This is a genomic window from Nostoc sp. UHCC 0252, from assembly GCF_034931145.1.
Taxonomy (GTDB): Bacteria; Cyanobacteriota; Cyanobacteriia; order Cyanobacteriales; family Nostocaceae; genus Nostoc.
Genome location: NZ_JAYGHE010000010.1, coordinates 115344 through 159632, shown reverse-complemented (window position 1 = coordinate 159632; position 44289 = coordinate 115344). Strand labels below are relative to the sequence as shown.

Here is a 44289-nt window from a genome sequence, read left to right as displayed (position 1 = left end):
CATTACTTATTACTTATTAGCCCCCTCCCTCAACTCCCCATTCCCTTAGCCACTAACACCGTCACATCGTCCCGTTCTCGGTGAAAGTCTCGGTATAAGACACCTGCAATTAGGCTGGGATGTTTTTGGCTCAAACCTGGATAGCGATCAAGCTGCCACTTAGTATCTAATCCGTCAGAATGCATGATTAAAAGTCCCTTGGCATACCAGGGATAGCTAAACTCTTGAATTTTGCGGATTTCATGTCCGACTGTGCCGTTGTTAGATATCAGATGGTGGCGTTCACTAAAGGAGAAAATGCTGGCAGCGATATTGCCAATTCCGGCAAAGCGGACAGACTGTTGTTCAAAGTCAATTTCGGCAATGGCGAGTGCCGCTCCTCGTGTACTTCGCAAGGTGGCGTGGGCAGCTTCGACGATCGCACGAGGAGAGCGATCGTGTTCTTGAAAGGTTCTTACGGCTTTTGAGGACGCATCAGCCGCCGCAGGCCCATGCCCTAAGCCATCGGCTACTAGCAATAGGCTGCGACAACGATCAACTTGATATGCCCAGGTATCTCCCGAAACATCCTCCCCTCGTTTGGGTAAACAGATTGCCCCAATTTCTAAGATTTTTTCCGGCTGGTGGGGTGTCGAGTCTGACCAGAGGTGGGCAAGGAGCGCCGTCCCTTGGTTGCGAATGGAGTAAATTTCAAATAAACCAGAGAGGCGGGAAATTGCACCCAGTCCATTGCCCAAGGTTCCACCTGTAGAAAAGCCATCTTGCAAACACTCGTCCACATCAACCATCCCCCGTCCTTTGTCTAGAGACAAGACTTCAATACCGATGGCTGAATCGTGTTCGAGCAATCTTAGCAATAACACCCCACCCTGACCGTGCTGAATCAGATTGTTCGCAAGCTCTGTCACCACAATGCCAACCTTGCCCCGTTCCGTTTCTTGAAAACCGAGGCGAGTTGCTAAAGCGATCGCTACCCGTCGCGCTTCCCCACTCTGGCTAGATTCAGTAATTGTAATGGCGACAGATTCTGGCATTTTATTTCCATCGTACAATTATTACCCGTGTTCCTTCTCCCACCACAGACTGAATCTCAAACTCGTTAGCCAGTCGTTTAGCACCGCTCAATCCCATACCCAATCCGCTACCCGTGGTGAACCCATCCTTCAGCGCCAGATCAATATCGGGAATTCCCGGGCCACAGTCTTCAAAGGTCAGCCGCAGTCCTCGCCGCCTCCCGTCCTGAAGCGTTTCTAGTTTTACTGTGCCACCTCCCCCATAGTCTAGGGTATTACGGGCTAACTCACTGGCGGCGGTGACAATTTTAGTTTGGTCTACTAAACCAAAGCCAATCTCCACGGCCACCTGGCGCACGGCTTGCCGAACTAAGACTACATCACCAGAAGATTGAATGTTAATCGTTTCAGTCTTCTGCATCGTCATCTACACGCCATTTGGTGGCAGCGACCTGATTTGTGGTTTCATTGAGTGACGATCGCAACAGTGTCATGCCCTTTTCTACGTTTAGGGCAGTGCGAATGCCCGTCAGCGACATCCCCAATTCCACCAGGGTAATTGCCACGGCAGGCTGCATCCCAACGACAACTGTTTGAGCATCCATCACCCGTGAGATTCTGGCAATGTTCGCTAAAATCCTACCAATGAAGGAATCAACAATATCTAATGCCGAAATATCGATCAAGACACCATGAGCCTGAGTTTGAGAGATGCGGTTGGTCAAGTCATCCTGTAGCATCATGGCAAGGCGATCGTGCATATCCACTTGGATCGTCACCAGCAGCAAATTGCCCATTTTAAGTATAGGAATGCGTTCCATCGGTTCCTACCTATTTGGGTTGAGAGCGGGTAATGTTCGCTCCCAACTGTTTTAGCGCCATGAGAAAGGCATCGGCTAAGGTTGCCTTGGTGATTATATCTGCCAAATCAATGCCGAGATAAACGATCGTTTGGGCAATTTGAGGACGAATGCCACTGATCATACAATCCGCTCCCATCAGACGGGCGGCAGTAACGGTCTTAAGCAGATGTTGAGCGGTGAGAGTATCCACGGTGGGAACCCCGGTAATGTCTATGATGGCAACTTCTGACCCGGTTTCAACAATTTTCTGCAATAACGACTCCATCATCATTTGAGTACGGGCACTATCCAGGGTGCCGATAATCGGCAATGCCAAAATTCCCTCCCAGAGTTTAATTACTGGGGTAGACAGCTCCATCAATTCTTCTTGCTGCCGCAAAATCACCTCTTCCCGCGCCTTTTGATACACTTCAACTGTCAGCAATCCCAGTTGATCGAGTAAGTTTGTGGCTAGCCAAATCTCTTCACCCAACTCAATGGGGTCTTGCAATTGCTGACGCATTCGGTTGAAGAGGGGTTGCTTGAACGAAAAAACGAATGTAGCTGTTTCCGATGGTGTGAAGCCTTTTTGCGATCGCGATCGAGAAATGCTGGTCAATATCTCCCGCATCTGCTCCCACGCACCTGCCTGAATATTAGTCAACTTGCCTTGTCCAACAGCGAGCCGAAACAGGCTCAGGAATTCCCGGCACTCTTCCTTTAGCTCGGCTTCTTTAATCAAGCCTCTCCGAATATTGACAGTAGCTAATTCCTGAATCCACTCCGACAGCAGTTCTGCCTCGAAGGTTTCCAGGATCTTTGGTATCTTACTTTCGCTCATCGTTTCTATAAGGGGAAGCGCTTTCATTAGTCCAAAATCAGTGTATGCTGATTCAGCCCAACGTGAAAGCTGAAGTTAGAGGTGATTTTTTTCACAGAGCTAGGCAACATCCCACCATTGGCGATCGCGGAATATTTAATTTCCTGAAAGCCTTATTTGATTAGGGTTTTGCTAAATTCCACTCTGATTCAGGCTCGTCAGTATTTAGATGGGTTTGCCCCGCTCTTATGATCTACGGTGTACACAAGTCTCTTGACTTGCATCTTAGTTGCATCGACTTGCATCTTAGTTGCATCGACTTGCACCTTAGTTGCATCGACTTGCACCTTAGTTGCATCGACTTGCATCTTAGTTGCATCGACTTGCATCTTAGTTGCGTTGACTTGCACCTTAGTTGCATCGGCTTGCATCTTAGTTGTGTTGACTTGCACCTTAGTTGCGATGCGTACTTATGTTACGCAGTAACATCTAAAAGACTTGTGTGTACACCGTAGCCAATACATCGGGGGGATTAAGGGACAATACGCTTGGGACGGTCTACTACTATTTTTAAGATACAAGGTTGGGTTGAGGAACGAAACCCAACAAAGCCTTGATAAGGTGTACTTCTTGATCGTTTGCTTATAAGTAGCTACGCAAAATTAATTACAGTCATTGCGAGCGAAGCAATCCCAGCCCTTGCGATTGCTTCATTTCGCTTCGCTGCATTCGCAATGACATTGTGTAATTAATTATGTTTACCTACTTAGCAGGTTTCATGTATTTAAAATTCGTCTGTAAAAGTTGAATGAAAATGAGTTTCATAAAAAACGCAAAGACGCTTTTCTGTAACTTAGCGTCTTTGCGTGAAGTCTAAAATGAATTTAATTAGCTGGTAAACACTTCAGCAGGTAGGCGGCTAAAGGAAAGACGCTCATTTTGCACATCTACAAAGATGGTGTTGCCGTTGTTGAATTCACCACGCAAAATAGCTTTGGCAATTTGAGTTTCTAACTCGCGCTGAATCGCCCGCTTCAGTGGACGCGCACCATAAACTGGGTCATACCCTACTTCTGCTAAAAAGTCAAGTGCAGCATCCGAGAGTTTCAGGGATATTTTGCGATCGCTCAATCTTTGGCGCAATCTCTCAACTTGCAGTAGTACAATATGCCGCAATTCCTTCTTATCTAAACCGTGGAAGATGATGATTTCGTCAATCCGGTTTAAGAATTCTGGACGGAAGCTATTTCGCATCGCTTCCATGACTCGACGGCGCATTTCGTCATAGTGGGCATTATCTCCAGCGACATCAAGAATGTACTGGGAACCGATGTTGCTAGTCATGATGATAATAGCGTTTTTGAAGTCCACCTTATGACCTTGGGCATCAGTGACGCGACCATCATCAAGAATTTGCAAGAAGATATTGAAGACATCGGGGTGTGCTTTCTCGATTTCGTCGAAGAGAATCACTGAGTAAGGACGGCGGCGAATTGCTTCCGTAAGTTGTCCGCCTTCTTCGTAACCCACATATCCTGGAGGCGCACCGATTAAGCGGGAGACGGCGTGTTTCTCCATGTACTCAGACATATCGATTCGCACCAGCGCATCTTCGCTATCGAACATAAACCCCGCCAGCGCTTTCGCTAATTCGGTTTTACCAACGCCTGTCGGCCCAAGGAAAATAAAGCTAGCAATGGGACGATTAGGATCAGCCAATCCAGCACGCGATCGCTGAATTGCATCTGCTACAGCCGTGACTGCTTCTTCTTGTCCAACCACGCGACGGTGCAGTTCATCTTCTAAATGCAGCAGTTTTTCTTTCTCCGATTCCACCAACTTGCTGATCGGAATCCCTGTCCATTTAGAAATAATTTCGGCAATATCACCTTCTGTTACTTCTTCCCGTAATAGTGATTTACCGCTTCTTTGGGCGCTTGCCAATTCAGCTTCTACTGCTTCTAATTGACGATGCAAGCTGGTTAAATTACCGTATTTCAACTCCGCAGCGCGATTAAGGTCGTAATCGCGTTCTGCTTGCTGAATCTCTAAGTTGACTCGTTCAATCTCTTTTTTAACGGACTGAATTTTGTCAATGATATCTTTTTCAGATTGCCATTGAGAATTCAGAGTTCTTTGTTCTTCTTTGAGATCAGCAATTTCTTTTTCCAATTTTTCTAGACGTTCACGAGAAGCTGCATCACTTTCCTTTTTCAGCGATAACTTCTCCATTTCCAATTGCAGAATTTTACGATCGATTTCGTCGAGTTCTTCAGGTTTGGAGGTAATCTCCATTTTTAATCTGGCGGCGGCTTCGTCTACCAAGTCAATGGCTTTATCAGGGAGGAAGCGATCGCTAATATATCGACTCGACAATACGGCGGCGGCAACTAAAGCACTATCAGAAATCTTCACTCCGTGGTGGTTTTCATAACGTTCTCTCAACCCGCGCAAAATCGAAATACTATCTTCGACACTCGGCTGATCGACATAAACCTGCTGGAAGCGTCTTTCCAGTGCGGCATCCTTTTCGATATGTTTGCGGTATTCATCTAGAGTTGTCGCCCCAATACAACGCAATTCGCCCCGCGCCAACATCGGTTTTAATAAGTTACCAGCATCCATCGCGCCTTGGGTTGCACCAGCGCCGACAACGGTGTGAATTTCATCAATAAATAAAACAATATTGCCGCCAGATTCAGTAACTTCTTTTAATACTGCTTTCAGGCGTTCTTCAAATTCACCCCGGAATTTGGCCCCTGCAATCAAAGCACCCATATCTAAAGAAATCAGCTTGCGGTCTTTGAGGGATTGGGGTACATCACCTGCGATAATGCGTTGTGCTAATCCTTCAGCGATCGCAGTTTTACCAACACCCGGTTCACCAATTAGCACAGGGTTATTCTTGGTGCGGCGAGACAGAATTTGCACAGTTCGACGAATCTCATCATCTCGCCCAATAACTGGATCGAGTTGACCTTTACGTGCGGCTTCTGTAAGGTCACGCCCGTATTTTTCCAGTGCTTCGTATTTGCCTTCTGGATTTTGATCGGTCACTTTTTGGCTCCCCCGAACTTGTTTAATAATATCTTTTAGCTTGCCTTCGTTTAAACCGAATTCTTGGAATAAAGCTTTGCCAAAACGGTCGTCTTTAGCGTAAGCCAACAATAAGTGTTCAATTGAAATATATTCGTCTTGAAACTCTTTGCGATACACATCTGCCCGATCTAGAAGTGTATCTAAACTGCGTCCTAAGTAGACAGAACTACTAGTACCAGATACTTTTGGCTGACGTTGGAAAAATTGTTCGGTGCGATCGCGCAGTTTTTGCAGGTTAACACCCGCCTTGGTGAGAATCCCAGTTGCTAGACCATCTTGTTCTAGCAGCGCTTTCATCAGGTGTTCACTTTCAATTTGCTGTTGTTGATATTGTTTAACAATATCCGGGGTATGGGCGATCGCTTCCCAGGCTTTTTCTGTAAATTGGTTAGGATTAGTAGGTTGCATAGGCTTTTTCAGGAACGTAAAGGCGCAGCAGCTTGTTGCAGGCTACCACCAGAACACCAAGTAAAGATAATTTCTGTTCTTAATAGATATTGTATGAAGGGGATAGCGATCGCCTAGATCGGTGTTCACGTCTTGTAAAAGTGGTATTTTCCCGTAGTTCCCAGTGCGTGTCCCTCAAGATTATGATCGACGAGAAAAATCATGTCTGGGGTTCAAGTTTGGCTTTAAGTCTGGCTTTCTGCGCCTGAAGTTTTTCCCAAGCCGCTTCTCGTCCTGGTGGTGGCGGCATTTTGGCAATTTTCTCAACCAACTCACGATTCTGTTCTTTGTAGTACTGCCGCAGTTCTTCAGCTTCCTTGAGAACGAGTTGATACTCTGCTTCAACCTCTTGACGATGCGTCTCAATGTAAGACAGAGCATCATTGACTTGCCGATCTGTCAAGTTGAGCATGGCACGAATGAACTTTGGCGGATACTGCTCTGTCACATAGTCCATCACATCGTATAGGGTAATGCGCGTACCTGCGATCGTCAGTCCTCTTTCCGTGCGGGCGATCGTTGCTTTTTCATTAGATGCTGAAGTCATACCGCTTACTTCTCAAAAGCTTCTCTCATCTTAACCTTAGTCATTTATCGAATTGATGTGATGACGAAATTCTTTTAACTTACCCCTGCTATTCTCCTCTTGCCTGCACACAGAGTTACCATAATTCAAGGTCGCATAGTGGATGCTGACAATGATTGACCCTTACGACTTTGAAGATAATGACTTTGATTTTGAGGATGAAGATTTCTTGAAAATAAAACCCATCAGCCAAATGACTGAAGGGGAAAAGCTGCAACGATTTAAGCGGTTCTTCGACAGCAGCAGCCGTGCGATGTTGCAAGAGTGTCTATTTCGCATTGTCAATTATGAAGACGGTACGGGTACGTTAGAAATTCTTTGCCCTAATGAAGTTGTAAGACAACGCCTTTCCAAGAAAAAACGCAAAATTACCAACAATATCAATACCTGCTGGAGTCATATCAGATGGTTTTCGCTATGTGTCCAGCAAGATAGTGAGTTGGATTGCCAAAAGTTTACCCGTAACGGCGATTTAGTTACATCTTAGGTTGGGAGTGGGGAATTGGAAACTGGGAATGGGGAATGGGGAGTTGGGAATGGGAAATAAAGAAAGTGTTTTCCCAATGACAAATGACAAATGACTAATAACAAATGACTAAAAAACAAAAATTTCCTTACCTAGTTGGTTCTAAGTGGACGGCACAGCAAAAAGTTGATGGTTGGCGACACTTTCAAGTAGTCAATCGGAAAAATCAGGCTAAGTGGGTTTACGCCGAAATGGTTGCTGCTTGTGATCCTAAAGTTCGTTTTTGGATAAATGCCAAATTATTACAAGATAACTCCCAGTGGCAAGCTGGCTGGCAAACATTACAGGAAATCCACGGACTCGAAACTGAGGTGTCCTGATTTGCCTCGCTCCTTCGTTCCTAGTTTCTGACTGGGAACGCCCCTTAGTGGGCTGGGCTGCTACCTTCTTATTTGATAAATTAATAATTTTTTACAAAATCAGAGTAACTTACTCTCAAGCAGCAATTAAATGGTTGGGACTACCGACTGAAAACTGGCAATTTATCTGCGATACCTTCGGTGAGCTACGCTAACGCAAATTCCACTAGTATTTCCAGCATCAGGCTGCATATACCTCTCTTTACCCTTGCGCCTGCGCTCCAATGCCTTGAAAACACGTTGTCCGATCGTCAGCTAATTCTATGAAAAGCATTCAAAAAAGCCAATTTCAGTTTTTTGTTTTTTGTAACTATTTTTATAAAAATAAATAATAAAAATCGTTTATTTATGGTTTTTAGAGCTAATAAAGTCTTTAAGCCTTATAAAACCCCAAATATATACAATTGTGGTTTAATTCATTGGATAAGACCGTTTTCCAAATTAAGAGCCACTTTCTTTTCTAGGTAATTTGCCCAATAATGACATTCACAGACCTCACGCATCGCCATCTCAGGAAAGGTGAAGGCAAATGTTTGAGCCACAAGTTTGATAAGAAGCTATAAGAGGGAAACAACAGTGAAACTAGCAGTCTACGGAAAAGGTGGTATCGGTAAATCCACAACTAGCTGTAACATATCCGTCGCCCTAGCTAAACGTGGCAAGAAAGTGCTGCAAATTGGTTGCGACCCCAAACATGACAGTACCTTTACCCTGACTGGGTTTTTGATTCCGACAATTATCGACACCCTCCAAGAAAAGGATTATCACTACGAAGATGTTTGGCCGGAAGATGTGATTTACAAAGGCTACGGTGGCGTGGATTGCGTAGAAGCTGGTGGCCCACCTGCGGGTGCTGGATGTGGTGGATACGTAGTCGGTGAGACCGTAAAATTACTTAAAGAACTCAACGCCTTTGATGAATACGATGTAATTCTTTTTGACGTTCTGGGTGACGTAGTTTGTGGTGGTTTTGCAGCACCACTCAACTATGCAGATTACTGCCTGATCGTTACAGACAACGGCTTTGATGCTTTATTTGCTGCCAATCGGATTGCTGCTTCAGTGCGCGAAAAAGCTCGAACTCACCCACTGCGTTTAGCTGGGTTGATTGGCAATCGCACCTCCAAGCGCGACTTGATTGAAAAATATATAGAAGCTGTGCCAATGCCAGTTTTGGAAGTTTTACCTCTAATTGAAGATATCCGTGTTTCCCGTGTGAAAGGCAAAACTTTGTTTGAAATGGCAGAGCAAGATCCTTCCCTAAACTACGTTTGCGACTACTATCTCAACATTGCCGACCAAATTCTGGCGCGTCCCGAAGGTGTTGTACCTAATGACACACCAGATCGGGAGTTGTTCGCTTTGTTATCCGATTTTTATCTAAATCCGGGTAAACCCCAGGTTCCTAATTCAGAAGAGGAACTAGACTTGATGATTGTATAAATCACCAAGTTCTCAGGATGGGGGACAATAATATGGCTTTCTTTCACAGTTTTACAGATTCGATAAAGCAAAAGTGGTTGCAATTTTTCCAGAATAATCGAGACTGGATTACCCTGCACATGGAAGTGGAATCAGTGTACACCCCTGATGGCGGGAAGCGTCCACCTTCTTACCTCATCCTGGGAGTTCTTAACGCCCTAGAGCCAAAGCTAGCGCAGTTAATGTTGCCCTTTGCCAAACTTAATCCTGATGCTGATACCTTAATTGAGGTGCTGGATTTACATTTTGATCCAGATTTAGCTCTCGGTAATCGCTTCGTCGTCAACCCAGATGTAGAGAAATACGCAGAAGAAGCAGCAAGTATCATCGAGGAAAAGCCTGAAGATGAAACATTGACACATTCTCATACAAATGGCTTTGTGGCAGTGGCGGTAGTTGAAGAGTTCACGATGGTGGATTCTGAGGATGAAAGCCTGGAAATTAGCGGGTTGGAAGAAACCGAAAATGGCTTTGGCGATATTTCCTTATCCAACGAACACGTTTCAAAAGATGAGTCTCTCGAAACCTCCGGTTTAGAAGCAGATGAGTTTGGGGAAATTGCTTTCGATGCAGATGCAACAGCTGTAATGGAAGTAAAGCTGGATGATGAAGTGCTTGAAGATAGCTCACTAGATGAGAATGCGTTTAAAGACGTGTTATCAGATGTCTGGGGTGATGAAACAGCTTTGCAAAAGGCTGAAGAAAATAACGATTTTTTAGGGGAAGAACTGCCAGCAGGCGTTTTTGATGAATCAGAAATTGCCCGTCTCTTCCCCAACGCTTAATTATTGCCGTTCCTCGCAATTTTAAGTTTTAGATTTGGGATTTTGGGTTAGGAATTAGGGAAATTGTCGTTAGACATAGGATACTTTTGCTGTCTCAGCCTTCAATCCAAAATCGTCAATCTAAAATCTAAAGTTGGTTGACCTGCCATTAAATATCAAGGGGAGAAAAAACCAAAATGACTGTCGCTCAACAACCAGAAGCTTTAAGCTTTGAATGTGAAACTGGAAATTACCATACCTTTTGTCCAATTAGCTGCGTAGCGTGGTTATACCAAAAAATTGAAGATAGCTTCTTTTTGGTAATTGGGACAAAAACTTGTGGCTACTTCCTGCAAAATGCGATGGGGGTGATGATTTTTGCTGAACCCCGCTATGCAATGGCAGAGTTGGAAGAGGGCGATATTTCCGCACAACTGAGTGATTATGAAGAGTTAAAGCGGTTGTGCTTGCAGATTAAACGCGATCGCAATCCTAGTGTAATTGTCTGGATTGGCACTTGCACCACCGAAATTATCAAAACAGATTTAGAAGGTTTAGCACCGAAACTAGAATCGGAAATCGGGATTCCCATCGTTGTAGCGCGGGCAAATGGTCTAGATTACGCCTTCACCCAAGGGGAAGACACTGTGTTAGCAGCAATGGCTAACCGTTGTCCTGATAAGTCTCCGGTGGCGGAAACAGAAAAGAGTGAACGTAATGCGATCGCTAAATTGCTCAACTTCGGTAAAAAGAAAGAAGATGTCGCCCAAGATGAATCTGAGTATGTAGATCATCCACCCTTAGTTCTCTTTGGCTCCCTTCCCGACCCCGTAGTTACTCAGTTAACCTTGGAACTAAAGAAACAAGGCATCAAAGTTTCCGGCTGGCTACCCGCGAAGCGCTTCACAGAATTGCCAGTGCTGGAAGAAGGGTATTATGTCGCTGGTGTCAACCCCTTCCTCAGCCGCACAGCTACCACCTTAATGCGCCGCCGCAAGTGTAAACTCATTGGCGCACCCTTCCCCATTGGCCCCGATGGTACTCGCGCTTGGATTGAGAAAATCTGCTCGGTGTTCGGTATTACTCCCAAGGGTTTGGATGAACGGGAAGCACAAATTTGGGCAGGCTTGGAAGATTACGTAAAACTGATTCGCGGTAAGTCTGTATTCTTCATGGGTGATAACTTATTGGAAGTTTCCCAAGCAAGATTCTTAATCCGTTGTGGGATGACTGTTCACGAAATCGGCATTCCCTACATGGATAAGCGCTATCAAGCTGCTGAGTTGGCATTGCTGGAGAAAACTTGCCAGGAAATGAATTCACCCCTGCCAAGGATTGTAGAGAAGCCGGATAATTACAATCAACTTCAACGGATTTATGAGTTGAAACCAGATTTAGTAATTACCGGTATGGCTCACGCTAACCCATTGGAAGCACGCGGTATTAATACAAAATGGTCGGTGGAGTTCACTTTTGCTCAAATTCACGGCTTTACAAATGCGCGTGATATGTTAGAATTGGTGACTCGTCCGTTGCGTCGGAATAATAATTTGAAAGATTTGGGTTGGGATAAGTTGGTAAGAGAAGAAGCGAAGATTTAAATTTGGGTTTGGATTCAGCAACAGCATAATACTATGTTATGGGCGAACTTTTGAGGTTCGTCCTTTTTTTTACGAACCACAGAGGCGCAGAGAACACAGAGGAAGAGGAGAAATTGGAATAATCAAAAATGCTAAAATTTTTATATTAGTCTGATATTTTTTACTTTTAAATATAATGGAAATTATAAAATTGTCTTCTCAAGGACAAGTAATTATTCCCCAATTTTTGCGTGAAGCTCATCAATGGGAAGTAGGTCAAGAATTTATTGTTATTGATATGGGTGATGGAATTCTTTTAAAGCCTAAGAAACTTTTTCCAGAAACTAAATTAGATGATGTAGCAGGTTATTTAAAATATCAAGAAAAACCTAAAACTCTTGAGGATATGGATAATGCAATTCGCCAAGGTATAGAGGAATCGTGATTTAAAAGTAGAAAACTGGCTCAAACCTGATTAAAAAATCTAACAAGTTTCTATTCCCTAACTCCAGAACTCACCATGACTCAAAAAACCTATCAACTCCCCCTAACCTTCGAGCAAATTCTTAATCTTGTCTTACAACTTCCCGCACAAGAACAAGAACAACTTATTCAAGAAATAAAGAAAACCTCTTCAAATAATAAAGATGAAGATTTACTTAGTGTTTTTGACAGAATCGGCAGAAATGCTCAAGCCAAAGGATTAACCGAAGAAACTCTAGAAGAATTACTTGCCGATGAATCATAAACTAATTGTCATTGACACGAATGTTTTACTTAGTGCTGCTCTAAGTCCTAATGGAACAGCCCGTAAAGCTTTAAATAAAGTTTATAAAGAATTTAAAATTGCTCAAAGTGATGAAACTTATCAAGAATTAAACACACGAATTTACAAACGTAAGTTCGATAAATATATCTCAGATGAAGATCGGCAAGATTTTTTGGACATAGTTAAAAAGTACAGTCAATTTATAGAAATAAAATCTCAAATAAACACCTGTAGAGATCCAGATGACAACAAATTTTTAGAACTTGCTAAAGATGCCAATGCAGAATTTTTAATCACAGGAGATCAAGACCTTTTATCACTCAATACCCTAGCCGAATATCAAAACCAGATTATTAGTCCCAGAGACTTTATTGACCTTGATTAATTCATCTTTAATCCTGTACTTAGTTCACATGGAAGGCTGTAACTCTAAAGGTTTGGATGGAATAATGTACATTAATTCTGCACCGTCTGGTTTAATTTCTGTAGACGGAGTTAATTTAAGCCAGTCATGAAAACTGATTCCTAGTTGGGATATTGCTTGTACTTCTGTTTGATATGCTTCAAAACGGCGATTGGTTTCAATCATAGATTCCATTACTTCAAATACTTGGGGAAGACGTTTGTAAGCTTCTTTTTCAAATCTCCCTGTGAATGGTGTAGGATTTCCTCCGAATATGCCCCATTGAATTTCACTACGATCTACAATTGCTGATGGAAGTGAGGATAGCCATTCATCATGACTTTGAGTTAGTTTAAACATATTCTCGCGTTGCATCTCGAAAACTCTATTCTCATTAAAATTTGGGTCAATCCATTGGTAAATTTGGGTTAGTTTATGCAAATCAATCTGACCTTTAAACTGAGGATGTAAGTATGCTGCTGGATTAGAAGTAAGCATGAGTTCAATATATTTTTGAAGCAGCAACCTGATAAATTTTCCCCCTTCTTGAAAACGACGAAGCGCTGTTTCATGTTCTTCTAGTTCTAAATGACAACGTGCTTCTGCAATATAGGCTAGAGATAATGTCAGTATATATTTGTCAATAATTGGGCTTTTTTGGGAAAGTTCATTAACTGTGTAATCTTTGTAGATATGTTCTGCTTCTAAGAAGCGATTGATAGCTTGTAAGGCACTGCTTCTACGGTTTTCATTTTTAGTCATCGTAAAGGCATTAAGTGCTAATTCGATTCCAGCATGGAAGTTAGCATAGAAACTCAGGTCAATTTTGCGATTAATTTTATTTAACAATTATCCTGCTTGTTTTAATTGGTTTTCTATCTCATTGAGACGCTGCGATATAACAGCAAAACCCATCACAGATACCCCCAGATTAAGTACACTAGCAGCAGTAGTTATCTGCAAAAGCTCTGGACTTATTTGTAAAGGTTTTCCAATTGCTTGGATTTGATTTTCAATATTACTTAATTGCTGGTTTACATCACCAAAACCCTTATCTAATCGATGGTTTACATTGCTAAATCCCTTAGATGACACAGCTATATTTGCTCCTGAAGTTAGCAAATTCGCACCAGAAATAATCAGGTTGAGTACATTATTAGAGGAACTCGTAGGGGTTGGAGTTGTTCCTCTTAAAAATCCAAGGATATTATTCTTTTTATCCACAATTATACCCCCACATACTGCATATACCCCTTGAGCTAACCCTTTAGCAATATATGGTGCAAGTTTAAAGGTAATTTGAACTGGTAAACTCATAATTTTTTCCTAGTTGATAGACTTCCGTCGCAGGATATTTAGTTACAAGCAGTTTTGCATCTAGGCAATAAATACTCCCGCTTTACTCAGTATTCCCACTTCAAGTGTTTATTTATCAACTAGCGCTATAACATGGAAGGTTATAACTCTAAAGGTTTGGATGGAATTATATACATTAATTCTGCACCGTCTGGTTTAACTTCTGTAGACGGAGTTAATTTAAGCCAGTCATGAAAGCTGATTCCTAATTGGGATATTGCTTGCAATTCTGTTTGGTAAGATTTAAAACGGCAATGGGTTTCTATCATAGATTCTACCGCTTCCATAACTTTAGGAAGACGTTTATCTGCTTCTTGTTTTAAATCCTTATGATCTGGGCCAAACCAACCTCCTTGAACTTCATCACGAGTTAAAACTGCTGGTGGGAGTGAATCTACCCATTTATATGTAGAATATAACTCTTCTCCCATTTTAAATAAGTTCTCACGTTGCATATCAAAAACTGCATTTTCATCTAAGTTGGGGTTACTCCACTGGTAAATTCGTGTTAGCCTACGCAAATCTATCTGACCTTTGTAACAAGGTTGTAAGTATGCTGCTGGGTTAGAAGTGAGTACAATGTCAATATATTTTTTAATACGTGAACGGAGAACTTTTGCTCCTTCTTGAAAGCGGCGAAGTGCTGTATCATGTTCTTCTAACTCTAAATAGCAACGTGCTTCAGCTAAGTAAGCTAAAGATAAAGTTAGTAGATATTCATCAATAATTTGGCTTTTTTGCTCAATTTCGATATCGGTGTATTCAGCATAAATATGCTCTGCTTCTAAAAAACGGTTAATAGCTTGTAGGGCGCTGTTTCTACGATTCTCAGTTTTGGTCATTGTAAAAGCATTATTTGCTAATTCGATTGCAGCACGAAAATTTGCATAGAAACTAAGGTCGATTTTACGATTAATGTTATTTAACACTTTTTGTGCTTGTTGTAAGCGTTGTTCTAATTCCTTAAGCCGTTGTGCTATTACAACAAAACCTATAACTGAGACACCCAGGTTTAATATACTGGCTGCACTAGTTACCTGCAAAATTCCAGGTGGAAAGATTTCTTTAAAAGGAGGTGAATTAACCTCTCTCAACCAAGTAATTACTCGCTTACTGCCTACTTCCCTAATTACACCTCCAACCCGTTCAAGAGTTCCATTTGTTAGCCCTTTGACAATCCAATCAGCAAGCATAAAGGTGACTGTAACTGGTAAACTCATAATTTTCTCCTAGTTGCTAAAATTTCAGCAGCGTGATGTCTGGGAGGTAGTCGCTTCGATTCTGCATAGCAAATACCTACGCTTTACTCAGTATTCCCAATTTTAGTTGTAGTTTATGCAATAGCGATCGCTCAAATTCATCTCACTCAGATACAGTTACAATAGGGTGGGAAAGATGCGGAAGATTTTGTACAAGTCGTTATGCTAGTTGAACCACTATCTGAAGAAGACGAAACTACCTATCTTCTAAAATCAAAAATTAACAAAAAATATTTACTCAAAGCTTTAGAAAATGTAGAAAAAGGTAAATTAATTTTTGTTAATTTAGATGAATATGAAAAAATTGTCTTTGAATCACAAACTTATGAAATTGAAGAAGATTGATTATTTTGACTTACAAATATCATTATGAGCAATAAAGGTTATTGAGACTGGGATATTGTTTTAGTTAAAGCGATCGCTATTTTTTAACCAGAAGATGCAGAGCGATCGCAGATACAATCATAAGTAAAGGCAAGCTGGTAGAAAATGGCTGAAATTATCACCAAAATCTATGAATAAAACACCATCTCCCGATGAAAGTGAGCAAATGCTGAAATGGCTAAACCAGAATCGCCAAATGTTATTAGATTTATATAAAAATCAATATGTTGCTTATAATGCTAATGGCTTAATCGCTCATAGTGAAAACTTACATGAAGTTCTAGAATTGGCAGATACTTCAGAACAGCCATTTGTAATTTACTTAGTTCCACGTCGTACTGCTTCTATCCAAATTCTACCAGTTCGCTTTCGTACAGTTGCTCGACATGATTGGCAACCAAATTATCATGTAAAGCTGAAGCATAGAGATATAGAAGTTTCTACAATAATGTTAGTAGACTCTGGTGCTGAATTAAGTTTAATTTCCTTAAAAGTCGGTCAAGATTTAGGCTATGCTTTGGCTGATGCAGAATCAAAATTATTAGCAGAAACTATTGGCGGAAGAGTTGAGTATGTTTTACGTAATGTTGAAATGACAATTGATAAACACAGTTTTATTGCTACTGTGGCATGGTTACAAACTAACACAGGTGGAGAGCAATTACTTCTAGGAAGAGAAGTTGTATTTGATAAATTTAATATTGAGTTCAGGCAAGCTGATGAACAAATTATTTTTACATGGCGTGGAGACAACTAATCAATTAACCTTAGACACTTCTCACAACTTGCAAAAACTTTTGTAAAACAGGTGTCATATCTTCTTCCCGCCACACTATAGCCGTTTCTACTAATGGTGTTTTCTCCTCTACAGCGCGATAAACTACACCAACCCTTTGAAGATTTTGCAATGAAGACGGTGCGATCGCAATCCCCATTCCCGCCGAAACCAATCCGATAATTGTCTGCATCTGAATCGCTTCTTGAGTCACTTTCGGGCTGAAATTTCCTTGCTGGCAAAAACTTACGATTTGGTCGTAAAGTCCGGGGCCCAAATGGCGAGGGAACATGATAAAGTTTTCGTTTACTAGCGATCGCACTGAAATCTTTTCTTGTTCAGCTAAGGGATGAGTTTCTAACATAGCCACAATTAAAGCTTCTTGCTGAATGCACTCTTGATTGAGTGTGTTGTCTTCTAACGGTGGATGGGCAAAGCCTACATGGATGCGACGTTCTTGTAGCGCTTGCTCTTGCTGAGTTGTGGTTAATTCCTGCAAAATCAACTCTACTTCTGGAAATTGTTCTCGAAACCGTCGCAAAATTACAGGAAGCAAATCGTAAGTTACTAAACTGGTAAACCCGACTCGCAATTGTCCCTTTTCACCTCTTCCTGTTTTTTGGGTTAGCTCAATTGCCTTTTCCAGTTGAGCTAAAAGTTGATAAGCTTCTTGCAAAAATACTTGTCCAGCTTCCGTTAACTGTACCTGTCGCTTGGTTTTACGCTGAAACAGTTCTACCCCCAATTGCGCCTCTAGTTGCTGAATTTGCTGGCTTAAGGGCGGTTGAGCAATGTGCAATCGCTCGGCGGCTCTACTAAAGTGCAGTTCCTCAGCTACAGCAATAAAGTAGCGCAGGTGTCGCAATTCCATTTTTTTGATATTTTATAAGTTTCAATTCTCTATAAGCAATGAGTCGTGCTTTACGAGAATGTAGTCAGGACAAAAGGTTAGAAGTAAAACGCAAAGGGGCGCGGAGGTAAGCGCAGAGTAGCGCGGAGGTTTTAGAGAATTTGTGACAAAAATTTGCGTGTTCTTTCTTCTTTGGGGTGGCTGAAAAAGGTGTCTGGGGTGGCTGACTCGACGAGGGAACCACTATCCATGAGAATAACTCGGTCGGCGACTTCACGCGCAAATCCAACTTCGTGAGTGACGACTACCATTGTCATTCCATCACGGGCGAGATTTCGCATAACATCTAAAACTTCTCGTACCATTTCTGGATCTAAAGCTGAGGTAGGTTCGTCAAACAGCATGATTTTGGGTTGCATGGCTAAAGCACGAGCGATCGCTACTCGTTGCTGTTGTCCACCAGACAACTGTCCTGGATATTTTTGCGCCTGTTCTAAAATTCCCACTCTTTCTAGTAATTGCATCGCCAATTCTTCGGCTTTTGGCTTTGGCGATCGCCTAACCCAAATTGGTGCCAAAGTGATATTTTGCTGCACTGTCAGATGAGGAAATAAATTAAATTGCTGAAATACCATTCCCACCTCTCTGCGAATAGTTTCAATATTTCGTAAATCATGGCTGAGAGTAATGCCATCGATTTCAATTCTTCCTTTTTGATATTCTTCTAAAGCGTTAAATGTACGGATAAAGGTAGATTTACCCGAACCAGATGGCCCCATTAAAACTACTACTTCTCCCCGATTAACTCTCAAACTTACACCCTGAAGAACGTGGAATTTTCCATACCACTTGTGAACATCTTCAGCAATAATTATCGGCGCTTGTTCTGTTGTCACGGATTTGCACCTCTGAATTTTTTAGCAACCTAGCGAGCCAAGCGGCAAGCTGATGGAATGACTATCAAGTAATTACTAATTTTAGATAGCAACAATAACTTGTTACCATAGCGATCGCCGATCAATCATAATCAATTTTATATCATACCTTGACAAACAAAAAAACGTCATCAGCTTCATATACAAGTTTGAAAGTAGAATTATTTTTAAGTTGATATATTAAATCAGGAACAAACTCAGATTTATTATTTATTAAATCTAGTAGTATATACTTAAAAACATCATTATACTTTTCTGATGGACGATCTTTACTAATTAGCTTAATAATTTGGCGTTTAGCTAAGTGAGGAGCCATATTTACTGTAGTCAAAACACTTTCCTTAGTTTTGACTAGACTGACAGCAGTGTATAAAGAAGGAAGATTGGGTAAATTTGGCAAATAACGTGTTATAAAAAAATCGTATTTAGCTAATGCTAGAAAACAAACAGTAGCAGAGATTATTAATATTTTAGGTTTTAACCAGCGCCTCTTATTCTCTTGTTGATATTCTTTTATGGAATATATTAACCATACAATAATGAAAGGGAAAATTGGTAATGAATAATGATGAACTAAATCTCGTTGCGGCGCATAATCAGAAATGATATTTAATAATAACATAGGTAATGCAGGTATTAAAAACAGTATCTGCTTCCAATGTAAGCCAATAATTACTGGTAATAAAAGGAGAAAATAATAAAATAATGCATTGGGAGACAAAAACTTACCTAAAATTAAATTAGGATTACTGAGAATATTAATGATTATTTCCTTTGGAGAACTACCAAGAGAAGCATAAAACACAACTCCCCCAGCTTGTCCGCCTCTCAACAAAGGTGTTAAATAACCAATAGTGAAAATATACCAAGATAGGCCTATTATAATACAACCTAATCCATAAACTCTTCGATGTTGTAATAGTAGCCAAACACCAAAAGCTATTACCGTTAAACTTAAGCTATCCTTACAAATTAAAACTAACCCAATAGCAAAAAAAAATTGATAAGTACATTTCTCTATAGCTGCCCACATTGCCCACAATAATGCAGGAACTGCTATGCTCTCTGGACGGAAATCAGTAAAAAAATTACTATTAAATAAAGCAGGATAAAGTAAATAAGACAAACTTATTGCTCTTGAATAAGGTATAGATAATCCTGCTTGTAAACTTAATAAATAAATAGGTAAACATCCAAAAGCTAAACCAAAAGCTTGAACTAAAAATAACCAATATTCACTAGGGTGTATTTTATACAGTAGGCTTATTGGATATAATATAAAAGCTGCATGATCGCCTACAACATGAAATCCGAAAAAAGAAGATATTGGGGGTAAATTCTGACTTATCAAATATACCCATTGATCAAAAAGAGCTAAATCAAGAGCGTTAGATTTAAATAAAAGATGTCTTAAACTACTAGAAACAAATAATATTAAAGTACCTATAATAACTAAAAAGCTAATGTAACCAAGCTTTCTTTGCATATCAACAACTAATAAATAATCAATTTACTAGTTTAATACAGAAGCGCTTGCTACCAAAGCATATTAATATAGCTTAATAATAAAACAATTGGTTAAAGAACAATACGCTTGGGTTAAGAAGAATCGTAGGTTGGGTTGAACTTTAGTGTTACCTAACAAAGCCTTGATAATGTTGGGTTTCGTTTCTCAACCCAACCTACACCAGTTTTGTTTTTAGCCTTAACTAAACCGTATTGGGTTAAAGAATCTTTCAAAACAAATTTAAAAAATTTTAAGGAACAAATGGAATAAAAATTTATTTCACTTTGTCGCTACGCCAATAATATGAGGACTAATAATAGGCAGTTGTGCATCAAATTTCTCATAATGGACACTAGCAAAGCCAGCGTTTTCTAAAGCAATCAAAGTTTCTCTATCTGGATGACAACTATCGCTTATCACTTTCCAAATAGGACTAATTTTGTTTTGTAGTTTTCGCAATAAAGTTCCTTGAGGTGCAGCGATATGTTCAATAAATAAAAAGCGTCCACCGGGTTTTAGCACTCTTAAAACGGCTTGTAATGTATAATCTATATTCGGTACTGAACACAAAACTAAAGTACTAACAACATTATCTATACTGTTATCTTCAGCATCTAGCCATTCAGCATTAACAATTCTGAGATCGATTTTTAAGCCCAGTTTTTCTGCTTGTTTTTGGAGATAAGAATGCGTATATGGCTTTGGCTCGATTCCTATCCGGTGAATATCTTTATGGTAGTACGGTAGGTTAGGGACGATTTCTAACACTGTACCTTGGAGATTTGCAAAAAGAGAATGTTTGCGTAGGCGTAGCCCGTCGTAGACATCGCTCATAACTTTATTATCTGTGCTGCTACTTTGAGCCATCATCCAGGCAAAGAAACGTTTAGCAAAGTTAGCAGTAATCTGATTTTGTGAATCTCCAATAATTTGGTTTACAGTCATCATCCATTTCCTAATTTTTAAAGCTATAAATTGGTGTGCCAAGCAACCATTTCCTTACAGCCTTAAGATACGATACTTTGTGTTTCTTATACCTCACCCACTTGATTCACCTGATTGGGTGATTTCGACTAATATGCATAGATAGATATTTATAGCAAGCTCCTCAAGAGATAGTACAGAGATAGAAGTATAATTTATTTATATGTCTTGGAATAATTCACAGATAGGCTACTCTATCAATAGATATAAAAATTAGATATCAAAATTTAAATTTCAAAATAAACCAAAAGGCAAAAACCCACTGCTGATTGAGATTTAATGTTCATAAGTAACCACGCAAAATTAATTACAGTCATTGCGAGCGAAGCGTTCGCGGAGCGTCTCGTAGAGATAGCAATCCCAGCCCTTGCGATTGCTTCATTTCGCTTCGCTGCATTCGCAATGACATTGTGTAATTAATTTTGTTTATCTACTTAACATAAAAAAGTATTTATGATTAATCCAAATACAATAAAGATAGCGTTCCACAATTGGGAACGCTATCTTTATTGTTATAAACTCTGTCAAGATAATAAAAATGATGATTGAAAATTATTATTTGCTGATATCAGGCGTGTAGATTTGCTTGTTCTTGCAACCAAGGATCTACAGGTTGCCCATCTTTACGGCGTAATTCAATTTCCACTACCATCACTTCTTTTGAACCAGGAGGTGCGGGTTTTTTATGGAAAAGAATGTCATAATCTTCTGGATTGTGCTTGCGTTCCTTCAACCATTCTTGTACCTTAGTTGTGGCAAAAAATGATTGACCTTGCTCAAACATTCGGGTAATCTGCAATTGCAGTGTATAAGGATTTATCCGGCTCATCTTTTATCACCTTTGTTAAGTAAATTTCAAGAGAAGTAACCTGCTTATACCAATTCTGTAGGAAGATGCACATAATAATACATACCCTAGATAATGTAATATTAGTGCGAAGTAAGCATACCAGTCCCACCCCTGAGCGATATTTAATTTTAATCAGTTTTTAGATGGGTGGGCAACAAATAACCAATGTCACCTATACCTTATTATTCCTCATTTCTTATTTTCCTGGTGGACACAATTGTTGCGCTTTTTGAGGAAGTTGACGACACATTTGCTGGAATCCTTGAGGATTAATTTGCAACCAAGCAAATAATCCTAAAGTTGCACCGCCCACCAGCAATGCTAACACTCCCCCCAGCTTCACCAAACGTTTACTCAGATTAGGTTTTGTAATTAAGGTTTGGGGAATTTCTGGGCTGATAAATGGTTCTTCAGAAATATCTAAATCCAAATCTAAATCCAAATCTAGCAAAGTTTGGGAACTTTCTGTGAGAGGAATTAATTCCTCTTGTTCCTCTGCTTGTTCTGGTTCTTCTTGTTCTGGTTCTTCTTGTATTCCTGCTTCTATAATCTCTTCTGGCAACGTCGGAGTCACGGGTAATAAGTATTCTGGGGAGACACGCCAATAAGTGAGAACAACCGATGTATTATCACGCCCATTTTTTTCGTTTGCTAAGTTAATCCAGTTGCGAACAGCATTTTCAACTGTCATCTGGCCTGTTAACACGGGTATTGCATAATCCTGCCAATATTGTTCTACCCGGTTATTATCACTTAAGCCATCAGAACAGAGCAGCAATATACCGTCTTCTTCCACAATAAATCGCTGAACCCTAAGACGCAAAGATTCTGCATTTCTTGTCCCCAATGCTTGAGTTAAGGCAGTAGCATCTGTTCTGATCAATGCTTTTCGATATAAACTTTTAGCAAAACGGACTTCTCGCGTTGCCACATCATCATCTACTGTGAGTAGCTGGCAATAATTGCGAGTAATCCAATAAGCACGGCTATCGCCAACATTAGCCAAGTAAAGCTCATGGGTATTATTTGATTGCCATCCAGTACTTGTCTGCACTCGTTGGGGAATTTGCAACGCCATGACAATGGTTGTAGCCATCCGTTCTTTGCCTTGGCGTTTTTGTTCGTTATTGCGGGCACAAATCACATTATTTACTACCCGCAAGCTTGCTTCTAGTTGTTCTTGCAACAACTCTGGTGATACAAATACACTCTGTTCTATTACCTCTGCTAGTAAGGCGCGAATTTGCAACTTTACAGACTGCACTGCCAACTTACTCGCAACCTCGCCGCCTTCGTGTCCACCAATGCCGTCGCAAACAATTGATAAGTGATGCAATAAAGGTTCATCTATCTCACTCCAAGTATTTGGATAGCAAGCATCTTCATTTTGCGCCATGATTGGGCCAATATCTGTAGAGCCTGCCACCTTCAAAACTAATGGCAATTCTGCCGCAGATGCTAGTAATAAACCATTGAGTTGAGTAGCAATATCATCAAACTCAACTTCAGTTTCACACATCTCCTGGACTATGTTTTGTAACGCTTTAGCTACAGATGTCTTTGCGGTAGCTACCCAAAACTGCCAACACTCTCCTAGATTTTGTAAACTCAGCGTTTTCTCTTCTGGTGTCTGGTAGAGTTCCAACAGTCGCACACACCAACCTTGAACTCTCAAGTTGTCTGCTACCAGTAAACTGCGGCTAAGTCCTAATTCTGATAAAGGTTTCCAAAGTTGGAGAATTTGCCACAGCCAATAAACTTGTCGTACCGCCGTTGCTTGCTCCCATGCCTCAACAATAGTTGGATAAATATTTCCTGTCTCATCTATCGGTACATTTTCTAATAAAAGGATATCATTTGTCTCTTTTTCACCATCACTAGCAAAGCCATAAGCCTGGGGCAGATGTAATCGTTCTTGATATAAGTGTAGGTAAGGAATTACTTCCTTTGGCAATTCTTCAGGGACATCTGGCAGCAGTCTTGGTTGAGTATCCAGCCAAATCTGAGAACTAATTACCTCATACCTGTCTGCTACCTTTGTGCCTGGTGGGATTTGAGCAGCAGATGAGCCAGTAGCCCAAAGATAGCGGTGAACTAAAGGAGTTTGACAACTAGCACAAATACTATCTCCCATCGGATTAATGGGGCTATGACAGTTTGGATTTATACAATAAATTATCACTTGAGTAGAAATCATAAAAATATAAATAAAAAAAACAATCAACTCATGAACTTCGATTAATTTTAGCTGGCAATGGCTTGAGGGCTAGAATAGACTGGATTGATGTACCGCTAGCTACACCTAGTTACTGAAATTAATCAAAATTATTGGTATAAATACCAAGTTTTGCTTTCTGTAAATAACTTACGTCTGGCTGTATCTAATCGTAGAAATGCATTTACGTCAATGTAGAGTTTAGGATGGCGCTATGCCAAGTTTTACCTTAATCTGGCTTCTGGCAGGAGCGGTTCTGTGTTTAATGGAACTGTTTTTACCATCGGCGTTTGTCGCTTTCATGATGGGAATTAGCGCTTTCGTGGTGGCGCTGCTGTCTGGAGTGGGTTTGGGAAATGTATGGTTGCAAGTTGTGGTTTGGCTATTACTTTCCACATTCCTAATTGTGCTTTCTCGTCGGTTTTTGCAACCACGACGACACAAATCGAAAATTCAGGATGCTGTCATAGCTGAAACCTTAACAGAAATTCCGCCTGGAAAAACAGGGCGGGTATTGTATGAGGGAAATTCTTGGCAAGCACGATGTGACGATGACAAATTTACCGTAGCACCCCATCAAAGAGTTTATGTGGTTAGGAGAGAGGGAACTACTTTGATTGTGATACCAGAAAATTTATTGAGTCATTAGTCATTGGGAATGGGGGATGGGGAATGGGGAATGGGGAATGGGCAGGGATTAATATTTCTTCCTCCTCTGCTACTCTTACTCCTCGTTCTCCGTCCTTCTCTTCTTTTGAGTTACATTTAATACTTAAAAATCAGGAGATTTACAATGGAGCAATTTTTTTTACTAGTATTTTTAGCCCTTGGTGGTTCTGCTGTCGCGGGATCTGTAAAAGTCATTAATCAGGGCAATGAAGCTTTGGTGGAAAGATTGGGTAGCTATAACAAAAAGCTGGAACCAGGAATGAATTTTTTAGTTCCTTTTTTGGACAAAATCGTTTACAGAGAAACCATCCGGGAAAAAGTCTTAGATATTCCTCCCCAAAAATGCATCACCCGCGACAACGTTGGTATTGAAGTAGATGCGGTGTTTTATTGGCGCATCGTGGATATGGAAAAAGCCTGGTATAAGGTAGAAAATCTCCAAGCGGCAATGGTAAACATGGTGCTGACTCAAATTCGCTCCGAGATGGGACAATTGGAGTTGGATCAAACCTTTACCGCGCGTTCCCAAATCAATGAACTGCTGTTAAGGGAATTGGATATTGCTACAGATCCTTGGGGTGTGAAAGTGACGCGGGTAGAACTGCGAGATATTGTCCCATCTCAGGCGGTGCGGGAATCGATGGAATTGCAAATGTCGGCAGAACGACGCAAACGGGCAGCAATTTTGAATTCTGAGGGCGAACGCGAAGCTGCTGTTAATAGTGCTAGAGGTAAGGCGGAGGCGCAGATATTGGATGCCGAAGCTCGGCAAAAATCGACAGTTCTGCAAGCGGAAGCTGAACAAAAGGCGATCGTTTTGAAGGCTCAAGCTGAACGTCAGCAGCAGGTTTTGAAAGCGCAGGCGATCGCAGAATCAGCAGATATTATTGCACAAAAGCTCCAGACGAATCCCAATGCTAATAAAGCAGTTGAAGTTCTGTTCGCCTTGGGCTATTTGGATATGGGCGCGACAATTGGTAGAAGCGATAGCAGCAAGGTCTTATTTATAGATCCGCGCACTATTCCTGCTGCTTTTGAGGGTATGCGTTCTGTGATCTCCAATGGTCAAGTTGACTCTAACGAGTTGTTTTCTAAGCAAATACCAGGATTAGAAAATAACCGCCCTAGCTAAAAATAGGGAGTAGGGAGTGGCATTAGTGTCAACTTAAGTTTAAAACCCTTTTCAAACCTCGTTTCCAGTCTGAGACTGGGAACGAGACAATCACAATTATCTACTGACAACCTTTTTCGCTTTTATACCTTATATAGTAATTTTCAAACTCCGTTAAAATATAGTTAATCTTAGAGAGTTTCCAGTGACAGCCCAAGAGTTAAAAACATAGTTACTATCCCTAACACTAGCCCAAAAATTTGAAGCAATTTGCATCTTAACCCAAGGTATTAGTAGCAAAAATCAGTTTCAATAAGTTGTAAATTATGACATTATCTATTCAGCCAACCACAGTAATAAGTGTAGAAGAATTTTTACAATTACCAGAGACAAAACCCGCAAGCGAGTATTTTAATGGGCAAGTACACCAAAAAACTATGCCACAAGGAAAACATAGCACTTTACAAATTGAATTAGCTTCTGCCATAAATCAAGTTGCAAAACCCAAAAAGTTAGCTTATGCCTTTACTGAACTACGCTGCACTTTTAGCGGACTTTCGATAGTACCATATATTGCTGTGTTTGAATGGGAAAGAATTCCATTGGATGCAAAAGGTAGTATTGCCAATAAATTTGAGATTCCCCCAGATTGGATAATCGAAATTCTTTCACCAGAACAATCACCCAACCGAGTTATCCGCAAAATTACGTTTTCTATTCAAAATGGAGCAAAGCTAGGTTGGTTGCTCGATTCTGCTGATGAGTCAATCGTGATTTTTGAACCTAACAAATTACCTGAATTAAAAGAACAGCAAGATATCTTACCCGTTTTGAGTGTTTTAGAAAATTGGCAATTAACAGTTGCAGACGTATTTAGTTGGTTAACTTTTGTTTGAATAAAGCAACAGTAAGCTGACGCTAATCCACTTCTGAATCATTATAGAAAATAAATATTTGTAAAGAAAAGCTGATTTACCGCAGTAACAAAACCTCAACTCCTAAAATTTCAGCACTTGTTGCTAAAGCTTCATCAGCCGTTACCAATTGGATATTATTTTGAAATGCAATTGTCAAATGTAGAGCATCAAGTGTACGCAATGGTGTATCAAACCGACTAATCCACTCACGCGCTAAATTATAGTGAACCGTTTCCACCGCAATTTGAGTATAAAATCCACTATCCAAATCTGATTGAAACCTTTCTACAATAGCTATTGCATCTTGCTGAGATATTTCTTGCATTCTGACTCGACGCGATAACGCAGAAACGAGTTCAACCTCAACCAACTGACTCAAACCCACTTCAGCTTCATTGAGTAGTAATTGTTCAACTGCATCGCTCAAAGCTTCTGTCCAATACAAAGGAGCAATGACGCTTGTATCTATATAAATCAACGATGTTCCTCTGTACGTGTATTTATGACAGTTGCACTCAATGACTCACCTTTAATTGCAAGGGAATCACGAAATTGCTTTATACTTGCTAATTGTTCTTCTTTTTGTAGCGGAGGAACTAAACGAGCAACAGCTTTATCTTGCTCTAGCAAAATTACTTCTTCTCCCCTAGCTACTCGTTCCAAAAGAGATTTTAAATTCATAGCTGCTTCTTCAACGCTAATTCTCAACACTGCATTACTCCTGTAGTTAAGCTTGAAGAGCAAAAAAATTTCCTGCTCACACCATTTATTGATGAAAATTCACATCATTAGCTGTCTAAGCGGGCTACCCTGCGGGAAGCCGATTTGCTTCTACGTTCTGGTAGCCACGGGGTTTAGTCTGTGGAAGAATAAAGTGCAACATCACATAAAATTGGTATGACTATTGACCAATACTAGTAGCTTGATTTACCTGGCATTGACTGCACAACCCAAAAAACTCTAGGGTGTGGTAAAAAACTTTAAACTTATGGCTTGATTCTAACTGGTCTTCTAGGTCATGAACTGGGCATTGATTAATCGGAATTGAGACACCGCATTGCAAGCAAGTAAGGTGATGTTTGTCTTGCTGCGCTAGACTATAGAGGGCTTCACCATTAGCTAAATTCCGCACTTGTACCATGCCTTCGAGTTTTAAGGCTTCTAAAGAGCGGTAAACTGTTGCTAAACCCATACTCTGATTTGTATTACGTAGTTCCACGTAAATATCCTGGGCTGAAATACCTTTTTTGATGGTTTTCAGTAAGTTGAAAATACGCTCTTGACTGCGGGTGCGTATAGCTCTCATAGACAATTCTTTAAATATGTCACTGTAGTTGAAGCTGTTAGATGGGTTAATTGCTCAATTAACTTTAACCGCTTCGTAATCTTATTTTCACTCAGTTGGAACAGAAAGTTATAGTATAGCGATCGCAGCATTCAGCAAAAGCCGTGCAAACCAAGTATCTAGCCAAAATTTTTGTTACACTTCGTCCTTCAGTCTTAGACCCTGCTGGTGTGGCTGTACAATCCGGTCTTCAGCAACTGGGATACGATAACGTTGACCATGTGCGGATTGGCAAGTACATTGAACTCACCATCACCACGACTGAGGAAAAGAAAGCTCGTCAAGACCTAGAACGCATTTGTGACCAAATGCTATCAAATCCCGTAATTGAAAATTACCGCTTTGAGTTAATTGAGGTCGAAACCCAAACAGGAGTCTTTTAAGGACTGGGGACTGGGCATTAGGCAAGGTGAAGATAACAATTCCCATTCCCCATTCCCCATTCCCCATTCCCAATTCCCCATTCCCCATTCCCAATTCCCAATTCCCAATTCCCAATTCCCCAATCATGAAATTTGGTGTTGTTGTTTTTCCAGGTTCTAATTGCGATCGCGATGTTGCTTATGTAACCAGAGATTTGCTTTCACAACCGACTCGCATGGTTTGGCATCAAGAAACAGACATTGCTGATTTGGATGTCGTGATTATTCCCGGTGGCTTTAGTTACGGGGATTATCTGCGCTGCGGTGCGATCGCACGTTTTTCACCTGTGATGCAGCAGGTTGTCGAACATTCTCAAAAGGGTAAGCTTGTCATCGGTATTTGCAACGGTTTTCAGGTATTAACTGAAGCTGGACTTTTGCCAGGGATGTTAACCAGAAATCGGGATTTGCATTTTATTTGCGATCGCGTCCCCCTGAAAGTTGAGCGTACCAATCTCTTATGGACGCAAGCTTATACCGATAGTGAAGTTATCACTTTGCCCATTGCCCACGGAGAGGGGCGATTCTACGCTGATGAAGGCACTCTCGCAGAACTTGAAAATAACGGGCAAGTCGTGTTTCGTTATGAAGGCAAGAATCCCAACGGTTCACTAAACAACATTGCTGGGATTTGCAATCGTCAGGGCAATGTCTTAGGGATGATGCCGCACCCAGAAAGGGCATCTGACACAATGCTGGGGAATAGCGATGGTTTAAGGCTGTTTCAGGGCTTGTTAGAGAAGGTAGCCACATTAGCTTAGTGGTCTGTCCCATTAATTTTGCGGGGTTTCGAGATCCCCGACTTCTTAAAGAAGTCGGGGATCTTAACACCTGCGATCGCTCCATTACGAATTACGAATTACGAATTACGAATTATTTCAACGTACCTCTTTAAGAGTATCAATTTGTTTGGTAAACAACTCAGTGAATAAACTAAGCACAGTCCGTTCTTCGCGTACTTTTATGTTGGCGCTGATGGACATACCTGATTGCAAAGTGACGTTTTTACCCCGAATCATTAACGATTGTTTATCCAATGAAACTTTTGCTGGAAATCTATAAAACTGATGTGTTTGATCTGGCGGTAATGCGTCTGATCCTATGCCAGTTACTTCCCCTTTGATATCGCCAAATTCGCTGTAAGGAAAGGAATCAATTCTCACATCTACCTTCATACCTTTTCGCACAAAACCGATATCTTTGTTAGTGATGAAAACTTCAGCTATATAGTTTTCCTTTGGGACAATTTGCAGCATTTTTGTAGTCGGATTCGCTACAAATCCAGGGTTTTTAGCTTGCAAATCGAAAACTGTTCCAGCTACAGGCGCACGGAGTTCTTGATATTTAACGTCTAGCTGTGTTTGAGAGATTTTACTATTGACATCTGCCAAACGCTGCTCGTTATCGAGGATATTTTTCATGAATTGGCTATCAATTGAGGCAATGCGCTGCTTGTTATCAGCTATTTTATCCAAGATGTTTTTGTCAGAAACAGCAACGGTATTGCTTAACTCTTGTCGTCCTTTTTCTATATCAAACTGGAGGCGTTTTTCTTCTTCGCCTAGCTGTGCTACTTCTGCGGTGCGGTTTTGGACTTCTTGTTGTTGGTTGAGATACTGAAGTTGAGAAATACCACCTTCTTCTGCCAATATTTTCAGCTTTTCTAAAATACCCTGCTGAATAGCTAAACTTGCTTTACTATCTTCAAGCTTAAATTTATTTTGAGCTAGTTGTTTTTTGATTTTCTCTACTTCCAATTGCGCCGCAGCAGAGCGAGAATCTAGTTCTTTTTTGGCAACTTGTAGACGTTGTTGCTCATCAATTCCTAGAGTAGAATCTTGACCAGAATTTTTTAATTGAGTCCGTAATAAATCATTTTCTGCTACTAACGCTACCCGACTTTTCAGCAGAAAAGCAGTTTCTTGTGGCAAATTACCGCGTAAATATAATAGTTCAGATCCCGTGGCGGTACTTGCACCCATCAAGCGGCGATAAATCTGGTTTTCTTTCATTAATGCAACACGAATTTTATTCAAAGAATTTAATTCGGCAACAGTGGCTATAGAATCAAAAGTCAGCAACAAATCTCCTGGCTTTACTTCTTGTCCATCTTTAACATTAACTGTTTTGACCACTCCACTAATAGGAGCCTGAACATCTTTGACTGTTCCTTGTGGCTTTAATTGACCTGTTGCTGGTACTACTTGCTCAATCTTTGCAAAATAAGCCCAAGCAAGTCCAAAACAGGCTAATGCCATAAGAGTAATCATGATTGTCCGCGACCAAACTGGAGATTGGCGCAAAACAATTGCTTGCTCAAATTCCTGGCTACTTGAGTTAATTAAAGACTCCTGAGCAGCTTTCTGTTGTTTTGTAAGTACTGGTGAATCTTGCTTGACTCCATTTTTCTGATTACCGTTTTTATGATTGCCGTTGTGGTGATTCCCATTAAGTTGAGTCATAACGATTTTGGGTTTTGGATTTTGGATTTTGGATTTTTTGCCGGGTGGATACTGTTTAAATTTTGTAATGCTATGCGGTCAAAAATGACTAACTACAAGTTCACTTCTTGTTGTTGATACAGATAATAATAATGACCCTTAGTAGCCATTAATTCTTGATGGCTACCCTTTTCTATAACCCTGCTATTATCCATCACAACAATCATGTCTGCATTGCTGACGGTGTTTAGTCGGTGGGTAATAAAAAACACTGTATCACCCTTAAATGCTTTGGCTAAATTCAGACATATTTGCCGTTCTGTAGGATAGTCTAGGGCGCTAGTAGCTTCATCTAAAACTAATAATTTTGGTCGTTGTAAAACAGAACGAGCGATCGCAATTCTTTGTCTTTGTCCACCTGAAAGTGCAGAACCCCGTTCTCCCACCCGTGTGTTGTAGCCGTTGGGTAAGTTCATTATAAACTCGTGGGCGCACGCAACCTGAGCCGCTTCGATAATTTCTTCGGTTGTCGCATCGGGATTCGTCAGAGCAATATTTTCTTGAACGCTACCGTCAAACAGCAATGTTTCTTGGGGAACTACGCCAATTTGTCGTCGCAGTGAATAAAGTTCGACTTTGGCAATGTCATAACCATCAATCAAAATTCTGCCGGACTCAGTTTCGTAAAGTCTCAGCAATAACTTCATCATCGTACTTTTACCAGATCCACTTTGCCCGACGATGCCGATAAATTTCCCTGGCTCAAATTCAAGGTTGACGTTGGAAAGTTGCAGAGGCCCACTCGTCCCAAAGCGGAAGGAAACATTTTCATATTTCACTGCTCCCTTAATGGCAGGTAAGGGGATATTGTAGCGATCTGTTTCTCCTTCTTGTGGTGTATCGACAATATCGCTTAAACGTTCTAGAGATAAGGCTGTTTCTTGGAAGCTTTGCCAGAGTTGAGCTAAACGCAATATTGGGCTGGTGACGTAACCGGATATAATTCTAAAGGCAATTAATTCGCCTAAAGTTAATTCTCCTTGGAGTACTAGATAAGCTCCTACCCACAAAACCAGTAAGCTGCTAAGTTTGTTGAGAAAGTTACTGGTGGAGTTAGCGAGGGTGGAAGTCACAACCGTTTTAAAACCGGCAGCGACAAACCGAGCATAACGCTCTTGCCAAGAAAAGCGCGATCGCAATTCAATATTTTGCGCTTTTACGGTTTGAATTCCTGACATCACCTCTACTAAATAAGATTGAGTTTCGGCGTTGCGTTCGGCTTTGGCACGTAACTGTCTACTAATGGTGGGAGAAGCAATTAAGGTGATGAAGATAAAAATCGGAATTGTGCTTAAGCCTACCAAGGTGAGTTGCCAACTGTAAATCAGCATTACACCGATATAAACCACCGAGAACAGAGCATCTAAACCTACTGTTAAGGCAGTACCAGTCAAGAATTGGCGAATATTTTCTAATTCGTTGATGCGAGTGGAAAGTTCACCCACCGGTCGGCGTTCAAAATAGCGCAGTGGTAAACGTAACAAGTGATCGATAATTTGCGACCCTAAACCCATATCGATCCGGTTAGTGGTATCGACAAATAAGTAGGTTCTCAAGGTAGTTAGTACTGCTTCAAATAGACCGACAACTAATAGTAAAATACCCAAAATATGTAGAGTACCAATACTATTTTGAGTGATAACTTTGTCGATAATCAACTGAACCACTAGAGGATTTGCTAACGCTGCCAACTGTACGAAAAAGGAAGCGATAAAGACCTCTATTAACACTCGACGGTGCTTTGACAAATAGGGCAGAAACCACCGTAAACTAAAGCGTTCTTGGGGTGTTTGGTTGGTAGCACTGAGCAGTAATACTCTAGCTTGGGGCGGAAAGTTGGTTGGATCGATATCTAATTGTTCAACTAATTGAGCCGGTTTACAGCGCACGATTCCTTTGGATGGGACACCCACAACCATGTTGTTTGAATCTGCTGCATATAAAACTGCAAAATTATCACCATAGCGAATCAATGCCGGTGTCGGGGTGCGTGTCAGTGAAGCGACTGGTATTTCTACTAATTGCGCCTTCAGTCCGATTAATTCTGCTAGGTAAGCAGTAACTTGAAACGATATAACCCCTTGACGTTTGACTTGTTCAGTTAAGATGCGGCGAACTACTTCTCGACGAAACGGTATTTCTAGGTGCTTCGCAACCATTTGGAAACAGGCGAAGGCTGTATTTAATTCTCCCTTACCGCTAAAAAATGGGTATTTTTGCTTTGATGAACTCTTTGAGGTATCGGGGGCTGTCTGAGGAACGATTTCGTCTGATGCGTAAGGAATATCTAATACATCTTCATCTTGGGTATCTAATTGGGTGTTATTTACCGCCAGTACTATTTCATGACTATCTTCTAATACCAAATCTGACGGATGGATACCAACTAATCGTGCGGGATTTTGACCTATAACCTGAATCTTGTCTCTGTCATCGTTTGATTCTAAGCGATCGCCAGGTGATAAATTTGTGACTGTACCACCGCCACTTACAAACCAGACTCTTTGGCTATCCAGTTGGTTGAATGAAGTTTTTCCGGGAGCTAAGTAATGGATTTTTGCCTGTGGTAAGGCTTTTTCTGTGAGTTCTCTAAGATTTAAAGTAGCGATCGCTTGCTGGTTCCAATAGGAACTGAGAATATCAAAAACTTCGATCAAATAACTGCGGTTCTTGCGGGCTTCGGCAAAAGCTGGGTATGAAGCGAGAAAACTAAAATATGCCGATGCGCTCAAGGTTAAACATACTACTTCGGTGGAGGCGATCGCAGTTTCACAAGCGACATCGCGCAATAAACCAATTTCGCCGATAATTTCTCCAGGTTGCAGCAATTTTAGGGTAATTGGCATTTGCGTCTGGGGATCGTATCCCAAGAGGCGCACTTGTCCCTCATAAATAATGGTGATGCGTTCTGGGAGACTTTCCTTACCAATGATTTTCTGGCCTATGCGATAGCGGAAAGCTTGCAGTTGGTCTGATAGATTAGCGATCGCCCCATCGGGTAAGCGATCGAACCCTTCTAGGGTGGTGATAAATTCGAGAAAAGTGTTCTTAATATAAGTCATATCAAACAAGTAAAAGTGAGGAATTAAATCGAAAATATGAGGGAGAATTCACTTTCCTAATGGTGGCAGTGTTTGGTTTTATGCCAACAGTGGCAAGACTTTTCTGAAGTTATCGTGTTTAAATATGTAAAATCACTGAGGGGTAGTCCGTCTAATTGTAGACCTATCTTCACATCACACGGTTAAGATTTTTATGCGTTTTTCAAAATAAACCATAGTGAAAATAGTTTGAGGACAAGTTATCACTAGATTAATGCAACATAATTTATACAAATTTAAAATTAATATTTACAATTGCAAATATGCAATATGGATACTTATCACCAAACCAAGATACATAAAGGCGGTTGTTAAATTTAGCTTCGCCTATTTTGATTTTATTATAATCAACATGAAAATATCACAGATGCTTTTCTAAGTAAATACCCTAGTTAAAGATTATGTAATAAAGAAAACTTTAAATTTTGGAATTATTTTTCACAAATTATTGGATATAGGGATTGACAATATCAGCGATAACGAAAGACAGCGAGCCTTCCTTGCTAAATAGCGCCATGTCCAATTTATGAAAAAATTCTCTATTACTTTTTTGGTGGCCTAATTTAAGAAAAATTAACTTAAAAAGTAAAGGTGAAGATTTTTTGTCACCCTAGAGGAATCAACTATTAAATTTATGAAGTAAAGACAGTAACTGCCTTCAGTAAATTTACTGATTTAATTAATATAGAGTTCATTTTCTCGTTATTCATAAAATAACTTCATCCTGCAAGCGGGACAATATACTTTTTACTAAGTAATTCCTCGCAGCCTATATTAGACAGTAATGGCTTACGGGTACGGCAACATACCTAACTAAAATTTAGTAGATCCTCAAAACCAGAGGTATTATTCTACAACAGGTGAATGCAAGCTGTTTTGTCTGTATTAGCATCAAGAATGCAAAGTAAACCTGCGGATTGTGATTGGCATTGCGATCGAGAATAGCATCGGGTAGGGAAAAGGTAATGAAAAATAAGACTACTTTATCGTACTTTTTTAAAAATAAAAAATTAGTAGGGTAGCACAACCGTGCTACCCTAATTCAAAAAATTCACTGTTTTAATTAAAATCGAATCTATTTGATTGCCAGAAACCAAATAGATTTACCTAAAAGTGGGGCGAGTCCATTTAGTTTTGCGAAGTCATTTGATATTAGGAAGCAGCATTGACACTCAATTTTACCTGCACAATTACATCGTTGTAATCTTTGTCACCACTATTTGGTAGATCCTCAAAACCAAAGGTGTTATTTCCCAACAGTCGGATATGATCTACTTTATCTGAGTTAGCACCTAAGAATGAAAAGTAGACATTTTTATTGCCATTGCCCCTACCATTACTATTGACAATAGCATCGGGTTTACCATTCACAATAATGAATGGTGCAAACAAAGAATCAGCCCCGAAAGTGCCAGTGTAATTGGCTGTACCTTGATTGTCTACCATTAAATCAATACTTCCAACACGCCCACGCACGGCAGCTTCAGTATAACCAGCTTGTCCAACGAGAATATCTGCTTTGCCATCACCATTAGTATCAATACCACCATTTTCATCAGCTATTTTATAGAAGCCGACAAAGTTGTTGTAAGAAGCTTCTCTATTGACTACAAACTCAGCTGTTACTAATTGTGTCACACTTCGTAAATCAATCAATGCACCTTGAGATTTACCTTGCAAACCAGTACCTAAAGATACCTTTTCTTCTGTTGCCTGAAGCGTCACAACGAGACCCTGGAAGTTGAGAGAAAACCCTTCCTGTTCTGCGTTGTTATTTGTGTTATTTGTAGCGGAGGAAAAAACTACACTTGATAAAGAAGTTTTTCCAGACAGTACAGCCTGGGTAGTACTGTTAGATATCATATAGAATCGGAGTTTGGTATTAGACTCAAATTCTAAAATGTTTGTTAAGTCGGTGGCGTTAAAACCATTAGGCGAATTGCCAAGGGAGCAGAAAATCACTTTTGAACGCAAAAGAGCCGCTTTTGCATAGCCTTCTGTACCAGGGGCTATGCCGTCAATCTTGCCTTCATCATCATCAACATTAAATACACACAGTTCATTCACTTCTTTTGAACTGCTGGTTTTAATTTTAATGGAAAGTTTTCCTTTGCCGCCCTTGACTTTACTTTTGACAGTAAAGATATTCTGAGTGATATTTACCAGTTGGAAAATAGTTGTTATCTGGGTATTTGTAGACACAAAGCCATCAATCTTAACATCCAAATCTTTGTCGAAAGAAAGTCCACCGAGGTCAGTAGTACGGACGCGGATTTTATAACTAGATTTAGTGATATCAGAATTAATTTTGAGGCTATCTCCCTCAATGATGAATACACCATTATCAGTATCACCATTACCTGGCACTAAGCTATAAGTGTGTTCATCGTCTTGGTCTGAGTCGGTGGTGGTGAAGAAACCGATAATTTTTTTATCGTCATCATCGTCATCTCCATCGCTATTACCACCATCATCGTCATCGTCGTCATCATCGTCCTCGTCGTCATCATCGTCGTCATCGCTGATAATGGTAAATATCAAATTTGTTGGGGCAGAATTCTTTTCACCGACTGCAAGTGCAAATACATCACTGGCTTCATCTCCAGCAATATCTTCAGCCGTGACTTTGATGTTTAGAATACCCACATCCTGACTTGTAGGAGTACCACTGAAGGTAAGAGTAGTAGCATTGAAGTTTAACCAAGTGGGTAGTAAGCTATCATTTTCCAGAGTTGCAGTATAAGTCAGGATATCTTCAGCATCCTCATCGCTGAAGGTATCAACTGGAACAATGAAGTTGAAGACAGTATCTTCGGTAGCTTCTTGATCCTGAATTTCATTTGCTAATTCTGGCGCATTGTTGAAAGGCGCACTAAACACCGCCACTGCCGAGTCATAAGATCCAGATGCATATAGATGTTTCCCGTCAGGGCTGAAAGTTATAGAAGTGACAGCAGCAAGTCCATCTACACCATCTGTATCATCTTGTTGAACTTCTACAAAAGTCAGCTTGCCTGTTTCTTGATTGCGCTCAAATACTGCTACTGCTGAATCATAAAATCCAGATGCATAGAGATATTTTCCGTCGGGGCTGATAGTTACAGAAGTTGCAGCATTAAGTCCATCGACACCATCTGTATCATCTTTTTGAACTTCTACAAAAGTCAACTTGCCTGTTTGTTCATCGCGCTCAAACACCGCCAGCGCTGAGTCCCCAAATCCAGCAGCATAGAGGAATTTTCCGTCGGGGCTGACAGTTACAGAGTTGACAGCAGCAAGTCCATCAACACCATCCGTATCATCTTTTTGAACTTCTACAAAAGTCAACTTGCCTGTTTGTTCATCGCGCTTAAACACCGATACTGCCGACTCACCAGCTCCAGCTGCGTAGAGGAATTTTCCGTCGGGGCTGACAGTTACAAAGAGGGCACCAGCAAGTCCATCGACACCATCGGTATCATCTTGTTGAACTTCTACAAAAGTCAACTTGCCTGTTAGCTCATCGCGCTCAAACACCGCTACCGCCGAATCACCATATCCAGATGCATAAAGATATTTTCCATCGGGGCTGACAGTTACAGAAGTGGCATTAGCAAGTCCATCGACACCATCTGTATCATCTTTTTGAACTTCTACAAAAGTCAACTTGCCTGTTTGTTCATCGCGCGTAAACACCGCTACCGCCGAGTCACCATATCCAGGAACATAGAGGAATTTACCGTCGGGGCTGAGAGCGAGAGATTCAGCGTTACCAAGCCCATCGACGCCATTTGTATCATCTTTTTGAACTTCTATAAAACTCAACTGACCTGTTTGCTCATCGCGTGCAAACACCGCTACCGCCGAATCATCATATCCAGATGCATAGAGGAATTTGCCATCGGGACTAATGGCTGTGGAAAAGCTACCACCAAGCCCATCTACACCATTTGTATTATTTTTTTGGACTTCTACGAAATTCAGAATTTTATCTTGCATAATCCGACTTTATTAATACTTATTATTTGTCCAGTCTAATTTATGAGGTAAAATTAATATTTGCCTTCAGTAAAATTACGATTTTATTTAATATTAATTCCAGTCTGATAGCCCAGCAAAAAAAAGCAACCCCGAAGTTATGAGGACAAAGTTGGTTAGTTTCTAAGTATTTATGCTGAATAATAATCAATCCGACTTATCTCTGAAATCGGATGAGGTTCTTCGATTTTGCTAAATACGCTGTAAATATTTGTATTTATTCAGGACTTGTATTGATCAAAGTCTTTGCAAGGCAGCTTAAGTATAATAAGTAGTACTATTTTTTTACTTAAGTAAAAAAAGTAAAATTTTATAAATATTTCCACTTTCTGTTGCTATTCCTATTAATAAAAACGAGGGAGTGATACTCCCTCGCATCGGCAGATTTGCCACAACTTAATTAATTTTTAAGTTCGAATTTAAGTTGTAATTATTTTTGGATTAAACCACACTAGCAGAGAAAACAAAATCATTTGCTGTGAGGCTAGTTGATGTAATCCCCAGTAATGAAGCTAACTCAGTATCTCCAGTTTTCACCAAAGTATCGCTACCCTGTTGCAACAGCGTTAAAGCACTAAATTGCGTCACGCCAATACCACCAAGCCCGATTTTATCAATACCAACAGCGAAGTCAGTAACAATATTCTTGCTAGTTGATAGGCTGGCATTGGCAATCCAGAATTGGTCAGCACCAGTACCACCAGTTAAGCGATTACCGCCCTGTTGACCAGCAAATAGCACATCATCACCATCGCCACCAAATAGGGAATCATTGACACTGGAAAAGAGTTTGTCATCTCCAGAACCACCGTAGAGACGGTTATTGCTGCCATTACTCTTGAGGGTATCGTTACCTGAACCACCGAAGGATAATTGACGGGAACCTTCAATGACTGTCAGAGTATCAGCACCTGCGCCTCCGAACAAATTATTACTACCACTGGCTTCAACTACGGTAATTTGGTCATCACCAGCACCACCATCAGCAGTAGTGTTTTTAGCAGGGCCATTTACGCCAATTAAGACTTGATCGTTACCGTCTCCTGTGGATACAGAAGAGTCACTACCTGCAAGCACCGTGTCATCACCGTTGCCAGTTTGGATTGTGTTACCTGTACTACCTTCTACAAAGTCTGCTCCGTCACCGGTGAATAAGGTTTGATCTGGTTGAACTGTAATATCATCGCTGGTAGTGGAGCCAAAGTTAATTTCTTCAGCTTGGGGTTGACCCAAACCAGGAGCAAGATTAAGGGACTTGTCCAACTTAAGAAGAATGATTTCGTTGTTGTCGATAACTGGATTTTGAGGATCATTCCCAGGACGACCTGTTGAGAAGGGATAGTTGTTGTCATTAGCTACCAAAATGGTATTTTCATCAACAACTAAAACGTTTTCAATGGTTACAAACGGGAAATCAAAGGTTGTTTTACCATCCCCATTAAGGTCGTTAGGGTCTTGGATGTTTAACAAGTCTGCAACTTCTTCTTTGACTACATAGCCATTAGCATCTGTTTTAGATAGGTCTATTTTGAAAATTTTCTTGAATTGAGCAGAAGCTCCTTGACCACCATCCCGCTCAATGACTAAGTACTCATTGTCATTAATGACTGCGAGATCGCCGATCGCATAAGCAGGATTTTCCAGCTTGTAGTAAAGTGTATTATCAGTGTACTTGTGGCTGGCAAGGTCAAATTCATTAATCCGCAAAGCACCAGCCGGATCGCCTTGAACCGTACCCTCTAGTAGCATGTAAAGTTTGGTTTTGCTGGCGTTGATTGCTCCACCTTCAAAACCTTTTGAGCCACCCAAGTTAGCAAAAGCGTCTCCTGAGAGGACATCAGGATTTTGTGGCGATCGCACTAAGTTATTCTGAGGATCACTCAAGAAATCTCGGACTTTATCTCCTGTATCGGGGAAGTCTGTAAAGAGTGCATCTACCCCTAATTGAAAGAACTGCTGAAACTCTAGTTCTGGATTACCTTTGTAATCTGCTGCAAGATACTGGTCTTCATCGCGGAAGGTGTAGGGATGAACCTCTAAACCTGCATTGTGAGCATCTTCAATTAAGGTAGTGGGAGGTAGGGTTGTCTTATCAGCATCATTTACTGCTCCATCCCCATTGACATCATCTGCCAATCCATCACCATTAGCATCAGTTCCTTGGACACTAACAATTAACCGTTTCCAAGGGCCAATACCATCAGCATAGGTAGCGATTTCAGCCAAACCTTCTGGAGTTCGTAAGTCGCCATAAGTACGAGTGTCACCACTGACTTCCAAATCATAAGGCTGAGTCTCTATGATCTCTCCATTTAGCTCAATACCAGCTGCATTAAGGAGTTGAACCAGTGGGATATCCACTCCTGCTTCTGGCATAATGCGATCGTTTAGATCCTTGAGATTACCGACTTCAAAGGATTGGATAAAAATCCGATCTGGGTCAGTGAAATCCTCAGCCTTGAGCGTGTCGATCAGTATCTCACTGATGTTTCTGTTAATTTTCTCTGTAGTGCCTACATAAGTGGCTTCTTCGGCAGAATAGGTGGGATGCTTCGTTTCAGGATAGATGCCAATTTTTTTACCCGTCTCGGCTTCTACTTCTTTAACCAAGTCGATAATTTCGGCGAGGGTGGGAATATCAAATTGACCATTGAAGGATTGATCGCGGAAAGGTACACGCTGTACGGCTTTTAAGGTCTTGATTTCTTCTAAAGTAAAGTCTTCAGCAAACCAACCTGTGATTTCAGTTCCATCTAAGCTGACTGTTTTCTTGCGATCGGCAAACTGTGGATACTTGCTAATATCGTAAACGTCTGTGGTTGTATTGTTGAAATTAACAGTGCCATCAGCGTTTAAAATCGCTAAAGCAGGTTCATGCCGAGCAATTAATACACCATCTTTTGTAACTACTAAATCAGGCTCAATAAAATCAGCACCATCTACAATCGCTTGTTTATATGCCTCTAAAGTATGCTCTGGAAGATAGCCACTTGCACCTCTATGACCAATGACTTTAGGTGCTTCTCCATCTAAAGTTTTGAATTGATCGGGTGTAGCAATGGGAGCCTCTAATAACTTACCGGTGGCATCAAAATGGAGCAGGTAAGGGCCGAACTCGTCTCCAACCCAGATTGTCCCGTCTTTATCAAAGACAAATGACTCTACATCCAAGTCTGCACCAGTCAATAATCTATCGGTAGTTCCTTCATTAACTATTTCGAAAGGAATCTTGTTATTGGGATCGGATAGTTGAATGTAGTCTAAAACTTTAACAGTCGCATCTCCATTTTCCGTACCCTTAAAATTTGGGTCTAGCCGATGAATACGCAATAGAAAGTCTTCACTATTATCTTTACTCCCGTAACCATTATCTGACAGGAAGTATAAAGAGTTATTGTTACCAAACTGGACACCGCTAAATCCCTGTATTGGTTGTCCTGGAAAAGGCCCAGTTCTACCGTTAGCTGAAATTTCCTCACCAGAAACTGGCCCATCACTATAAGTATCAGCAGATAAAGAAGCAAAGCCGACTAACTCAATTGCCATAATTTAGAATGTTATTTGGGTATTTGGATTTAACTACACCACAAGGTATTCAAGTTCTCTCATTCCATTACTTGTGGGAAAAAGCAATTATGTTCTCATGCTAGAAATCGGAATTACGGGGAAATTTCAGAATTACAAAATTACACGCGGTAGGGATAATTCATGGATTGCCCCTAACTCAAAATTGGGGCTTCAGCTATTGTTTGCGTCAGTCCTGTACAGTTTGGGCAAGTCCGTTAAGTCCGATTTCGTCATTAACACCGAGGATATATTTCCAAAAAATACATTTTCTCAGAGTTTTTGAAAGCTTGAGAAGTGATGGTGGAATGTCACAGCATTAGCGAATCCGCAGGTATCTAGGGTGTAATGAGTGTGGGAATCATAACTAATTACCCTGGCTTGATATTAGTGAGTAATGAATGTGGAAGAACGAGATTCACAACTTAAATCTGTTGATAGTAGTTATGAGAGAACTTAGCTAGCACTAAAGATGTTTTCATTCAAAGATTAAGATAAGAATAAGCTAAACAGAAGAAATGATTAAAATTCTTTTGAGGAAAAAAGTAATATTTGTAATATTTATGAAACTTGATGGAAGATAAATGAAAAATTAATAATTTTATTTTTTACTTTGACTATTAAATTATCTGTTGATGTTTTCCAGTTTTGATTTGTTAGCGATCGCACACCATTGTTAAAGTTACAAATTGAATTTTAATCTTGTCCTTGGTGACACTTTCCGTAACCCTACACCTATATTGTGGTTTCTATTTTAGTAATTGCTTCTTTTGGTGACGCATCGCCATCAATTACAAATATAATTCCAGGTAGGTATTCGTCCATCATAGTGACGTTAGTGTAAACTAAATTTTTGATTAAAGCAAAACTGAGATTGTCACCGACAATATCAATACTAGTTTTGTAGCGAATCTCACCATCGCTAAAGTCGAGTTCAAAGTTGCCAATCATCAAGCCGTAATTGGCACGAGCGAGGAATTCAGCAATAGCTTGTCTTTTATTTTCCGGTGCAGCGATCGGGCAAAGGGAGTAAAATACAAATTGCTTATTTTCTTCTCTAGCTTTGGCATAACAGTTCCATTTGCCATTTGTGCCTTGGAATGGAAGTTGTAAGACAGATTCCCCTTGCAATTTAGTAAAGTTCCAGTCATCTTCGGTAAAGAAGTTAAGCATTTCCTGAAGAATTGTTCTGTCATTTGAAAGAGGCTTCCAATCCTTTGAAAATTGCTGTTCAATATCGTTGACTAGTTTATTTAACTCATCCACGTTGAAGTCAGTCAAGCCTTTGATAAAATCAGAAATTCCATCAACAACTTCAGTAGTGGCTTTTTCAGTCACAGCAGATAGGTTATTCTCCGTCCAATTTTTGAAGAAGGTTTCTAGTGCATCAGAAATTGGATTAGCTGAACCGGATGCAGCAGCTTTAGCAAGAGTGACTGGACTGAGGTAATCCCAAAGGGTGCGGTAGCCAACATCACCGGATACTTGCGGTTGGATGGCTGATAGTAACAGCCAATTTTCAGTCGCAAATAGGGGATTATCGGGTTGTTCTTGATTAAGCTTGAGGAAATTAGTAGATATCTCATCTACATCGGCAAGATGTTCTTTGAGATTTGGAAGGAAATCTGGTTGTAAACTAATCTCAATTTGAATATCAACTTCAGATAAAAAATCTTCACTGGAAAGCGGGACACGACTTTCTGGTTTGAGGTTAAATAGAGCTTCAGTTTCGATGCACTTGTGAAATTCTAGATTGATTTGAAAGATGAGACGACATTCAATCACCTCCTCTTCTAGTTTTGTCAAAGCTAGAGTTAGGGCGCGGATGGGGAAGGGGGAGATGGTGCGATCGCGTAGCTTTATATCGCTGTTCAATTGAAATTGTTCGGTCTTTACTTCCATGCGAACTTCTTTTTTACTTAGGAACTGCTGGAGTCGGACAACTTTTTAGCTGCATAACTTGTACACTGAGTATCTTTAGCAGATTGAATGCGGTAAAAGCCACTTTCTAATGAAATAAATGCATAAATACCCAATGGCTTAAATACCATTTCTATGCCTTCACCATAATCATCAGATTCAATTCCTAGTATATTTTCCAATTCTGCTAAAAAGTTCCAAACATCTGCTTCACTTTTTTGACTTTCCTCCTCATATATATAAACTTTTTCTGTTGATTGTCCATCTATAATAGACCGAAAAAATTTTATCAACCAAGATGGAACATCATCATATTTCTCTAATCCATTACTCTCGACTACTTCATAAATAGATGCCTTAACGCTTGCATTTGGCTCTACACCCTTCAGACGCCGTACCAGTTCAATAACTAACTGAGTTAAAGATAAACCACTCATTTCACTTTACTCCTTATAATTTGAAGTTTACGGTATCAAACAAAGTATTATAAAAATTTGGCGTTGCTGATTGCGGTATGAAAAATAATTTTGCGTTATTTCAAAATCCTTGTAGAGACGTTGCATTGCAACGTCTCTACATCCAAATTCATACCTCGATTCAGCAACACCAAAAATTTTAATAAAAAAGCTATCATTAGTTGCTCTTATTAGGACAAGGTTTTGTGCTAGGAAACATAGTAATAATACGCCATTGTGCATTTGTGGCATCATAGCCAAAGACCGCACACACATAATTAGCCTTTTCTCGGATAAGTTTTGTTTGAGTTGCATCTGCTGGATCGAGTTTGTATGAAAAACCAGCACCATCCATATTAAGCTGAATCATTGACTTTTTCTTTGGCACATCCGTTACAACACCATGATTCTTTTTGAACATATGTTCAGGATTTCTTGTAAGCTCGACCCAGGCTTGATCAA

The 44289-nt window shown here is 40.4% G+C and carries 41 protein-coding genes (1 of these 41 cut by a window edge); 15 read left to right on the top strand and 26 right to left on the bottom strand.

Going from position 1 to position 44289, the window contains the following annotated elements; translation table 11 throughout:
* Nucleotides 1–29 precede the first annotated feature (29 nt).
* The 7 genes from VB732_RS09450 to VB732_RS09420 form a co-directional block, all read right to left on the bottom strand.
* Entirely contained in the window at nt 30–1034 is a 1005-nt protein-coding gene (locus VB732_RS09450) for a SpoIIE family protein phosphatase (protein WP_323230568.1), read from the bottom strand.
* Between the two features lies 1 nt (nt 1035).
* Entirely contained in the window at nt 1036–1434 is a 399-nt protein-coding gene (locus VB732_RS09445) for an anti-sigma regulatory factor (protein ID WP_323230567.1), read from the bottom strand.
* The gene (locus VB732_RS09440; RefSeq protein WP_323230566.1) at nt 1421–1834 is read right to left on the bottom strand and encodes an STAS domain-containing protein; all 414 of its coding nucleotides are present in this window, start codon (nt 1832–1834) and stop codon (nt 1421–1423) included. The genes VB732_RS09445 and VB732_RS09440 overlap by 14 nt, the downstream gene beginning before the upstream one ends.
* Nucleotides 1835–1844: 10 nt before the next feature.
* Nucleotides 1845–2723: an STAS domain-containing protein gene (locus tag VB732_RS09435; protein WP_323230565.1), complete on the bottom strand. Its 879-nt coding sequence runs from the start codon at nt 2721–2723 to the stop codon at nt 1845–1847.
* 170 nt (nt 2724–2893) lie between these two features.
* On the bottom strand, nt 2894–3127 hold the full coding sequence (locus VB732_RS09430) for a hypothetical protein (RefSeq protein WP_323230564.1): 234 nt from the start codon (nt 3125–3127) through the stop codon (nt 2894–2896).
* A 436-nt stretch (nt 3128–3563) separates the two neighbouring features.
* Nucleotides 3564–6182 (bottom strand): ATP-dependent chaperone ClpB, encoded by a 2619-nt coding sequence (gene clpB, locus VB732_RS09425; protein WP_323230563.1) that lies wholly within the window; start codon nt 6180–6182, stop codon nt 3564–3566.
* 199 nt (nt 6183–6381) lie between these two features.
* Nucleotides 6382–6768, bottom strand: a complete 387-nt coding sequence (locus tag VB732_RS09420; protein WP_323230562.1) for a DUF433 domain-containing protein — start codon at nt 6766–6768, stop codon at nt 6382–6384.
* 142 nt (nt 6769–6910) lie between these two features.
* Between VB732_RS09420 and VB732_RS09415 the strand changes: the two genes are divergently transcribed.
* From VB732_RS09415 to VB732_RS09380, 8 genes are all read left to right on the top strand, one after another.
* Nucleotides 6911–7294, top strand: a complete 384-nt coding sequence (locus tag VB732_RS09415; RefSeq protein ID WP_323230561.1) for a hypothetical protein — start codon at nt 6911–6913, stop codon at nt 7292–7294.
* Nucleotides 7295–7398: 104 nt separating this feature from the next.
* On the top strand, nt 7399–7653 hold the full coding sequence (locus tag VB732_RS09410) for a TIGR02450 family Trp-rich protein (RefSeq protein WP_099103731.1): 255 nt from the start codon (nt 7399–7401) through the stop codon (nt 7651–7653).
* A gap of 615 nt (nt 7654–8268) precedes the next feature.
* Entirely contained in the window at nt 8269–9135 is an 867-nt protein-coding gene (bchL, locus tag VB732_RS09405; protein WP_323230559.1) for a ferredoxin:protochlorophyllide reductase (ATP-dependent) iron-sulfur ATP-binding protein, read from the top strand.
* Nucleotides 9136–9167: 32 nt separating this feature from the next.
* Entirely contained in the window at nt 9168–9959 is a 792-nt protein-coding gene (locus VB732_RS09400; RefSeq protein ID WP_323230557.1) for a DUF5331 domain-containing protein, read from the top strand.
* Nucleotides 9960–10135: 176 nt separating this feature from the next.
* The gene (locus tag VB732_RS09395) at nt 10136–11539 is read left to right on the top strand and encodes a ferredoxin:protochlorophyllide reductase (ATP-dependent) subunit N (RefSeq protein ID WP_069070721.1); all 1404 of its coding nucleotides are present in this window, start codon (nt 10136–10138) and stop codon (nt 11537–11539) included.
* Nucleotides 11540–11714: 175 nt separating this feature from the next.
* Nucleotides 11715–11963: an AbrB/MazE/SpoVT family DNA-binding domain-containing protein gene (locus VB732_RS09390; RefSeq protein WP_323230556.1), complete on the top strand. Its 249-nt coding sequence runs from the start codon at nt 11715–11717 to the stop codon at nt 11961–11963.
* A gap of 75 nt (nt 11964–12038) precedes the next feature.
* Nucleotides 12039–12266, top strand: coding sequence for a hypothetical protein (locus tag VB732_RS09385; RefSeq protein WP_094328416.1), 228 nt, complete (start codon nt 12039–12041; stop codon nt 12264–12266).
* Nucleotides 12256–12672 carry a putative toxin-antitoxin system toxin component, PIN family gene (locus VB732_RS09380; RefSeq protein WP_323230555.1) on the top strand — a complete coding sequence of 139 codons (417 nt, stop codon included), beginning with the start codon at nt 12256–12258 and terminating at the stop codon, nt 12670–12672. Before VB732_RS09385 ends, VB732_RS09380 begins: the two co-directional genes overlap by 11 nt.
* Before the next feature lie 24 nt (nt 12673–12696).
* On the opposite strand, the gene VB732_RS09375 is transcribed toward VB732_RS09380, so the two are convergent.
* The 3 genes from VB732_RS09375 to VB732_RS09365 form a co-directional block, all read right to left on the bottom strand.
* On the bottom strand, nt 12697–13539 hold the full coding sequence (locus tag VB732_RS09375) for a hypothetical protein (protein WP_323230554.1): 843 nt from the start codon (nt 13537–13539) through the stop codon (nt 12697–12699).
* On the bottom strand, nt 13540–14007 hold the full coding sequence (locus tag VB732_RS09370; protein ID WP_323230553.1) for a hypothetical protein: 468 nt from the start codon (nt 14005–14007) through the stop codon (nt 13540–13542).
* Nucleotides 14008–14147: 140 nt separating this feature from the next.
* Entirely contained in the window at nt 14148–15266 is a 1119-nt protein-coding gene (locus VB732_RS09365; protein ID WP_323230552.1) for a hypothetical protein, read from the bottom strand.
* A 201-nt stretch (nt 15267–15467) separates the two neighbouring features.
* Here VB732_RS09365 and VB732_RS09360 point away from each other — a divergent pair, with 201 nt between their 5' ends.
* Together VB732_RS09360 and VB732_RS09355 are read left to right on the top strand one after the other, a co-directional pair.
* Nucleotides 15468–15650 (top strand): hypothetical protein, encoded by a 183-nt coding sequence (locus tag VB732_RS09360; protein WP_323230551.1) that lies wholly within the window; start codon nt 15468–15470, stop codon nt 15648–15650.
* Between the two features lie 169 nt (nt 15651–15819).
* Nucleotides 15820–16446, top strand: a complete 627-nt coding sequence (locus VB732_RS09355) for a retropepsin-like domain-containing protein (RefSeq protein WP_323230550.1) — start codon at nt 15820–15822, stop codon at nt 16444–16446.
* A 10-nt stretch (nt 16447–16456) separates the two neighbouring features.
* Here VB732_RS09355 and VB732_RS09350 read toward each other — a convergent pair whose 3' ends face one another.
* The 6 genes from VB732_RS09350 to VB732_RS09325 form a co-directional block, all read right to left on the bottom strand.
* Complete coding sequence (locus VB732_RS09350; RefSeq protein WP_323230549.1) at nt 16457–17335, bottom strand: LysR family transcriptional regulator; 879 nt, start codon at nt 17333–17335, stop codon at nt 16457–16459.
* A gap of 131 nt (nt 17336–17466) precedes the next feature.
* Nucleotides 17467–18210: an amino acid ABC transporter ATP-binding protein gene (locus VB732_RS09345; protein ID WP_323230548.1), complete on the bottom strand. Its 744-nt coding sequence runs from the start codon at nt 18208–18210 to the stop codon at nt 17467–17469.
* Nucleotides 18211–18352: 142 nt separating this feature from the next.
* Nucleotides 18353–19735 carry a DUF2079 domain-containing protein gene (locus VB732_RS09340; protein WP_323230547.1) on the bottom strand — a complete coding sequence of 461 codons (1383 nt, stop codon included), beginning with the start codon at nt 19733–19735 and terminating at the stop codon, nt 18353–18355.
* Between the two features lie 300 nt (nt 19736–20035).
* Nucleotides 20036–20704: a class I SAM-dependent methyltransferase gene (locus VB732_RS09335; protein ID WP_323230546.1), complete on the bottom strand. Its 669-nt coding sequence runs from the start codon at nt 20702–20704 to the stop codon at nt 20036–20038.
* A gap of 604 nt (nt 20705–21308) precedes the next feature.
* Complete coding sequence (locus VB732_RS09330) at nt 21309–21569, bottom strand: hypothetical protein (protein ID WP_323230545.1); 261 nt, start codon at nt 21567–21569, stop codon at nt 21309–21311.
* A 217-nt stretch (nt 21570–21786) separates the two neighbouring features.
* The gene (locus VB732_RS09325; protein ID WP_323230544.1) at nt 21787–23787 is read right to left on the bottom strand and encodes a protein phosphatase 2C domain-containing protein; all 2001 of its coding nucleotides are present in this window, start codon (nt 23785–23787) and stop codon (nt 21787–21789) included.
* A gap of 232 nt (nt 23788–24019) precedes the next feature.
* On the opposite strand from VB732_RS09325, the gene VB732_RS09320 reads away from it, so the two are divergent.
* The 3 genes from VB732_RS09320 (at nt 24020) to VB732_RS09310 (ending at nt 26481) form a co-directional block, all read left to right on the top strand.
* Complete coding sequence (locus VB732_RS09320; RefSeq protein ID WP_323230543.1) at nt 24020–24454, top strand: NfeD family protein; 435 nt, start codon at nt 24020–24022, stop codon at nt 24452–24454.
* A 144-nt stretch (nt 24455–24598) separates the two neighbouring features.
* Nucleotides 24599–25606 (top strand): SPFH domain-containing protein, encoded by a 1008-nt coding sequence (locus VB732_RS09315; RefSeq protein ID WP_323230542.1) that lies wholly within the window; start codon nt 24599–24601, stop codon nt 25604–25606.
* Nucleotides 25607–25911: 305 nt separating this feature from the next.
* Nucleotides 25912–26481, top strand: a complete 570-nt coding sequence (locus VB732_RS09310; RefSeq protein ID WP_323230541.1) for a Uma2 family endonuclease — start codon at nt 25912–25914, stop codon at nt 26479–26481.
* 76 nt (nt 26482–26557) lie between these two features.
* Here the strand turns inward: VB732_RS09310 and VB732_RS09305 are convergent, their stop codons facing one another.
* From VB732_RS09305 to VB732_RS09295, 3 genes are all read right to left on the bottom strand, one after another.
* Nucleotides 26558–26980 carry a type II toxin-antitoxin system VapC family toxin gene (locus tag VB732_RS09305; protein WP_323230540.1) on the bottom strand — a complete coding sequence of 141 codons (423 nt, stop codon included), beginning with the start codon at nt 26978–26980 and terminating at the stop codon, nt 26558–26560.
* Nucleotides 26977–27213: a hypothetical protein gene (locus VB732_RS09300; RefSeq protein WP_323230539.1), complete on the bottom strand. Its 237-nt coding sequence runs from the start codon at nt 27211–27213 to the stop codon at nt 26977–26979. The genes VB732_RS09305 and VB732_RS09300 overlap by 4 nt, the downstream gene beginning before the upstream one ends.
* A gap of 190 nt (nt 27214–27403) precedes the next feature.
* Nucleotides 27404–27808 (bottom strand): Fur family transcriptional regulator, encoded by a 405-nt coding sequence (locus tag VB732_RS09295; RefSeq protein WP_323230538.1) that lies wholly within the window; start codon nt 27806–27808, stop codon nt 27404–27406.
* A gap of 143 nt (nt 27809–27951) precedes the next feature.
* On the opposite strand from VB732_RS09295, the gene purS reads away from it, so the two are divergent.
* Both purS and purQ read left to right on the top strand, forming a co-directional pair.
* Complete coding sequence (gene purS / locus VB732_RS09290; protein WP_323230537.1) at nt 27952–28230, top strand: phosphoribosylformylglycinamidine synthase subunit PurS; 279 nt, start codon at nt 27952–27954, stop codon at nt 28228–28230.
* Nucleotides 28231–28355: 125 nt separating this feature from the next.
* A complete protein-coding gene (gene purQ, locus VB732_RS09285) occupies nt 28356–29030 on the top strand; it encodes a phosphoribosylformylglycinamidine synthase subunit PurQ (RefSeq protein WP_323230536.1) in 675 nt (224 codons plus the stop codon).
* Nucleotides 29031–29147: 117 nt separating this feature from the next.
* Here the strand turns inward: purQ and VB732_RS09280 are convergent, their stop codons facing one another.
* From VB732_RS09280 to VB732_RS09250, 7 genes are all read right to left on the bottom strand, one after another.
* Nucleotides 29148–30731 (bottom strand): HlyD family efflux transporter periplasmic adaptor subunit, encoded by a 1584-nt coding sequence (locus tag VB732_RS09280; RefSeq protein WP_323230535.1) that lies wholly within the window; start codon nt 30729–30731, stop codon nt 29148–29150.
* Nucleotides 30732–30823: 92 nt separating this feature from the next.
* Nucleotides 30824–33832, bottom strand: coding sequence for a peptidase domain-containing ABC transporter (locus VB732_RS09275; protein ID WP_323230534.1), 3009 nt, complete (start codon nt 33830–33832; stop codon nt 30824–30826).
* A 1191-nt stretch (nt 33833–35023) separates the two neighbouring features.
* A complete protein-coding gene (locus tag VB732_RS09270) occupies nt 35024–37849 on the bottom strand; it encodes a beta-propeller fold lactonase family protein (RefSeq protein WP_323230533.1) in 2826 nt (941 codons plus the stop codon).
* Nucleotides 37850–38329: 480 nt separating this feature from the next.
* A complete protein-coding gene (locus VB732_RS09265) occupies nt 38330–41437 on the bottom strand; it encodes an esterase-like activity of phytase family protein (RefSeq protein ID WP_323230570.1) in 3108 nt (1035 codons plus the stop codon).
* Nucleotides 41438–42187: 750 nt separating this feature from the next.
* The gene (locus tag VB732_RS09260; protein ID WP_323230532.1) at nt 42188–43354 is read right to left on the bottom strand and encodes a YbjN domain-containing protein; all 1167 of its coding nucleotides are present in this window, start codon (nt 43352–43354) and stop codon (nt 42188–42190) included.
* Nucleotides 43355–43371: 17 nt separating this feature from the next.
* Nucleotides 43372–43809 carry a hypothetical protein gene (locus tag VB732_RS09255; protein ID WP_323230531.1) on the bottom strand — a complete coding sequence of 146 codons (438 nt, stop codon included), beginning with the start codon at nt 43807–43809 and terminating at the stop codon, nt 43372–43374.
* A 196-nt stretch (nt 43810–44005) separates the two neighbouring features.
* On the bottom strand, nt 44006–44289 hold the 3' end of the coding sequence (locus VB732_RS09250; RefSeq protein ID WP_323230530.1) for an eCIS core domain-containing protein. It continues 4486 nt past the right edge of the window; 284 of the gene's 4770 nt are visible here — the last part of the coding sequence; the start codon falls outside the window, past its right edge; the stop codon is at nt 44006–44008.

Excerpts from the sequence above, each read along its gene's own strand:
- VB732_RS09450 (WP_323230568.1), bottom strand. The coding sequence starts at position 1,034 with ATGCCAGAATCTGTCGCCATTACAATTACTGAATCTAGCCAGAGTGGG.
- VB732_RS09445 (WP_323230567.1), bottom strand. The coding sequence starts at position 1,434 with ATGCAGAAGACTGAAACGATTAACATTCAATCTTCTGGTGATGTAGTC.
- VB732_RS09440 (WP_323230566.1), bottom strand. The coding sequence starts at position 1,834 with ATGGAACGCATTCCTATACTTAAAATGGGCAATTTGCTGCTGGTGACG.
- VB732_RS09435 (WP_323230565.1), bottom strand. The coding sequence starts at position 2,723 with ATGAAAGCGCTTCCCCTTATAGAAACGATGAGCGAAAGTAAGATACCA.
- clpB (WP_323230563.1), bottom strand. The coding sequence starts at position 6,182 with ATGCAACCTACTAATCCTAACCAATTTACAGAAAAAGCCTGGGAAGCG.
- VB732_RS09420 (WP_323230562.1), bottom strand. The coding sequence starts at position 6,768 with ATGACTTCAGCATCTAATGAAAAAGCAACGATCGCCCGCACGGAAAGA.
- VB732_RS09415 (WP_323230561.1), top strand. The coding sequence starts at position 6,911 with ATGCTGACAATGATTGACCCTTACGACTTTGAAGATAATGACTTTGAT.
- VB732_RS09410 (WP_099103731.1), top strand. The coding sequence starts at position 7,399 with ATGACTAAAAAACAAAAATTTCCTTACCTAGTTGGTTCTAAGTGGACG.
- VB732_RS09400 (WP_323230557.1), top strand. The coding sequence starts at position 9,168 with ATGGCTTTCTTTCACAGTTTTACAGATTCGATAAAGCAAAAGTGGTTG.
- VB732_RS09395 (WP_069070721.1), top strand. The coding sequence starts at position 10,136 with ATGACTGTCGCTCAACAACCAGAAGCTTTAAGCTTTGAATGTGAAACT.
- VB732_RS09390 (WP_323230556.1), top strand. The coding sequence starts at position 11,715 with ATGGAAATTATAAAATTGTCTTCTCAAGGACAAGTAATTATTCCCCAA.
- VB732_RS09385 (WP_094328416.1), top strand. The coding sequence starts at position 12,039 with ATGACTCAAAAAACCTATCAACTCCCCCTAACCTTCGAGCAAATTCTT.
- VB732_RS09380 (WP_323230555.1), top strand. The coding sequence starts at position 12,256 with ATGAATCATAAACTAATTGTCATTGACACGAATGTTTTACTTAGTGCT.
- VB732_RS09370 (WP_323230553.1), bottom strand. The coding sequence starts at position 14,007 with ATGAGTTTACCAGTTCAAATTACCTTTAAACTTGCACCATATATTGCT.
- VB732_RS09365 (WP_323230552.1), bottom strand. The coding sequence starts at position 15,266 with ATGAGTTTACCAGTTACAGTCACCTTTATGCTTGCTGATTGGATTGTC.
- VB732_RS09360 (WP_323230551.1), top strand. The coding sequence starts at position 15,468 with ATGCTAGTTGAACCACTATCTGAAGAAGACGAAACTACCTATCTTCTA.
- VB732_RS09355 (WP_323230550.1), top strand. The coding sequence starts at position 15,820 with ATGAATAAAACACCATCTCCCGATGAAAGTGAGCAAATGCTGAAATGG.
- VB732_RS09350 (WP_323230549.1), bottom strand. The coding sequence starts at position 17,335 with ATGGAATTGCGACACCTGCGCTACTTTATTGCTGTAGCTGAGGAACTG.
- VB732_RS09340 (WP_323230547.1), bottom strand. The coding sequence starts at position 19,735 with ATGCAAAGAAAGCTTGGTTACATTAGCTTTTTAGTTATTATAGGTACT.
- VB732_RS09335 (WP_323230546.1), bottom strand. The coding sequence starts at position 20,704 with ATGATGACTGTAAACCAAATTATTGGAGATTCACAAAATCAGATTACT.
- VB732_RS09330 (WP_323230545.1), bottom strand. The coding sequence starts at position 21,569 with ATGAGCCGGATAAATCCTTATACACTGCAATTGCAGATTACCCGAATG.
- VB732_RS09325 (WP_323230544.1), bottom strand. The coding sequence starts at position 23,787 with ATGATTTCTACTCAAGTGATAATTTATTGTATAAATCCAAACTGTCAT.
- VB732_RS09320 (WP_323230543.1), top strand. The coding sequence starts at position 24,020 with ATGCCAAGTTTTACCTTAATCTGGCTTCTGGCAGGAGCGGTTCTGTGT.
- VB732_RS09315 (WP_323230542.1), top strand. The coding sequence starts at position 24,599 with ATGGAGCAATTTTTTTTACTAGTATTTTTAGCCCTTGGTGGTTCTGCT.
- VB732_RS09310 (WP_323230541.1), top strand. The coding sequence starts at position 25,912 with ATGACATTATCTATTCAGCCAACCACAGTAATAAGTGTAGAAGAATTT.
- VB732_RS09295 (WP_323230538.1), bottom strand. The coding sequence starts at position 27,808 with ATGAGAGCTATACGCACCCGCAGTCAAGAGCGTATTTTCAACTTACTG.
- purQ (WP_323230536.1), top strand. The coding sequence starts at position 28,356 with ATGAAATTTGGTGTTGTTGTTTTTCCAGGTTCTAATTGCGATCGCGAT.
- VB732_RS09280 (WP_323230535.1), bottom strand. The coding sequence starts at position 30,731 with ATGACTCAACTTAATGGGAATCACCACAACGGCAATCATAAAAACGGT.
- VB732_RS09275 (WP_323230534.1), bottom strand. The coding sequence starts at position 33,832 with ATGACTTATATTAAGAACACTTTTCTCGAATTTATCACCACCCTAGAA.
- VB732_RS09270 (WP_323230533.1), bottom strand. The coding sequence starts at position 37,849 with ATGCAAGATAAAATTCTGAATTTCGTAGAAGTCCAAAAAAATAATACA.
- VB732_RS09260 (WP_323230532.1), bottom strand. The coding sequence starts at position 43,354 with ATGGAAGTAAAGACCGAACAATTTCAATTGAACAGCGATATAAAGCTA.
- VB732_RS09255 (WP_323230531.1), bottom strand. The coding sequence starts at position 43,809 with ATGAGTGGTTTATCTTTAACTCAGTTAGTTATTGAACTGGTACGGCGT.